This is a genomic window from Pseudomonas guangdongensis, from assembly GCF_900105885.1.
Classification (GTDB): domain Bacteria; phylum Pseudomonadota; class Gammaproteobacteria; order Pseudomonadales; family Pseudomonadaceae; genus Geopseudomonas; species Geopseudomonas guangdongensis.
In genome coordinates, this window is the sequence record NZ_LT629780.1 from 557,673 (window position 1) to 615,343 (window position 57,671).

Annotated in this window: 44 protein-coding genes (2 of these 44 cut by a window edge); 11 read left to right on the forward strand and 33 right to left on the reverse strand. The window is 70.8% G+C overall.

The features are described 5' to 3' along the window. On the forward strand, positions 1-465 hold the 3' portion of the coding sequence (locus tag BLU22_RS02740; RefSeq protein WP_090211942.1) for a YceH family protein. The gene continues 192 nt to the left of window position 1, outside the view; the window shows 465 of its 657 coding nt (coding positions 193-657); its start codon lies beyond the left edge, outside the window; the stop codon is at positions 463-465. 95 nt (positions 466-560) lie between these two features. Here the strand turns inward: BLU22_RS02740 and BLU22_RS02745 are convergent, their stop codons facing one another. From BLU22_RS02745 to hslO, 3 genes are all read right to left on the reverse strand, one after another. After that, a complete protein-coding gene (locus tag BLU22_RS02745; protein WP_090211943.1) occupies positions 561-1,163 on the reverse strand; it encodes a nitroreductase family protein in 603 nt (200 codons plus the stop codon). Positions 1,164-1,280: 117 nt separating this feature from the next. After that, positions 1,281-2,825, reverse strand: coding sequence for a phosphoenolpyruvate carboxykinase (locus tag BLU22_RS02750; RefSeq protein WP_090211945.1), 1,545 nt, complete (start codon positions 2,823-2,825; stop codon positions 1,281-1,283). Between the two features lie 120 nt (positions 2,826-2,945). Then, positions 2,946-3,833 carry an Hsp33 family molecular chaperone HslO gene (gene hslO / locus BLU22_RS02755; RefSeq protein ID WP_090211946.1) on the reverse strand — a complete coding sequence of 296 codons (888 nt, stop codon included), beginning with the start codon at positions 3,831-3,833 and terminating at the stop codon, positions 2,946-2,948. A 291-nt stretch (positions 3,834-4,124) separates the two neighbouring features. On the opposite strand from hslO, the gene BLU22_RS02760 reads away from it, so the two are divergent. Next, entirely contained in the window at positions 4,125-4,775 is a 651-nt protein-coding gene (locus tag BLU22_RS02760) for a c-type cytochrome (RefSeq protein WP_090211948.1), read from the forward strand. Continuing rightward, positions 4,772-5,692 carry a c-type cytochrome gene (locus BLU22_RS02765; protein ID WP_090211950.1) on the forward strand — a complete coding sequence of 307 codons (921 nt, stop codon included), beginning with the start codon at positions 4,772-4,774 and terminating at the stop codon, positions 5,690-5,692. Before BLU22_RS02760 ends, BLU22_RS02765 begins: the two co-directional genes overlap by 4 nt. Before the next feature lie 14 nt (positions 5,693-5,706). Here the strand turns inward: BLU22_RS02765 and BLU22_RS02770 are convergent, their stop codons facing one another. Next, positions 5,707-6,096 (reverse strand): RNA-binding S4 domain-containing protein, encoded by a 390-nt coding sequence (locus BLU22_RS02770; RefSeq protein ID WP_090211951.1) that lies wholly within the window; start codon positions 6,094-6,096, stop codon positions 5,707-5,709. Positions 6,097-6,241: 145 nt separating this feature from the next. Between BLU22_RS02770 and BLU22_RS02775 the strand changes: the two genes are divergently transcribed. The 3 genes from BLU22_RS02775 to rimK are packed head-to-tail and all read left to right on the forward strand — an operon-like array spanning position 6,242 to position 9,096. Continuing rightward, positions 6,242-7,657 (forward strand): diguanylate cyclase, encoded by a 1,416-nt coding sequence (locus BLU22_RS02775; protein WP_090211953.1) that lies wholly within the window; start codon positions 6,242-6,244, stop codon positions 7,655-7,657. 57 nt (positions 7,658-7,714) lie between these two features. Further along, positions 7,715-8,194: a retropepsin-like aspartic endopeptidase RimB gene (gene rimB / locus BLU22_RS02780; protein ID WP_090211954.1), complete on the forward strand. Its 480-nt coding sequence runs from the start codon at positions 7,715-7,717 to the stop codon at positions 8,192-8,194. Then, positions 8,191-9,096: a 30S ribosomal protein S6--L-glutamate ligase gene (gene rimK / locus BLU22_RS02785; protein WP_090211956.1), complete on the forward strand. Its 906-nt coding sequence runs from the start codon at positions 8,191-8,193 to the stop codon at positions 9,094-9,096. The genes rimB and rimK overlap by 4 nt, the downstream gene beginning before the upstream one ends. A 210-nt stretch (positions 9,097-9,306) precedes the next feature. Here rimK and BLU22_RS02790 read toward each other — a convergent pair whose 3' ends face one another. The 16 genes from BLU22_RS02790 to bcsE form a co-directional block, all read right to left on the reverse strand. Then, positions 9,307-10,620 (reverse strand): ATP-binding protein, encoded by a 1,314-nt coding sequence (locus BLU22_RS02790; protein WP_090211958.1) that lies wholly within the window; start codon positions 10,618-10,620, stop codon positions 9,307-9,309. Next, the gene (gene ompR / locus BLU22_RS02795; protein WP_090211959.1) at positions 10,617-11,360 is read right to left on the reverse strand and encodes an osmolarity response regulator transcription factor OmpR; all 744 of its coding nucleotides are present in this window, start codon (positions 11,358-11,360) and stop codon (positions 10,617-10,619) included. Before ompR ends, BLU22_RS02790 begins: the two co-directional genes overlap by 4 nt. A gap of 155 nt (positions 11,361-11,515) precedes the next feature. Then, complete coding sequence (bcsC, locus tag BLU22_RS02800) at positions 11,516-15,073, reverse strand: cellulose synthase complex outer membrane protein BcsC (protein WP_090211961.1); 3,558 nt, start codon at positions 15,071-15,073, stop codon at positions 11,516-11,518. 51 nt (positions 15,074-15,124) lie between these two features. Beyond that, positions 15,125-17,347 (reverse strand): cellulose biosynthesis cyclic di-GMP-binding regulatory protein BcsB, encoded by a 2,223-nt coding sequence (gene bcsB / locus BLU22_RS02805; protein ID WP_090211963.1) that lies wholly within the window; start codon positions 17,345-17,347, stop codon positions 15,125-15,127. Next, positions 17,344-19,953 (reverse strand): UDP-forming cellulose synthase catalytic subunit, encoded by a 2,610-nt coding sequence (bcsA, locus tag BLU22_RS02810; protein WP_090211965.1) that lies wholly within the window; start codon positions 19,951-19,953, stop codon positions 17,344-17,346. Before bcsA (BLU22_RS02810) ends, bcsB (BLU22_RS02805) begins: the two co-directional genes overlap by 4 nt. Continuing rightward, a complete protein-coding gene (gene bcsQ / locus BLU22_RS02815) occupies positions 19,950-20,723 on the reverse strand; it encodes a cellulose biosynthesis protein BcsQ (protein ID WP_090211966.1) in 774 nt (257 codons plus the stop codon). Before bcsQ (BLU22_RS02815) ends, bcsA (BLU22_RS02810) begins: the two co-directional genes overlap by 4 nt. Further along, entirely contained in the window at positions 20,720-20,908 is a 189-nt protein-coding gene (bcsR, locus tag BLU22_RS02820) for a cellulose biosynthesis protein BcsR (RefSeq protein WP_231975260.1), read from the reverse strand. The genes bcsQ (BLU22_RS02815) and bcsR overlap by 4 nt, the downstream gene beginning before the upstream one ends. Before the next feature lie 33 nt (positions 20,909-20,941). Then, positions 20,942-22,585, reverse strand: a complete 1,644-nt coding sequence (gene bcsG, locus BLU22_RS02825) for a cellulose biosynthesis protein BcsG (protein ID WP_090211969.1) — start codon at positions 22,583-22,585, stop codon at positions 20,942-20,944. Positions 22,586-22,869: 284 nt separating this feature from the next. Beyond that, entirely contained in the window at positions 22,870-26,361 is a 3,492-nt protein-coding gene (gene bcsC / locus BLU22_RS02830; protein ID WP_090211970.1) for a cellulose synthase complex outer membrane protein BcsC, read from the reverse strand. After that, entirely contained in the window at positions 26,349-27,458 is a 1,110-nt protein-coding gene (bcsZ, locus tag BLU22_RS02835) for a cellulose synthase complex periplasmic endoglucanase BcsZ (RefSeq protein ID WP_090211971.1), read from the reverse strand. The genes bcsC (BLU22_RS02830) and bcsZ overlap by 13 nt, the downstream gene beginning before the upstream one ends. Positions 27,459-27,461: 3 nt before the next feature. Further along, the gene (gene bcsB / locus BLU22_RS02840; protein WP_090211972.1) at positions 27,462-29,762 is read right to left on the reverse strand and encodes a cellulose biosynthesis cyclic di-GMP-binding regulatory protein BcsB; all 2,301 of its coding nucleotides are present in this window, start codon (positions 29,760-29,762) and stop codon (positions 27,462-27,464) included. Between the two features lie 7 nt (positions 29,763-29,769). Then, positions 29,770-32,325, reverse strand: coding sequence for a UDP-forming cellulose synthase catalytic subunit (gene bcsA, locus BLU22_RS02845; protein WP_394327544.1), 2,556 nt, complete (start codon positions 32,323-32,325; stop codon positions 29,770-29,772). A 26-nt stretch (positions 32,326-32,351) separates the two neighbouring features. Further along, complete coding sequence (gene bcsQ, locus BLU22_RS02850; protein WP_162274129.1) at positions 32,352-33,293, reverse strand: cellulose biosynthesis protein BcsQ; 942 nt, start codon at positions 33,291-33,293, stop codon at positions 32,352-32,354. Beyond that, positions 33,280-34,929 (reverse strand): cellulose biosynthesis protein BcsG, encoded by a 1,650-nt coding sequence (bcsG, locus tag BLU22_RS02855; RefSeq protein ID WP_090211975.1) that lies wholly within the window; start codon positions 34,927-34,929, stop codon positions 33,280-33,282. Before bcsG (BLU22_RS02855) ends, bcsQ (BLU22_RS02850) begins: the two co-directional genes overlap by 14 nt. Then, the gene (locus BLU22_RS02860; protein ID WP_090211977.1) at positions 34,926-35,111 is read right to left on the reverse strand and encodes a hypothetical protein; all 186 of its coding nucleotides are present in this window, start codon (positions 35,109-35,111) and stop codon (positions 34,926-34,928) included. The genes bcsG (BLU22_RS02855) and BLU22_RS02860 overlap by 4 nt, the downstream gene beginning before the upstream one ends. After that, positions 35,108-36,646 carry a cellulose biosynthesis protein BcsE gene (bcsE, locus tag BLU22_RS02865; protein ID WP_231975290.1) on the reverse strand — a complete coding sequence of 513 codons (1,539 nt, stop codon included), beginning with the start codon at positions 36,644-36,646 and terminating at the stop codon, positions 35,108-35,110. Before bcsE ends, BLU22_RS02860 begins: the two co-directional genes overlap by 4 nt. A 475-nt stretch (positions 36,647-37,121) precedes the next feature. Between bcsE and BLU22_RS02870 the strand changes: the two genes are divergently transcribed. The 3 genes from BLU22_RS02870 to gshA all read left to right on the forward strand — a co-directional run bounded on the left by BLU22_RS02870 (position 37,122) and on the right by gshA (position 41,574). Further along, positions 37,122-39,440 carry a Tex family protein gene (locus BLU22_RS02870; protein ID WP_090211980.1) on the forward strand — a complete coding sequence of 773 codons (2,319 nt, stop codon included), beginning with the start codon at positions 37,122-37,124 and terminating at the stop codon, positions 39,438-39,440. Between the two features lies 1 nt (position 39,441). After that, positions 39,442-39,825: a PaaI family thioesterase gene (locus tag BLU22_RS02875; RefSeq protein WP_090211982.1), complete on the forward strand. Its 384-nt coding sequence runs from the start codon at positions 39,442-39,444 to the stop codon at positions 39,823-39,825. 168 nt (positions 39,826-39,993) lie between these two features. Continuing rightward, entirely contained in the window at positions 39,994-41,574 is a 1,581-nt protein-coding gene (gene gshA, locus BLU22_RS02880) for a glutamate--cysteine ligase (protein WP_090211983.1), read from the forward strand. A gap of 150 nt (positions 41,575-41,724) precedes the next feature. On the opposite strand, the gene argA is transcribed toward gshA, so the two are convergent. The 4 genes from argA to BLU22_RS02900 form a co-directional block, all read right to left on the reverse strand. Continuing rightward, positions 41,725-43,023, reverse strand: a complete 1,299-nt coding sequence (argA, locus tag BLU22_RS02885; protein WP_090211985.1) for an amino-acid N-acetyltransferase — start codon at positions 43,021-43,023, stop codon at positions 41,725-41,727. A gap of 215 nt (positions 43,024-43,238) precedes the next feature. Beyond that, entirely contained in the window at positions 43,239-44,396 is a 1,158-nt protein-coding gene (gene argE, locus BLU22_RS02890) for an acetylornithine deacetylase (protein WP_090211987.1), read from the reverse strand. A 91-nt stretch (positions 44,397-44,487) separates the two neighbouring features. Beyond that, positions 44,488-45,753 (reverse strand): inorganic phosphate transporter, encoded by a 1,266-nt coding sequence (locus BLU22_RS02895; protein ID WP_090211988.1) that lies wholly within the window; start codon positions 45,751-45,753, stop codon positions 44,488-44,490. Between the two features lie 38 nt (positions 45,754-45,791). After that, positions 45,792-46,469: a TIGR00153 family protein gene (locus BLU22_RS02900; protein ID WP_090211990.1), complete on the reverse strand. Its 678-nt coding sequence runs from the start codon at positions 46,467-46,469 to the stop codon at positions 45,792-45,794. A gap of 114 nt (positions 46,470-46,583) precedes the next feature. Between BLU22_RS02900 and BLU22_RS02905 the strand changes: the two genes are divergently transcribed. Together BLU22_RS02905 and BLU22_RS02910 are read left to right on the forward strand one after the other, a co-directional pair. After that, a complete protein-coding gene (locus tag BLU22_RS02905; RefSeq protein ID WP_090211991.1) occupies positions 46,584-47,945 on the forward strand; it encodes a CYTH domain-containing protein in 1,362 nt (453 codons plus the stop codon). A gap of 163 nt (positions 47,946-48,108) precedes the next feature. Beyond that, positions 48,109-49,890: a GspE/PulE family protein gene (locus BLU22_RS02910; protein ID WP_090211993.1), complete on the forward strand. Its 1,782-nt coding sequence runs from the start codon at positions 48,109-48,111 to the stop codon at positions 49,888-49,890. A 69-nt stretch (positions 49,891-49,959) separates the two neighbouring features. On the opposite strand, the gene BLU22_RS02915 is transcribed toward BLU22_RS02910, so the two are convergent. The 9 genes from BLU22_RS02915 to BLU22_RS02955 all read right to left on the reverse strand — a co-directional run. Then, positions 49,960-50,391, reverse strand: a complete 432-nt coding sequence (locus BLU22_RS02915; protein ID WP_090211995.1) for a GlcG/HbpS family heme-binding protein — start codon at positions 50,389-50,391, stop codon at positions 49,960-49,962. 39 nt (positions 50,392-50,430) lie between these two features. Next, on the reverse strand, positions 50,431-50,886 hold the full coding sequence (gene hpaR / locus BLU22_RS02920; RefSeq protein WP_090211997.1) for a homoprotocatechuate degradation operon regulator HpaR: 456 nt from the start codon (positions 50,884-50,886) through the stop codon (positions 50,431-50,433). An 86-nt stretch (positions 50,887-50,972) separates the two neighbouring features. Continuing rightward, positions 50,973-52,427, reverse strand: coding sequence for an NADP-dependent succinate-semialdehyde dehydrogenase (gene gabD / locus BLU22_RS02925; RefSeq protein ID WP_090211999.1), 1,455 nt, complete (start codon positions 52,425-52,427; stop codon positions 50,973-50,975). Between the two features lie 22 nt (positions 52,428-52,449). Then, the gene (hpaI, locus tag BLU22_RS02930) at positions 52,450-53,253 is read right to left on the reverse strand and encodes a 4-hydroxy-2-oxoheptanedioate aldolase (RefSeq protein ID WP_090212000.1); all 804 of its coding nucleotides are present in this window, start codon (positions 53,251-53,253) and stop codon (positions 52,450-52,452) included. A 128-nt stretch (positions 53,254-53,381) separates the two neighbouring features. Continuing rightward, positions 53,382-54,185, reverse strand: coding sequence for a 2-oxo-hept-4-ene-1,7-dioate hydratase (gene hpaH / locus BLU22_RS02935; protein ID WP_090212002.1), 804 nt, complete (start codon positions 54,183-54,185; stop codon positions 53,382-53,384). Positions 54,186-54,192: 7 nt separating this feature from the next. Then, a complete protein-coding gene (locus BLU22_RS02940) occupies positions 54,193-54,603 on the reverse strand; it encodes a 5-carboxymethyl-2-hydroxymuconate Delta-isomerase (protein ID WP_090212004.1) in 411 nt (136 codons plus the stop codon). Between the two features lie 10 nt (positions 54,604-54,613). Further along, a complete protein-coding gene (gene hpaD / locus BLU22_RS02945) occupies positions 54,614-55,534 on the reverse strand; it encodes a 3,4-dihydroxyphenylacetate 2,3-dioxygenase (RefSeq protein WP_090212005.1) in 921 nt (306 codons plus the stop codon). 171 nt (positions 55,535-55,705) lie between these two features. Further along, positions 55,706-57,166 (reverse strand): 5-carboxymethyl-2-hydroxymuconate semialdehyde dehydrogenase, encoded by a 1,461-nt coding sequence (gene hpaE / locus BLU22_RS02950; RefSeq protein WP_090212007.1) that lies wholly within the window; start codon positions 57,164-57,166, stop codon positions 55,706-55,708. A gap of 10 nt (positions 57,167-57,176) precedes the next feature. Next, positions 57,177-57,671, reverse strand: partial view of a fumarylacetoacetate hydrolase family protein gene (locus BLU22_RS02955; RefSeq protein ID WP_090212009.1) — the 3' portion only. 285 nt of this gene lie beyond the right edge of the window; the window shows 495 of its 780 coding nt (coding positions 286-780); its start codon lies beyond the right edge, outside the window; its stop codon occupies positions 57,177-57,179.

Sequence of the window (57,671 nt, forward strand, 5' to 3'; positions counted from 1 at the left end):
GAGATCGGCCAGGCGCTGCGCAGCCTGGAGCAGCGCGGACTGGTCCGCCTGGTGATGGGCAGCCGCGCCGACCGCTGGGAGCAGCGCGCCGACAAGCAGCTGGAGCTGGTCCACCCGCAACTGATCCTGCTCGCCCTGCTGCTGCTGCGCGGACCGCAGACCCTCGGCGAACTGCTGGCGCGCAGCAACCGCCTGCACGCTTTCGACGACACCGAGGAAGTCCGCCACCACCTCGAACGCCTGGCGAACCGCGCCCTGGCCGGCGTGCTGCCGCGCCACGGCGGCCAGCGCGAGGAGCGTTATGTGCAGCGTCTGGGCGATCCGGCCGAGCAGGAAGCCCTGCTCGCCGCCCGCGCCATGGAGGCGCCGGCCGGCACTGCGCAGGAGGAGCGCCTCGCCGCCCTGGAAGCGCGGCTCGCCGAACTGGAGGCGCGCCTGGCCCGCCTGGAGCACGGCGCCGACTGAGCCCGCCCGCCACCGCGACGCGCCGCGAGCCGGCCAGCGTCGACGCTACCGGCGCGGCGCGCACGGGGCGCCGGCAGCGGCCCCGTACAGCGGACTCAGAAACGGTCGCGCAGCACCACCTCGTCGTAGCCGAGACGACCGATGCGCGGCGCTGCCGGCGCGACGCCGCGGCCGATGGCCAGCATCAGGCCGATGCAGTGGTCGGCCGGCAGGTTGATCAGCTGCGCCACGGCGGCGAAGTCGAAGCCGTCCATCGGGCAACTGTCGTAGCCCATGCCGCGCGCGGCGAGCATCAGGGTCTGCGCGGCGATGCCGCAGCTGCGCATCGCCTCGTCGCGCTGGTTCTGCGGCTGGTCGCGGAAGATCCCGTCGATGGCCGGCAGCAGGGCGTCCTGCACCGCCTGCGGCGCGTCCTGCCAGACCCGCGCGGCCTGCTTCTCCCAACTGGCCAGATCGGCACACAGCAGCACCAGCAGGCTGGCGTCGGTGACCTGCGCCTGGTCCCAGGCCACGGCGCGGATCTGCCGGCGCAGCTCGGCGTCTTCCACCACCACGAAGCGCCAGTGCTGCAGGTTGAAGGCGGTCGGCGAGAGCATGGCCAGCTCCAGCAGCTCGCGCTGCTCGGCGGCGCTCAGGCGGTGGGCGGGATCGTAGGCGCGCACGGCGCGGCGCGTGCGGATGGCTTCGAGGGTATCCATGTCTGACTCCTGATGGGCATGGGGGAGCAAAAACGCGGCCCGGGCAACGTTCCGGGCCAGGTGCCGCCCATGAAAAAACCGCCCGAAGGCGGTTTCTTCATGAAGGCTCGCGGCGGATTACAGCTGCGGGCCGGCGTTACGGATGGCGTCGGAGACGTCGAACTTCTTGAAGTTGTCGACGAACAGCGCGGCCAGGGCGCGGGCGGCCTGGTCGTACTCGCTCTTGTCGGCCCAGGTGTTGCGCGGGTTGAGCAGCTGGGTCTCGACGCCGGCGACGGCCTTGGGCACGTCCAGGTTGATGATCGGCAGGTGCTCGGTCTCGGCACCGACCAGCGCGCCGCTCTGGATCGCCGCGATCACCGCGCGGGTGGTCGGGATGTTGAAGCGCTTGCCGACACCGTAGCCGCCACCGGTCCAGCCGGTGTTGACCAGGTAGACCTTGGAACCGAACGCCTTGATGCGCTTGATCAGCAGCTCGGCGTACTCGCCGGCCGGACGCGGGAAGAACGGCGCGCCGAAGCAGGTGGAGAAGGTCGACTTGATGCCGCTGCCGCTGCCCATCTCGGTGGAACCGACCAGCGCGGTGTAGCCGGACAGGAAGTGGTAGGCGGCCTGCTCGTTGTTGAGGATCGACACCGGCGGCAGCACGCCGGTCAGGTCGCAGGTCAGGAAGATCACCGCGTTCGGCTCGCCGCCGAGGTTCTTCTCGGAACGCTTCTCGACGTGCTCCAGCGGGTAGGCGGCACGGCTGTTCTGGGTCAGGCTGCTGTCGGCGTAGTCCGGCTGGCGGCTACGCTCGTCGAGCACCACGTTCTCCAGCACGGCGCCGAACTGGATGGCCTTCCAGATCACCGGCTCGTTCTTCTCGGACAGGTCGATGCACTTGGCGTAGCAGCCGCCCTCGATGTTGAACACCACGCCCTCGCCCCAGCCGTGCTCGTCGTCGCCGATCAGGTAGCGGCTCGGGTCGGCGGACAGGGTGGTCTTGCCGGTGCCGGACAGACCGAAGAACAGGGTGACGTCGCCCTCTTCGCCGATGTTGGCGGCGCAGTGCATCGGCAGCACGTCGGCTTCCGGCAGCAGGAAGTTCTGCACCGAGAACATGGCCTTCTTCATCTCGCCGGCGTAGCGCATGCCGGCGATCAGCACCTTCTTCTGGGCGAAGTTGAGGATCACGCAACCGTCGGAGTTGGTGCCGTCGCGCTCCGGCTCGCAGACGAAGGACGGCACGTTGAGGATGCGCCACTCGCTCTTGCCGGCCGGGTTGAAGGTTTCCGGGTTGATGAACAGGCAGCGGCCGAACAGGTTGTGCCAGGCGGTCTCGGTGCTCATCTTCACCGGCAGGTAGTGCTCGATGGCGGAGCCGACATGCACGTGGGAGACGAAGTGGCTGCGCTCGGCCAGGTAGGCCTCGACGCGGTCCCACAGGGCGTCGAACTTGTCTTCCGGGAACGGACGGTTGATCTTGCCCCAAGCGATCTTCGCCTCGGTGCTCTGCTCCTGGACGATGAAGCGATCCATGGGCGAACGGCCGGTACGGTGACCTGTGCGCACGACCAGCGAACCATTGGCAGCGAGCGAGCCTTCGCCCCGCTGGATGGCCTGCTCGATCAGTTCGGCAACGCTGATATCGGTGTACACGGCAGTATTGGCTTGCGTCATGTGGTCCCCGTCGGCCCGCGGCCGAGTCCTCCAAACGTTGTGTAGTCTGTGCGGAAACAGGCTACAGCGAAAAATTGCGCGCGATTATGCCAGAAAATCCACGGCCCCGGTGCAGTGCACTCAGTGCCGGGTCGGCGACGGTTCGGCAGTGCCGCCGCCGGCGAACAACTGGATGACGTCCGCCGCATCGAATTGGTAACGCGCATTGCAGAACTGGCAGTCGATGGTCACCTCGCCGCCCTGTTCCTCCAGCAACGCGCGGGCGTCGACCTCGCCCAGGCTGACCAGCGCCCGGGCCGAGCGCTCGCGCGAGCAGCTGCAGGCGAATTGTAGCGGCTGGGCGTCGAACAGCCGGACTTCTTCCTGATGGTAGAGACGATGCAGGATGGTCTGGTTGTCCAGCCCCAGCAACTCCTCGTCGCTCAGGGTGTCGGCCAGGGTGACCACATGCTCCCAGCTGGCGGCGCGCGCCTCGGCATCGGGCAGGCGGTCGGCCGGCATCTGCTGCAGCAGCAGGCCGCGGGCGTGGCCAGCGTCGGCGCGCAGCCAGAAGCGGCTGGGCAGCTGCTGGGACAGCGCGAAGTAGCTGGACAGGCACGCGGACAGGCTGTCGCCGTCGAGGCTGACGATGCCCTGGTAGCGCTTGCCGACCTTCGGGTCGACGGTCAGGGTCAGCACGCCCTCGGGCATCAGCTCGCGCAGGCCGCCGGCGTCGGCGCCGATGTCGCTCTCGTAGCGGGCGATGCCGCGGATCTCGCGGTCGCTGGAGCATTCGACCATCAGCAGCGGCAGCGGGCCGCTGGAGCGTGCCTGCAGCACCAGCAGGCCGTCGAACTTGAGGGTGCTGCCGAGCAGCGCGGCGGCAGCGAGCAGCTCGCCGAGCAGCCGGGCGACCGGCTCGGGATAGTCATGCTTGGCAAGCACTTCGGCGTAGCTGCGGTCGAGTTCGACCATCTCGCCGCGGACGTCGTTGTCTTCGAACAGAAAGCGCTGGGTGAAATCGGACATGCCTACTCGCTCACAAGGCCACGGAGGACCACAAAGCTCGCGATTTTAGGCGCAAACCGCGGCGCGACCAAGCATCGCTCGTCTATCGGCCGGCAAGAGGCGCTCTATCGGTGGCGCGCGCGGCATGCGGCGAGAATTAATTCCATCAAGGAATAAGCATATTCCCAAAACATGGTTAAGCCCTCGCGCCTGTGCTACGGTCGCCGCGACCACCATATCCTGTCGCATCCCCCATGCCCCTGCGCGCGCCTTACGCCACGCCGGCGCATGGCATCGCAAGGAGGCTTCTCCATGAACCGCTCCCGCTTGCCCCTGGCAGGCCTGTGCGGCCTGCTGCTGGCGCTGCAGGCCCAAGCCGCCGACGGGCTGAAGATCCATACCCAGGGCGCCGCCAATCCGGCGGCGATGGCCTGCGCCAGCTGTCACGGCGCCGACGGCATGGGCATGGCCGCCGCCGGCTTCCCGCGTCTGGCCGGCCTGTCGGCCGAGTACCTGGCCAAGCAGCTCGCCGACTTCCGCAGCGGCAGCCGCGCCAACCCGATCATGCAGCCGATCGCCGCAGCGCTCAGCGCCGACGAGAGCGCCGCCGTCAGCCAGGCCCTCGCCGCCCTGCCGGCTCCCGAGTACCCGCGCATCCTGCGCTCGGCGCCGGCCGAGAGCCGTGGCGCGGAGCTGGCCCTGCGCGGCGCCTGGGAACGCAACGTGCCCGAATGCGTCTCCTGTCACGGCCCCGGCGGGGTCGGTGTCGGCGACGCCTTCCCGCCGCTGGCCGGGCAGTCCGCCCAGTACCTGGGCGCCCAGCTCAACGCCTGGCGCCAGGGCACCCGCAAGAACGATCCCAACGACCTGATGGGCCATGTCGCCCGCGCGCTCAGCGACGACGAGGTCAAGGCCGTGTCCGACTACTTCGCCGGCCTCGCGCCGCAGGGAGGTGCCCGATGAAACCGTTGCTGCCCGCCTTGCTCGCCCTCGCGGTGAGCACCCCCGTCCTGGCGGCGAAGATCGCCATGGAAGACCAGTCGCAGATTCCCCCGGCGCCGGCCAAGCCGGAGGGCCAGCAGTGGTTCCAGCCGCCGCACGAGCGCGACCTGCCCGACGACGCCTTCGGCCGTCTGGTCCAGCAGGGTCGGGCGATTTTCGTCGATACGCGGAATCAGGCCAGTGAATATGTCGGCAACGGCATGAACTGCACCAACTGCCACCTGGATCAGGGCCGCCAGGCCAACTCCGCGCCGCTGTGGGGCGCCTACACCATGTATCCGGCCTATCGGAAGAAGAACGACAAGGTCAACAGCTACGCCGAGCGCATCCAGGGCTGCTTCCAGTTCAGCATGAACGGCACCGCGCCGCCGGCCGACGGCGCGGTGATCAACGCGCTGACCGCCTACTCCTACTGGATGTCCACCGGCGCGCCGGTCAATCAGAGCCTGCCCGGACGCATGTACCCGGTGATCGCCGAGCCCCAGGGCGGCTACGACCTGGCGCGCGGCAAGCAGGTCTACGCCGAGCAATGCGCGATCTGCCACGGCGACAACGGCCAGGGCCAGAAGTCCGGCGACGACTTCGTGTTCCCGCCGCTGTGGGGCAAGGACTCCTACAACTGGGGTGCCGGCATGCACCGCATCAACACCGCCGCGGCCTTCATCAAGACCAGCATGCCGCTGGGCAAGGGCGGCAGTTTGAGCGACGCCGACGCCTGGCATGTGGCCGCCTACATGAACAGCCACGAGCGCCCGCAGGACCCGCGGCTGGTCGACGGCTCGGTGGAGAAGACCCGCGTCAGGTTCCACGCCAACGACGGCGTCAACCTCTACGGCCAGAAGGTCAACGGCGTGGTGCTCGGCCAGGGCACCCGCTGAATCCCGAACGGCGCTCAGGCGCCGTCGCGGAACTGGTGGATCTGCCGGCGCTGCTTCTTGCTCGGCCGGCCCTCGGTCTGCACGCCCAGCGCACCGGCCTGGCGCAGCGCCTGGGCCTGCTCGCGGCGGGCGAGGCTGTCGGCGGTTTCCTCGTAGAGCTGCTGGGCCTCGGGCGCGCCGCGACGCACCATCGACAGCGCACGGACGATCACCGTGCGCTCGTCGAAACCGCAGCGCACGGTGAGTTCGTCGCCGATCCTCGGCTCCTTCGACGGCTTGCAACGTTCGCCACGGCAATGCACCTTGCCGCCCTCGATGGCGGCCTTGGCCAACGCGCGGGTCTTGTAGAACCGCGCCGCCCACAGCCATTTGTCCAGTCGGACCTTGTCGTCGTTATCGCTCATCTCGCCTTCCTGTCGGTATGCCGCCGCCGTGCGCGGCGCCTTGCTGCAACGCAATAGCCGGCGCTGCGGCGCTTGCGCATAATGCCAGCTGCACGCCCGCGCCGGCACACCCGCAGCGCGGCCCCTGTCCCGAGGCAGCATCGTCATGCGCAAGCGCCACTGGCCGATCCTCATCTGCATCGCACTCTGCGCCGCCTCCGCCGCCCAGGCGGCGCCGCTCGTCGAGCTGAACGCCTCGCAGCGCGCCTACCTGCAGGCGCACCCGACGCTGCCGCTGTGCGTCGACCCGGACTGGTGGCCGTTCGAGATCATCGACAAGCACGGCCGCCATGCCGGCATCGCCGCCGAACTGATCGGGATCATCGCCGCACGCACCGGCCTGCAGATCGCCCTGCAGCACACCGACAGCTGGGAGGACAGCCTGCGCGCCTCGCAGGCCGGCCGGTGCCTGGCGCTGAGTTTTCTCAACAGCACGCCCGACCGCGAGCAATGGCTGATCTTCACCGCCCCGCTGCTCAGCGATCCCAACGTGATCATCACCCGCGAGGAGCACCCGTTCGTCTCCGACATCGCCAGCCTCAGGGGCAAGCGCATCGCCCTGCCGCGCGGCACCGCGATGGCCGAGCGCGTCGCCCGCGACTTTCCCAACCTGAGCATCGTATTCACCGACTCCGAGCGCGAGGCGCTGGCGCTGGTCGCCGAGCGCAAGGTCGACATGACCCTGCGCTCGCTGATCGTCGCCGCCCACACCATCAAGGCCGAGGGCTGGTTCAGCCTGAAGATCTCCGGGCAGATTCCCGGCTACGACAACCAGCTGCGCATGGGCGTGCTGAAGTCCGAGCAGACCCTGCGCGAGATCCTCGACCTGGGTATCGCCAGCCTCAGCGAGGCCGAGCACCGGCAGATCGTCGACCGCCATGTGCCGATCCAGATGGTCACCCGCGAGGTCACCGACTACACCGTGGTGGCCTGGCTGGGCCTGGTGCTGGCCGCGGTGCTGGCTACCAGCCTGCTGTGGATGAGCCGCCTGCGCAGCCTCAACCGCCAGCTCAGGAACCAGGCCGAGACCGACGCGCTGACCGGGCTGCCCAACCGCAATGCCCTCAACGCCTCCTTCGAGCTGGATGTGGCCCGCGCGCAGCGCTTTTGCCGCCCGCTGTCGGTGATCCTCCTCGATATCGACCACTTCAAGGCGGTCAACGACGACTTCGGCCATCTCACCGGCGACAAGGTGCTGGTCGAGTGCGGCCAGCTGATCAAGGCCCAGCTGCGCACCGTGGACAGCGTGTGCCGCTGGGGCGGCGAGGAATTCCTGGTGATCTGCCAGGAAACGACGCCCGAGCAGGCCTGGCAACTGGCCGAGCGCCTGCTGCTGCAGGTGCGCGGCCATACCTTCCCCTGTCCGCGCCAGCTGACCGCCAGCGCCGGGGTCGCCACGGTGCGCGCCGGCGACAGCGCCGCCGGCCTGGTGCAGCGCGCCGACGAGGCGCTGTATGCGGCCAAGCACGGCGGGCGCGACCAGGTCGGACTGATCGGCCACTGCGAATCCTATGTCAACTGAGCCCGGTCGCCGCAACGCGCCCGGCGCTCGCCCATCCCCCCACGGAGGCCGGCCTGCATGAAAACCTTCGACCACCTGGCCGTGATCGGCCTGCGCGAGTGGATCGCCCTGCCCGAGCTGGGCCTGGCGCGGCTGCGCGCCAAGATCGACACCGGCGCCGCCACCTCGACCCTGCACGCCAGCGACATCGAGCCGTTCGAGCGCGACGGCCAGCGCTGGGTGCGCTTCACCGCCCACCTCGGCAGCCGGGTGCAGCGTCAGCACCGCCAGCGCGAGGCGCTGCTGGTCGACCTGAAGACCATCCGCAGCTCCACCGGGCATACCCAGACCCGCTACGTGATTCGCACCGAGCTGGTGCTCGGCGACCGCCATTGGCCTGTAGAATTCACCCTGGCCTGCCGCCAGACCATGCGCTATCGCGTGCTGCTCGGCGCCAAGGCGCTGATCGCCGGCCAGCTGGTAGTCAACCCCGCTCTCGCCTACGTCCAGGGCAAGCCGCAACTGGCGGTGCCCGCAACCCTCTCAGGTGTCCGATGAAGATCGCCGTGCTGTCGCGCAACCCGCGCCTGTATTCCACCCGCCGCCTGGTCGAGGCCGGTCGCGCCCGCGGGCACGAGATGCAGGTCATCGACACCCTGCGCGCCTACATGAACATCGCCAGCCACAAGCCGCAGATCCACTACCGCGGCCAGGCGCTGGAGGGCTTCGATGCGGTGATCCCGCGGATCGGCGCCTCGGTGACCTTCTACGGCTGCGCGGTGCTGCGCCAGTTCGAGATGATGGGCGTGTTCCCGCTCAACGAGTCGGTGGCGATCAGCCGCTCGCGCGACAAGCTGCGCTCGCTGCAGCTGCTGTCGCGCAAGGGCATCGGCCTGCCGGTGACCGGCTTCGCCCACTCCCCCGACGACATCCCCGACCTGATCCAGATGGTCAACGGCGCGCCGCTGGTGATCAAGGTGCTGGAAGGCACCCAGGGCATCGGCGTGGTGCTGTGCGAGACGGAAAAGGCCGCCGAGTCGGTGATCGAGGCGTTCATGGGCCTCAAGCAGAACATCATGGTGCAGGAGTACATCAAGGAAGCCGGCGGCGCCGACATCCGCTGCTTCGTGGTCGGCAACAAGGTGATCGCGGCGATGAAGCGTCAAGCCAAGCCCGGCGAATTCCGCTCCAACCTGCACCGCGGCGGCACCGCCAGCCTGATCAAGATCACCCCCGAGGAGCGCATGACCGCGATCCGCGCGGCCAAGGCCATGGGCCTGGGCGTGGCCGGGGTCGACATCCTGCGCTCCAACCACGGCCCGCTGGTGATGGAGGTCAACTCCTCGCCGGGCCTGGAGGGCATCGAGACCACCACCGGCCAGGACGTGGCGGCGATGATCATCCAGCACATCGAGGAGCATGCCCGGCCCAACCAGACGCGGACCAAGGGCCGGGGCTGAGCCGGATCAGGCAACTCCCGACCGAGGATGGTCGGGCCGGGGGGCGCTCCCACGCGGCATCCCGCCAGAGACGCCATAACCGCTCCTCGCGGGGCGCCTGCTGGCGCCGCGCGCAAACTGTCGGCGGAAGACGCCGCAACACCATCCCCGGGGGCTTCACCGCGTCATCCATGACGCCGAGACTTCCGCGGCCACAGCGTTCGGGTCCGCCTACGCCGCATCGCGCGGCAGCAACAGCCCCAGCGGCAGGCGCACCCGCGCCTCCACCCCGCCGCCGGCGCGGTTGCGCAGCTCGACGCTGCCGCCGTGCTGGGCGGCGATGCGCTTGACGATGGCCAGCCCAAGGCCGGTGCCCTTGCCGCTGCGCGCGCGGTCGCCGCGGATGAAGGGGTTGAAGATGCTGTCCAGCTCGGCCGGATCGATGCCCGGACCGCGATCCAGCACGCTGAGCACCACATAGGGCGCGGCATGGCCGCCGGACAGGCTGGAGCACACCTCGACGCCGCTGCCGCCATGGCGCAGGGCGTTCTCCATCAGGTTGGCGAGCAGGCGCTTGATCGACACCCGGCGCAGCGGCATGGCCGGCAGCGCCTCCAGACACAGGCGCACGCGCTCCTCGCTCTGGTTGAGCGGCGCGGCCACCTCGCGCACCAGATCGTTGAGGTCGAGCTCCTCCAGCGGCTCGTCGCGGCCGTCGCGGATGAAGGCGAGGAACTGGTCGAGGATCGCATCCATGTCCTCGATGTCGCGGACCATGTCCTCGGTCAGCTCGTGGTCGCCGCGCAGCAGCTCCAGGGACAGGCGCAGGCGGGTCAGCGGGGTGCGCAGGTCGTGTGACACTCCGGCGAGCATCAGCTCGCGCTCGCGGGCGGCCTGCTCGACATCCTCGGCCATCTGGTTGAAGGCGCGGTACAGCTCGGTCATCTCGCTGGGCGTGTCGCTCACCGGCAGGCGCACGCTGCGCCCGCGGCCGATCTGCCGGGCGGCGAACACCAGGCGCTTGAGCGGCAGGCTGAGCAGGCGCACGAAGATCCACGCCGAGGCGGTGGACAGCAGGCCGATGGCCAGGAACCAGCCGAGCACGCTCCAGATCCGCTGCACCTTGAGCGGATAGGGATACAGCGGCACCTCCACCCAGTCCGGGCCGAGACTCGGCGCCAGCACCCAGAGGCGCGGCGTGCGGGCCGCGCGCATGCGCAACTGGGCGTCCGCGCCCAGCTCCTGGCGCATCTGCGCCTCGAACACCTCGGTGTAGGGCCAGTGGTATTCGCCGGCGGGCACCTCGTCGTGGCGCAGCTGGCGCAGGCCGGTGGCGGCGGCGATCACCGGCCGCGAATCCGGATCGGCCGCCCAGTAGGCGCGCAGGGTCAGCGCGGTGCCATGGCTGTACTGGCGGTCGACCAGCATGTCCTCGTTCATCAGCAGGTAGACCAGGGTCAGCGCCTTGGAGAACAGCACCACCAGCAGCACCAGCCAGAGCGTGCGGGCGAACACGCTCTGCGGAAACCAGACAGGGGTTCTCACTTGCGCGCGCTGCCGTCCGGCACGAACACGTAGCCGACACCCCAGACGGTCTGGATGTAGCGCGGCTTGGAGGGATCGGGCTCGATCAGCCGGCGCAGGCGGGAAATCTGCACGTCGATGGAGCGCTCCAGGGCATCCCACTCGCGGCCGCGCGCCAGGCTCATCAGCTTGTCGCGGGTCAGCGGCTCGCGGGCATGCTGGACCAGCGCCTTGAGCACGGCGAACTCGCCGGTGGTGAGCATGTGCACTTCGCCGCCGCGCTTGAGTTCGCGGGTGCCGAGGTTCAGCTCGTAGTCGCCGAAGCTGACGCTTTCCTCCTCGCTGCCCGGCGCGCCCGGCACCACCGGCGCCTGGCGGCGCAGCACGGCCTTGATCCGTGCCAGCAGCTCGCGCGGATTGAACGGCTTGGCCAGGTAGTCGTCGGCGCCCAGCTCCAGGCCCTGGATGCGGCTGGCCTCGTCGCCCTTGGCGGTGAGCATGATGATCGGCACCTGGTTGTTGCCCTCGCGCAGGCGCCGGCAGGCCGACAGGCCGTCCTCGCCGGGCATCATCAGGTCGAGCACCACCAGACTGAACAGCTCGCGGGCCAGCAGGCGATCCATCTGCTCGACGTTCTCCACGCTGCGCACGCGAAAGCCTTCCTCGTCGAGGAAGCGCTCCAACAGGCGACGCAGACGGGCGTCGTCGTCGACGATCAGGATCTTTTCGCCTTCCGGCGCGGTGCTGGCAGTGTGGCTCATCGAGAGTCCTCGCAAATGTCCGGGCGATTATGAACCAGCCGTCCGGGCCGGTCGGGTGGCCTTTGTTAGCAGATTTTACGCGAGGACGGGGCTGGCGCGCCGCGCCGGACGGCTCCGTGGGGGGAGCCGTCCGGCGCGGCGGAAATGGTGCGCGGCTACTTGAAGTCGGCGTAGGGGATCAGCGGTTCCGGCGCCATGCGCAGGTTGCCCTGCCAGGGCTCGAAGCTGTAGCGCAGGTAGAGCAGCGCATGGTTGGGCGCATAGTCCTCGCTGCGCTGCAGGGTCAGGCCGGCGCCGACGATCCAGTGGTCGCTGAGGCGCCGCTCGACCAGTGCGTTGACCCGGTAGCCGACCGCGCTGCTGCGATCGCCGGCGGTGGCGAAGTTGTCGAGCGGGAAGAGCGCCGGCGCCGACTGGCCATTCAGCTCGGCCAGCGGTCCGGCGATCAGGCTGTGCAGCGGATAGCGCTCGCTGGCGTCGCTGCGCGCCTGCGACCAGCTCAGCGAGCCTTCCAGCAGCACCGACCAGTCGGCGTTGCGCCAGGCGTAGCTGACCGGCACGCCCAGCGAGACGTAGCGCTGCGGGCTGTAGTAGCCGCCCTGGCCCAGGTAGTAGTCGCCCAGGTCCTTGTCGTAGCTCCAGTAGATGCCGGTCAGGCCGGTGCGCAGGCGCTGGTCGGCGCGGTCGATGAGCTTGTAGTAGTAGCCGGCCATCAGCGTGGTGCGCTGGTTGTCGGCGACGTTCTTGCCGCGCAGCCAGTGCTGGCCGACCTGCGCCCAGACGCCGTGCGCGCCGCCCTGGTCGTAGCTGAGGCCGAGGCTGGCGCCGTTGGCGGTGACCCCGCCCCAGCGGATGCCGGTACGCGGGTCGACCACGCCGGCGTAGGACAGCAGCGAGTTGCTCAGCGGCCGCCGCGACACGGTCAGCGACCAGCCAAGGCCGGCATAGTCCCAGTCGTAGCTCACCCCGCCCAGCCAGTTGCCCACCTCGAACCCCTGGGGCGAGCGGCCGAGATCGACGGCCAGGCGCTCGTTGCGCCAGCCCACGGCGAAGGCCGCGCCGCTGTCGCGCTGGCCGCCGCCGGCGCAGCCGGCCAGGGCCTGGAAGCTGCCGCTGCTGTCGCGGCCCTGGAAGTTGCAGGTGCCGAAGCCTTCGGTATGCAGGCCGGCGGCGTCGGTATCGAAGCGCCCGGCATCCATGTCCACCTGCTCGACCCGCGCGAAGGCCTGGCCGCCGGCCAGCGGCCAGTCGGCCTGGACGATGGTGGTCTGGGTGGTCAGGTCGGACAGCCCCGGCGTCACGTCGTCGCTGCGCCAGGCGTAGTCGTGCTGCACGCGCAGGGTCGGGTTCTCGCGTTGGTAGAGGCTGTCGACGTCGCTGCGCAGGCTGCGCCGCAGCCAGTCGTCCTCGTCGCGGGCGCGGCTGGCCATAGTCAGCGCGCGGTCGTCGCGCAGGCTGCTCGCCCCCGGCGCCAGCAGGCCGGCATCGCCCATCGCCCGGGCGTAGGAATCCAGCGCCCGCTGCGGCTGGATCGAGGCCAGCAGCCGCGCGTGGTCGCGGTGCAGCAGGGCGTCCGGCGCCCGCTGTTCGGTCGCCAGCTGCGCGAACTGCGCGCGGGCGCGCTGCGGCTCGCCGACCGCCGCCCAGGCGTTGGCCAGCCGCCGGCGGGCGTTGATCTGCTCCGCGGCGAACTGCGGCTCGCCCTGCTGCAGCGCCTGCCGGGCGCGCGCCGTCTCGCCGAGGGCCAGCCAGCTTTCGATCTGCCCGAGGCGCGCATCGGCCTGCGCCGGGTCGCGCTGCAGGGCCTGCGCGTAGAGGCGCAGCGCCTCGCGGTGGTCGTTGCGCTGCTGGGCCCAGTCGGCGATCAGCAGCAGGTCGTCCTGGGGCAGCGGCGCCGTACCGGCTTCGCGCTGCAGCAGGGCGATCGCCGCCGGCTCCTGGCCGGCGCTGCGCAGCGCCTCGGCGCGGGCGCGCAGGTAGCGGCGCTCCAGGCGTTCGGCGAGGGCGTGCATGTCCGCCGTCCACTGCCCGCGGGGAATCGCCTCCAGGCTGTTCAGCGCGCTGGCGTCGCGCCCGCTGGCGGCCAGATGCAGGCCGTGGGCGTAGCGCGCCGTCGGGTTGCCGCCCTGACGGGCGAGCAGGCGGGCGAAGGCGGCGTCGCTCTCGGCATGGCGCTGCTGCTCGCGCAGGCTGGCGGCCAGCTGGTAGGCCAGCCAGGGATCGTCCGGGTCCAGCGTCTGGGCCTGACCGAGCAGGCTGCTGGCCTGCGCCCAGTCGCGGGCGTTCTGCGCGGCCTCGCCGCGGCGCCTGAGGTCGTTCAGCTGCAGGGCGCGCCGCTGCGCGGCGAAGCGCTGCTGCTGCGCCGGCGGCAGGGCATCGAGCCAGGCGCGGGCCTTGTCCGGCGACTGCTGCTGGTACAGCACCAGCAGCTTGCGCAGCACCTCTTCGTTACCCGGCTCCAGAGTGCGGGCCTGCAGCAGCAGCCGCTCGGCCTCGGCGCCGGCGCCGCGCGCCTGGGCCACGTCGCTCAGCCCCAGCAGCGCATTCACTTCGCGCGGCTGCTGGCGCCGGGCCTGGCGGTACAGCGCATCGGCCTGATCGATGCGGCCGGCGGCCAGGGCCTCGCTGCCGCGCTGCAGGGTCATCCAGTAACGGTTGCTGGCCTGCAGGTCCTGCCACTTGTCGATGCGCCGGCTGTCCTGGTCCCAGCGCAGCGCGTTGCGCAGCGACCGTTCGGCGGCCTCGCGCTGGCCAAGGCGGATCTGCGCCAGCCCCAGCGCGCCGTGCCAGCCGCCATCCTGGGGAAAGGCGCGCAGGGCGGCCTGCAGCTGGGCCGCCGCCTCGGCGTTGCGTCCGGCTTCGAGCAGCGCTTCGCCGCGCTGGCCAGCCTGCCAGCCGGGATTGGCCAGCAGGGCGCGCTGGCGTTGCAGTTCGGCGCTCGCCTCGGCGCGCTGCGGCGCATCGGGGTAGTGTTCGAGGAACGACTGCCAGGCGGCCGCGCTGGCGCGGCTCGGCGCGCGCTCGCGCAACTGGTCGAACTCGCGCTGCATCGCCGCGGCGCGCGCCGCCGGGTCGCTGCCCATGCGCCGCAGCACCTGGATCGCCTCGTCGTCACGCGACTCGGCGAACAGCAGGCTGGCCAGCTGGCGGCGCAGCGCGGCGCTGCCCGGGTACTGGCGATCCAGCGCCTGCAGGTAGGTGATGGCCAGCGGGCGCTGGCCATCCACCGCGCCGCGCTGCTGCCAGTATTCGAGGGCCAGCTCCAGGCTCGGCGGGTGACCGGCGAACAGGGCGTCATAGGCGACCAGCGCCTCGTCGCGCCGGCCGGCGGCACCGAGCAGGCGCGCCTGCTGCAATTGCTGCTGGCCCTGCGGCTGGCTCAGGCGCAGCAGCGCTTCGCCCTGATGCAGCTGCGGCGAATTCGGCGCCGCCGCGCGCAGGCGTTGCAGCCACTGCTCGGCGCGCGCGCCGTCCTGTTCGCGCAGCGCCAGGCGCAGGGCGGCCAGTTGGCCTTCGGCGCTGTCCGGGGCCAGTTGCTGCAGGCGCGTCAGCGCGTCGCGAACCAGATCGTCGCGCTGGCGCGCCTCGCCGGTGCGTACCCGCTCCAGCAGCAGCTCGGCCTGGCGCTGACGCTCGTCCGGCTGGGCGGCCAGCAGGAAGGGCGCCGTGCCCAGCACCAGCAGCAGACAGCCCAGCTCCCTTTTCTTGTGCATCGCATTCTCCCCGGCCGGCCTGCGCCGGCCTCAGACATCCGGCGACAAGGCTCAGTGCGCGTTCAGGCGCCGACGACTGACCAGACGCAGCAGCAGCCAGCACACCCAGGCCAGCAGCAGCACGCTGAGCGCCGCCATGCTGGCCAGCAGCAGCGGGCGCTCGCTCATGTGGAACCACAGCCGCTGCCACCAGGGCAGGTGACCGACGTAGTAGGTCTCGCCGACCCGCTGGCTGGCGATGCCGCTGTCGCGGATCAGCGCCAGCGAGCCGTCGATGGCATCCAGCTTGCCGGGATCGCCCAGGGTCGTGCGCAGCAGGGCATGGTCGGCTTCGCTCGAAGCCAGCAGGGCCACCACGCTGCGCTGCGGATGGAAGGGCGACTGCAGGCCGACGATGGCCGCCAGCGGCGTGGCCGACATCTCGTCGGACGCAGCCTCGGCCTGCGGGGCGGCCGAGGTCAGCCAGCTGCGCGGCAACTGCTGCAGCGCGCTCAGGTCCTGGCCGCTGCGCTGCGCGGCCGGCAGCGGGCCGAGCAGCAGCAGGTCGGCATCGACGCCGGCGGCGCTGCGCCAGTCGTCGCTCAGGCGTACCCCCAGAGCCGGGTAGCCGACCTGGGCGGCGATGCCGGCCAGGGCGTCGAGCAGGGTGCCGACCTGGGTCGGGCTGGGCTGGCTGGGCACCAGCACCAGAGTCTGCGACAGGTCGGCCAGGCGGCTGAACGGGAAGCCGCTGCGGGCGAAGGCGCGCAGTTCGGGCAGGGCGATGTAGTGCTGGAAGCCCGACAGGTCGATGGTCGAGTCCTCGTCGATGGCCGCCTGCACGTTGACCGGCAGCACCGTCTGGCAGCGGTCGCGCTGCGAGCTGCCGAGCAGGCTGGCGAAGTCGAACTCGAAGCGCAGGCGGTTGTGTTCGCCGAGCTTGAGGGCAGGCACCAGCAGCTTGTCGCGCTCGCGGTCGCGGGTCCCCATCCACAGCGCCATGCTCAGTTCGCTCGGCCCCTGCCGGGCCGACTCGCCGGCCAGCGGCAGGCTGGCGATGAACTGCTCGTTGATGCTGACGTTCAACCGCGAGTCGTCCGCGCTGCCGGGAGCGGTGTAGCGGTAGCGGGTGGTCAGCGGTACGCCCTGGCTGCTCCAGGCGAACAGATCCGGCGGCAGGTTCAGGTCGAGGCTGATCGGCTTGGGTTTGAGGCCGCTGACCTGCAGCTGCTGGGCATAGTCGAGCAGCTCGGCGAAGCGCACCGGCCGGTCGGTCGGCACCCAGTTCGGCGCATCGTAGGGACGCCGCGGCTGCGGCTGCGGCGGCCGCTCGATGGCCACCCGCTGACCGTTGAACAGCTCGCCGCCCATGGCCAGGGCGGTGGCCGCGCTGACCAGATCGGCGTCGTCGCGGCCGAGGATCAGCAGCAGTTTGCCGTAGGGGTCGCTCGGGTGGTCGATCAACTGCACCACCGGCGACTCGACGCGCGGATAGCGCTGGTAGTCCTGCAGGAACGCCGGGCGGCGCTCGTTGCTGGCCAGCACCAGCAGCGGCTGGCCGGCGCGCACCGGCGGCAGCTGCTGGTAATGCACCGGGAAGCTGCTGCGGCGCCAGCCGGCCAGGCTGCCGAAGTAGGACGCGAGGATCGCCGCCGCGCGCTGCTCCTCCAGGGTCGGGGTGGCGGCGAACAGCACCGGCAGCTCCAGCCGCGCGTAGTCGCGCTCGTCGAAGAACGGCGCCGGGAAGTAGGCCAGGTCGTTGACCTGGGCCAGCGCCTGCTGGGTCAGCTCGATGCGGCTGTTGCGCGCCAGGTTCAGCCACAGCGCGCTGCTGGCCGGGTCCGGGCAGGCGTCGTCGTAGCGCCCGACGAACTCCAGGCGCAGGCGGTTGAAATCGCCGAGCAGCTGCGGGTCGAGGGGCAGGCTCTGGCGCATGCGCTGGCCGGGCTGGCCGGTCTGCGCCGGCAGCACGCCCATCAGCGCATCGTTGAGGTAGACGCGCACATGGGACTGGCCGGCCAGCAGCGACGGCGAGGGGGTGTATTCCAGGTGCAGTTGCGCGGCGGTGGCCAGACGGTCGCCGCGCAGGCGGAACTCCACCTGATCGCTGCTGCGGATGCCCAGCAGCAGGCTGTCGGTATTCCAGCCGAGCTGCTCGAAGCTGTGCCGGGTTTCCCAGCGCGGCGCCGGCGTGTTTTCGCTTGTGGCCGCCAGCAGCGCCGCCGGCAACGTCTGAGCCGCCAGCAGGGCCAGACCGGCCAACCAGCGATGCTTGATCGGGTAAGGACTCTTCATGGTCTCAACTCTCGCGAAGCCGGGATAACCACGGCGGATGGGGTACGCGGCACAAAACTGAACAGCCAGCCGACCAGCAGCCAGACCGGATGCAACACCCCGTGCAGCCACGCGGGGGCGTATTCGAGCAGGCGGCGGTAACCCAGGCCGCCCAGGCGCAGCACGTCGAAGAAACTGCGCAGGGGATACTCGTTGCCCAGCGCTGGCCGCCAGGTCAGCCAGGCATCGGCGCGGGCGAAGGTGCACTGCACGAAGGCGATCTGCTCGCGCAGGCTCAGCGGCGCCAGGCGGATCGCCAGGTGGCGACCGGCGCAGCGGCCGACCTCGCCGCGGAACAGCTGCTCGCGCGTGCCCTGATAGAGCACCACGCCGACCTCGCTGCCCTCCTCCAGGTGCAGCGCCTCGCCCAGGTCCAGGCCGACGCCGCCCATGGCGTAGTCGCTCAGCTGGCAGGGATAGAGGTGCCCGTCGGGCAGGCGCAGCGCCGCCGGCAACGCCACCTGGACCCGCTGGGTGCGGCGGATCTGCCGCGCCTCGGCGGCCACCGCCACGGCGGCGCCGATGATCAGCAGGTTGTAGAGCACCCACAGGGCGCTGACGATCACCGTGCCGACTTCCGTCGCCGGCCCGGCGTACAGGCGCCAGATGGCGAAGCCCAGGCCGAGGACGTTGAGCAGCGCCAGCAGCAGGTAGGGCCGCGCGGTGCGCCAGTCGAACTGGTCCTCCGCCATCAGGCCGCCCTTGGCGGTGACGTTGAAGGCGCCGTGGCGCGGGCTCAGCAGCGCCATGGTGGTCGGCCGGACGATGTACCAGGCCAGCACCGTCTCGTAGACCTCGCCCCAGAAGGTCTGCCGGAAGGCGCCCTGCATGCGCGAACTGGCCAGGCTGGCGTGGATCATGTGCGGCAGTACGTAGAGCACGATCATCAGCGCCGGGGCGTAGATGATGTAGGCGTGCAGCAGCAGGAAGGCCAGCGGTGCGATGAGGAACACCAGTCGCGGCAGGCCGGCGAGGAAGTGCAGCATCGCGTTGGCGTAGCAGATGCGCTGGAAGAAGCTCAGACCGCGCCCCAGCAGCGGGTTGTCGGTGCGGAAGATCTGCGCCATGCCGCGCGCCCAGCGGATGCGCTGGGCGATGTGCGCCGACAGGCTCTCGGTGGCCAGCCCGGCCGCCTGGGGAACGCGCAGGTAGGCCGAGTTCCAGCCCTTGCGGTGCATGCGCAGCGCGGTGTGGGCGTCCTCGGTGACGGTTTCCACCGCGAAGCCGCCGACCGACTCCAGCGCCGTGCGCCGCAGCAGCGCGCAGGAGCCGCAGAAGAACGCCGCGTTCCACAGGTCGTTGCCGTCCTGCACCAGGCCGTAGAACAGCTCGCCCTCGTTGGGCCGGCGGCGGAAGATGCCGAGGTTGCGCTCGAAGGGGTCGGGGGAGAAGAAGTGGTGAGGAGTCTGCACCAGCGCCAGCTTGGGATCGCGCAGGAACCAGCCGGCGGTGACCTGCAGGAAGGAGCGCACCGGCACGTGGTCGCAGTCGAAGATCGCCACCAGCTCGCCGTCGGTGTGCTGCAGGGCGTGGTTGAGGTTGCCGGCCTTGGCGTGCCTGTTGTCGGGGCGGACGATGTAGCCGATCCCGACCTCGGCGGCGAACTGGCGGAAGGACTCGCGGCGGCCGTCGTCGAGCAGGTGGATGCGCAGCTTGTCGGCCGGCCAGTCGATGCCCAGCGCGGCGTACACGGTGGGGCGCACCACGCTCAGGTCCTCGTTGTAGGTGGGGATCAGCAGGTCCACCGTCGGCCACAGCGAACTGTCGGCCGGCAGCGGCGCCGGCTGGCGCTGCAGCGGCCAGCTGGTCTGCAGGTAGCCGAGCATCAGCACCAGCCAGGCGTAGGTTTCCGCCGCCAGCAGGATCAGCCCGAAAGTCAGGTCCAGTGGGCTGTGCCAGTTGAGGGTCGCGGTGTAGCGCCACCACAGGTAGCGGCAGGACACCACCACCGAGATCAGCACGATCAGCAGGGTGACGAAGCGCCCCGGCCAGTGGCGCATGAACAGCGCCAGTCCCCAGAGCAGGCCGACGAACACCAGTTGCTCGCGCCAGTCGAACGGTTCGGTGATGCCCAGCAGCGCCAGGGGTATCGCCAGCAGCGCCAGGGGTATCGCCAGCAGCGCCAGGGCGCCGACCAGGCAGGCGCGCAGCGGCTGGCTCAGCCGTCCCAGCGCGTGTTCGCTGTCCGGCCCCTGCAGCGCAAAATGCGGCAGCAGGCGCTGATGCAGGACGTCATGCCAGGACTGGCGCCAGCGCGCCAGCAGACGCCGCAGCTGGCCGGGCGCCGCGGCCGGCTGCGGCCGGCGGATCATCAGCCAGAGGGTCTGCAGCAGGTAGCGCAGCGGGTCGGCGGGACGCGGCCGGCGCCCCGCCAGGTGCGGATACCAGTAATGCTGCCGGGCGCGCAGCGCCTGCCAGGCGGGAGACTCCAGGCGCAGCAGCAGCCAGGCCAGCGCCAGCCACAGGCGACTGTGCGGCAGCGCCGCGGACGGGGCGGCGGGCAGCACGCCGGGCTCGCGCCCGGCCGCCGGCGCCACGGCGGGAGTCGGCTGGGCGGTGGGCGTCATGACCGCCCGCCCTCGCCGCTTTCGGCGTCCAGCAGCGCGCCGACCACCGCCGGCAGCTGGCGGCGCTCCAGACACCAGCGCGCCAGGCCCAGCGCATCCTGCGCGGCCAGGCTGCCCGGCGCATGCGCACCGACCGGATGCTTGTTGGCCAGCGCCTCGCGCATGGCGGTATCGCGATGCACGCTCTGCACCAGCAGACGCTGGCCCAGCAGTTGCTGCCAGACCAGCAGCAGGTCGCGCTGCAGCTGGCAGCCGGGATCGTAACGGTTGACCAGCAGCCACTCCTGCGGGCGCAGCGGCGTCTGGCGCAGCAAGGCATGACAGGCCGGATCGGCCTCCAGCAGGCGGATGCTCAGGTCGCAGGCGCCGATCTGGGCATGTCCGACCAGGCGCTGCGGCAGGTCGAACAGCACCCAGTCGAAGCTCCGCGCCAGGCTGGCCTGCAGGCTGCGCCACAGCTGCGGCGTGCGCCGCAGGTGCAGTTCGAGGCGTCCCTGTTCGGCTTCGGAAAGCCGGCCGTAGGGCAGCACATGCAGGTTCGGCAGCACCGACCAGCCCCAGGCCTTCCAGCCTTCGCCGTCCAGCGTGGCGCGGGCCCAACCGCTGCCGTCGGCCACCGGCTGGTTGCAGTGCAGGCGCAGCAGATTCTCCGGGCACATGTCCACCAGCAGCACCCGTTCCCCCTGGCTCTGCAGGGCGTGACCGAGCGCGGCCACCACCGAACTGACCCCGACGCCGCCGCGCAGCCCCTGTATGGCAATGCTGATCATGGCTTCACCTCCGCGGACGTGGCGGCGCGGCGCCGGCGCTCGGCATCCCAGGTCTCCAGCTCGACCAGCAGCGGCCAGCGCTGCAGCGCGCGCAGCATGTCCTCCTGACGGGAGAAATCCACATAGGCCAGCTCGGGCAGGGCCAGGCGCGCCCGCAGGTTGGCGATATCGTCGTCACGCATCATGGGAACGGGCGTATCCATCGCGAGCACCTCCGTTCACGGCTTGTTCGGCGGATAGGGCAACCATTCGCTGCGCTCCTTGATGCGCACGTAGGTCGCCCCCTGGTAGTCGAGCACCACGGTGCCGGAGTTCTCCGACACCATCGGCGTCTGCGGCAAATCGGCGAGCAGCGCGCCCCAGTCGAAGCCCTGCTCGCCCTGCGCGGTGCCGGCATACAGCCGCGCCACCAGCTCGGAGAGCGCCAGGTAGCTGCTCGGCTCAGCGACGTGCAGCGGCTCGCTGCGCTCGATGCCGGGCATGTTGATCAGCTTGAGCGCCACCGGCACATGGGTGATCGCCGGGGTGGGGATCTCGCGCATGCCGGCGATCTGCATCCGGTCGCCATCGAGGGAGGCGCCGTGCTCGGGCACCAGCGCCAGCAGCACCGGCCGGCCGCTGGCCTGCAACTGCTCGACGAAGGCGTTCAGGTCGTCGAGCAGCACCTGTGCGCGGCTGTGGTAGTCGGCGCTGCGGGTGCGTCCGTCGGGCAGGCGCTGGCGGTTGCCGTCGTGCAGGGTGATGCTGTTGTAGAACAGCGCCACGCGCGCCTCGCCGCCGGCCTGGCGCTGCTGCCACCAGCGACCGAGCACCTCGCGGTCGCGCCAGATCGGCGAGCCGTCGAAACCGACCAGGTCGTGGCGCAGCTGGCCCAGCTCGACCAGCGGCGCCGGCAGGCGGCCTTCGTTGCGCACCTCCTGCAGGAAGCCGTCGAAACGGCCGTCGTGGTTGAGCAGCAGGCTGCCGGCAAAGCCCAGCCGCGCCAGGTTGTCGAACAGCAGGCACTGGTTGTCGGGCGTCTCGTACAGGCCGGCGTGGGCACTCTGCCCGCAACTGGCGCGCAGCAGGCGGATCGCCGCCGGGCCGCTGTAGGCGGTGGCCGAATTGAAGCGGTCGAACACCACATCCATGCGCCGCCACAGCGGGTGGTCGCGCAGGCTGGTGGCGTCCAGGTCGCTCCAGGCCAGCGAACAGATGTTCACCACCAGCAGGTCGAAGGCCGGCGCCGCGGCCGATGGCTCGGCGGGGAAGGCGGTGCGCCGGGCCTGTTCGTCGCGATAGAAGCGTTCCAGATAGGCGTTCAGCGCGGCGCTGCTGGCCGGGCCTTCGGGCTGGGCGACGGGCGCGGCGCCGGCGCTGCTCGCCTGTCCCTGCAGCGGCGCGGCGGGCGGCGCCAGCTCCGGCACGCCTTGCGCCACTGCCAGCCAGAGCAGGCCGGCCACGCTGAGGGTGGTCAGGCGCAGCCAGGGCGCCAGCAGGCGGTAGGCGACCAGCAGCACCAGGCAGGCGCCGAGCAGGTGCCAGTCGAGGGTGCGACCGGCCAGTTCCAGCAGGTAGTCGCCGGACAGCTGCAGCACCTCCGGGCGCTCCAGCAGGCGGCTGAACGGCGGCAGCCAGGTGTCCTGGTAAAGCAGCGCCACGGCCACCGGCAGGGCCAACAGGTTGCGCAGCCAGCACGCCCAGGCCGACTGCAGCGGCACCAGCAGCACCGCGGCGAACACCAGGTTGGGCAGCACCTGGAAATTGAGCAGCCCCTGCCAGAGCAGCAGGAACTTGAGCAGGAAATAGAAGTTCCACACCCCCAGCTCGGGCCAGCGGCTGGCCTCCTGGGCGGGCAGGACGAGGGGTTCGGCGCTGCTCATGGCCGCCCTCCTCGCCGGCAGCGCCGCCCGTATCCGGCGGACCGGACGGGCGGGCTGACAGGGCGGATCGCGGATCGTGCGGCAGAGCCTGTGGCATTCGCAGAAGGCGCAATGCACGGGCGCCAGACAGGTGCTGGATGACTCATAAGTCCCCCCTCGTACACGGTCCGGCGGGCGCGGCAACGGCCCGGGCCACCCGACAGCCGGCATTTTTTTCCGTTACTGTCAAGGTAGCCCATGGCCACAGTGTTGCAGGGGAGAAACAGGTTTTTTTCCGGCGGCCCTTACTTGAACTCGCTGTAGGGCGTCAGGCTGTCGCCGCCGAGGGGCAGCGCGCCCTGCCACGGCTCGAACAGGTAGCGCAGGTAGAGCTGGGCGTAGCTGGGCGCGTAGTCCTCGCTCTGCTGCCAGGTGAAGCCGCCGCCCAGGACCCAGTGATCGCTCAGGCGCCGCTCGGCCAGCGCGCTGAGCCGGTAGCCGACCGCGCCGCCGCTGGTCCCGGTGCGCTGGTTGAAGTCCGGGGCGAGGGCGCCGGCCTCGGCCAGCGGTCCGGCAATCAGCGCGTCGAGCGGATAGATCGCGCTGTCCTCGGTGGTCGCCCAGGACCAGCCCAGCGAGCCTTCCAGCAGCAGCGACCAGTCGGCGTTGCGCCAGGCGTAGCTGACCGGCACGCCCAGCGAACTGTAGCGCTGCGGGCTGTAGTAGCCGCCCTGGCCGAGGCTGTAGCCGCCCAGATCCTTGGCGTAGCGCCAGTGCATGACGGTCAGGCCGGTGCGCAGGCGCTGGTCGGCGCGCTCGATCAGCCGGTAGTAATAGCCGGCCATCAGCCGCGTGCGCTGGTTGTCGGCGACGTTCTCGCCGCGCAGCCAGTGCTGGCCGAGGTCGGCCCAGATCCCGTGGTCGCCGCCCTGGTCGTAGCTCAGGCCGAGGCTGGCGCCGTTGGCGGTGACCCCGCCCCAGCGGATGCCGGTGCGCGGGTCGACCGCGCCGGCGTAGGACAGCAGCGAGTTGGACAGCGCGCGACGCGAGGCGGTCAGCGTCCAGCCGAGGCCGGCGGCGTCCCAGGCGTAGCTGACCCCGCCCAGCCAGTTGCCGATCTCGAAGCCCTGCGGCGAGCGGCCTAGGTCGAAGCTCCAGGCGCCGCCTTGCCAGCCCAGCGCGAAGGCCGTGCCGCGCGCCTGCTGGGCGGTCGAGACGCAGCCGGCCAGCCCCGGGAAGGCGCAGCTGCCGAAGTCCTCGCGGTGCAGGCCGTCGGCGTCGGTGTCGAAGCGCCCGGCGTCCATGTTCACCTCGTCGAGGCGCAGCCAGCCGCGCCCGCCGGCCAGCGGCAGGTCGAGCTGGACCATGGTGGTGTCCTGCTTGACGTCGGACAGCCCGGGGGTGACGTCGTCGTTGCGCCAGGCGTGGTCGTGCTGCACGCGCACGGTGGGGTTCTCGCGCTGGTAGAGCGCCTCGGTCTCGGCGCGCAGGCTGCGGGCGAGCCAGTCGTCGTCGTCGCGCGGGCGGCTGGCGCGGGTCAGCGCGCGGTCGTCGCGCGGCGCGACGGCCTGCGGGGCCAGCTCGCCGGCATCGCGCAGGGCGCCGGCATAGAGGTCGAGCGCCTGCTGCGGCGCCGTGGCGCTGTGCAGGCGAGCGGCGTCGCGCAGCAGCAGCGGATCGCTGTCGCCGCCCTCGGCCAGCAGTTGCTCGATGCGCGTGCGTGCCTGGCCCAGATCGCCCAGCGCCATCCAGGCGCCGGCCACCCGGCGGCGCAGGTTGCGCTGCTCGGCGGGAAACTCCGCCAGCCCCTGCAGGGTGGCCCGCGCCGGCGCTGCACGGCCCAGCGCCAGCAGGCTCTCCACCTCGCCCAGACGGGCCTCGGCGGACTCGGCCTGGGCGGCGTCAATGCGCTGCAGATAGGCGAGCGCCTGTTCGTGAGCGCCGCGCGCCTGGGCCCAGCCGGCCAGACGCAGCAGGTCCTCGGCGGGCAGGCTCGGCTGGCCTTCGAGCAGGGCGATGGCCGCCGGCTCCTGGCCGGCCGCGCGCAGCGCCTCGGCGCGGTTCAGCAACTGGCGGCGCTGCAGACGCTCGGCCAGCGCACGGGTGTCGGCGTTCCATTCGGCGACCGGGATCGCCCGCAGGCTGTCCAGCGCCGGGGCGTCGCGCTCGGCGCCGGACAGATACAGGGCATGGGCGTAGCGCGCCGGCTGGCTGGCGCCCTGGCGGCCGAGCAGGTCGGCGAACAGCGCATCGCCCTCGGCGCGGCGGCCCAGCTCGGCCAGGCGCCCGGCCAGCCGGTAGGTCAGCCAGGGATCGTCGGGGGTCAGCTGGCGCGCCTGCTGCAACAGACGCGCTTCGCCGGGGCCGTCGCCGGCCTGCAGCGCGGCATCGGCCTGCTGCAGCAGCGCCGCCACCCGCAGGTCGCGCAACTGGGCGGCGAACAGCTGCCGGCTCGGCGGCGGCAGGCTTTCCAGGAAGGCGGTGGCGCGCTGGTTGGACTGCGCCTGATAGAGGCGCAGCAGACCGCGCAGCACCCGCTCGTCGGCCGGCGCCAGGCGGCGCGCCTGCAGCAGCAGGCGCTCGGCCTCGGCGCTGCGTCCGGCGCCGGCCTCCAGCGCCGCCAGGCCGACCCAGGCGGCCGGCTCGGCGGGCTGCTTCTGCCGGGCGCGGGCGTAGAGCTGGCGGGCCTTGTCGAGCTGGCCGGCCTGCTCGGCCTGTTCGGCCTGTTCCAGCCATACCCAGTAGCGCGAGGCTTCCTGCAGTTCGTACCACTTGCTGATCAGGTCGGTGTTCTGTTCCAGGCGCTGCGCCGCGGCAAACGCGTTCAGCGCCTCGGCATGGCGGCCCAGGCGCATCAGCGCCAGGCCCAGGGTGCCCTGTACGCCGGGCTCGTCGGGCAGGCGCCGCTTCGCGCGCTGCAGCTCGACCTCGGCGGCGGCGGTCTGGCCGCCGTCGAGCAGCGTCTGGCCACGCAGGAAGGCCTGCCAGGCCGGGTCGCGCAGGCGGCGGCGGTCGCGGTCGAGGTTGTCGCGGGCCTCGCCGATCAGCGTGGTGTGCGGGTAGCGCGCGACGAAAGCCTCCCAGGCCGTGGCGCTGCGCGGGTGCAGCGGCTGTTCGCTGAGGTACTGGAACTCGCGCTGCGCGGCGGCCTGGCCGGCCTGGGCGTCGCCGCCCAGCTCGTGGAGCAGGGCCAGCGCCGGCTGCGGGCGCTCCTCGGCGAACAGCATGTCGGCCAGCGCCAGACGCACCCCGGCGTGCCCCGGATAGCGCCGCGCCAGCTCCTCCAGATTGGCGATGGCGGTCGGCCGCTGGCCGTCCACCCGGCTGCGCAGGCGCCAGTATTCCAACGCCAGGTCGAGGCTCGGCAACTGGCCTTCGAGCACCTGCTCGTAGTCGCGCAGGGCGTCGGGAATCGACTGCTCGGCGCGCGCGCGCGCCTCCAGCAGGCGCTGGCGGCCGGCGGGCAACGCCACCTTGAGCAGCACGCGGGTCTGGCGCAGCAGCACCGAGTCCGGCGCGGCCCGCTGCAGGCGGTTGAGCAGTTGGCCGGCGCGGCGCAGCTCGTCGCGGCGGATCGCCAGCCGCGCCTCGGCGGCCAGCGCCTCGGGGCTTTCCGGGTCGAGCTGCTGCAGGCGGGCCAGCGCGCTGTCGACCAGATCGTCGCGGCCCAGCGCCTCGCCGAGCAGCAGCTGCTCGACCAGACGCTCGCGCTGCGGGTTGCCGAGCGGCGCCACCTGGGCGAGGGCCAGCCCCGGCAGCAGGCTGCAGAGCAGGAGGATGCCTTTCAGTTTTTGCATGGTGCGGTCTGCCAGGCCGGCAGCAGCCGGCCATCCTTGTCGAAACGGTAGAAGCCCTGGTCCCAGCCCTCGCCGTAGAGGGCCAGCACGCGGTTGTAGTAGGCGTCGTCGGCCAGCGGCTCGGCTTTGAGCCGCGCGCGCTGCGCGGCCAGCGCCGGCGGGTCGAGGGCGGCGAGCAGCGGCAGCAGCGCGGCGGAGAAGCCCGGCGGCCCGCCGCCTTCGGCGCTGCCGCGGGCCGCGTCGATGCGCTCGGGCGGCCGGCCGCGCTCGGCGGTGAGCCGCGCCATGGGCGCGAAGTGCTGCTGCAGGGCGGCGCGTTCGGCGGCGTCGGGCGCCAGCATGCCCAGCCACAGGTAGACGCGGATGGCGTCGTAGTCGCCCTCCTCGCCATGCTCGGGGTCGGCGGCGGGCTGGCCGTCGCGGCGCCACAGCAGCCAGTCAGGGGCCAGCCCGCGGGGCGCGCTCGCCAGCAGCAGGCGGCGGCTGGCGCTGGCCAGGTCGGCCCACACCGGCGCCTCCAGGGCGAAGCGGTCGAGCAGCTGCGGCGGCAGGTAGCTGGGGTTGAGCCGCCAGCCGGCTTCCGACTCGAAGCCGATGTCGCCCGGCAGCAGCATCAGGCCGAGCTGCGGCATCGGCCGCAGGGTCTGCGCGGCGCTGCGCCAGAGCAGCGCCAGGCCCTGCCGGCGGTACTCCGGCACCTGCCACAGGCGGCCGGCTTCGAGCAGGCTGTAGGCGATCCACAGGTCGGAGTCGCTGGCGTTGTTGGCATCCAGCACCGCCCAGCGGCCGTCGTCGTGGCGGCCCCACAGCCAGGCCGGCAGGCGGCGTTCGAGATCGCCGCCGGCGAGGTTGTCGACGGTCCAGCGCAGCAGCAGCGCGAAGCTCGCCCGGTCGTTGCCGACCAGGGCGAAGAACAGCCCGTAGGACTGGCCTTCGGAGGTGGTGATCAGGCGCGGCGAGGACGGGTCGATCACCCGTCCGTCGTCACTCACCAGGTGCTGGCGGAAGCTCTCCCAGGCCGGCCAGGCGCAGGTCGCCGCCCAGCCCGGCAGGGGCAGGCCGAGGCAGCACAGGCACAACAGCAAGGCTCGCCACATGATTCACTCCTCGCCCAGACGGCGGCGGCCGACGGCGCGCAGCAGGCGCCAGGCCAGGAAAGCGCCGAGCAGCACGCAGCCGGCGGACAGCGCGGCCAGCAGCAGCGGATAGGCGGACAGATGGAACCACAGCAGCAGCCACCAGGGCAGATGGCCTACGTAGTAGGGCTCGCCGACCACCTGACTGGTCACCCCGCTGCTGCGGATCAGCGCCAGCGAGCCGCGCAGCGCGGCGCGCTGTTCGGGGTCGGCGAGGGTGTCGCGCAGCAGCGCGTGGTCGGCGTCGCTGTGCGCCAGCAGGGCGACGATGCTGCGCTGCGGATGCAGCGGCGACTGCAGGCCGAGCACCGCGGCCAGCGGCGCGCTGGCGCCGATCTCCACCGCCGCGCCCGGCACCGTACCGGCGTTCGCGGGCTGGGCGCCGCGCAGCGCCGCCGGCGGCTGGCCGCTGAGCAGGCGGTCGAAGGGCGCGGCCAGGCGCAGGGCCAGGTCGCTGCGCTGCAGCAGCGCCTCGGGCAGACGGTCGAGGATCAGCAGGTCGGCATCGGCATCGCCGCCGGCCGGCCAGGCGTCCAGCAGGCGCACGCCGAAGGCCGGATAGCCGATCTGCGCGCCCAGGGCGCCGAACACTTCCAGCAGGGTCGCCAGCGACTGCGCGCCCTGCTCGGCCGGGACCAGCACGCGGGTCTCGGACAGGTCGGCCAGCCGGCTGAACGGGAAGCCGCTGCCGGCGAAGGCGGACAGGTCGGGCATCGCCAGATAGTGGTGGTTGCCGGACAGGTCGAGGGTCGAGTCCTCGTCGATGGCGCCGTACACGCTGACCGGCAGCACGGTCTGGCAGCGGTCGCGCTGGGCGCTGCCCAGGGTGCTGGCGAAGTTGAACTCGAAGCTCAGGCGGTTGTTGGCGCCGACCTTCAGCGCCGGGAGCAGCAGCTTGTCGCGCTGGCCGCCGCCCTCGCCGCCTTCCAGGCCCAGGCGCAGCTCCTCCAGGCCGCGGCTCTGCTCGCGCCCGCGCAGCGCCAGGCTGTCGATGAACTGCTCGTTGAGCAGGATGTTGAGCCGCGAGTCGTCCTCGTTGCCCGGCGCGCTGAAGCGGTAGTGGGTGCGCAGCGGGATGCCCTGGTTGCGCCAGACGAACAGGTCCGGCGGCAGGTTGATGTTCAGGGTCACCGGCGCCGGGCGCAGGCCGCTGACCTGCAGCTGCTGCGGGTAATCCATCAGCTCGGCGAAGCGCACCGGGCGGTCGGTGGGCGTCCAGTTCGGCGCGTCGTAGGGCTGGCGCAGGGCCAGCGCCGGCAGCTCGCCGATCTCCACCCGCGCGCCGCGCAGCAGCGGCGTGCCGAGGGCCAGGGCGGCGACCGCGCGCTGCAGATCGGCCTCGTCGCGGCCCTGGATCAGCAGCAGCTTGGCGTAGGGGCTGTCGGGGTGGTCGAGCAGCTCGACGCGCGGGCCGTTGACCGCCGGGAAGCGCTCGCGGTCGGCGAGGAACGCCGGGCGCCGCGCGTTGGTGGCGAACACCACGCTGGCCGGCGGCGGCCGGTCGTCGGCGACCGCCGGTAGGCGGTCGAACAGCACGGGGAACCGCGCGCCGCGCCAGGCGCCGAGGCTGCCGAAATAGGACGCCAGCACCGCCGCGGCCTGGCGCTCGCCGAGGGTCGGCGCGGCGGCGAACACCATCGACAGCTGCAGCGGCGCGGTGTCGCGCGGGTCGAAGAACGGCGCCGGGAAGTGCGCCAGGTCGTTGTGGCTGAGCAGCGCCTGCTCGCGCAGGCGGATCGTGCTGGACTGGCTGAGGCTCAGCCACAGCGAGCTGTGCGCCGGGTCCTCGCAGAGGTCGGTGTAGTGGCCGACGAACTCCAGGCGGATGCGGTTGAAGTCGCCGAACAGGCGCGCATCCAGCGGCAGCGACTGGCGCAGCGGCTGGCCGGCCTGCTCGGGCTGGGCCGGGGCGGCCGGCAGCACGCCCATCAGGCGGTCGTTGAGGTAGACGCGCAGGTGCGACAGGTGGGCCTGCAGCGCCGGCGAGGGCAGGTATTCGAGCTGCAGTTCGGCGGCGCTCACCAGACGGTCGCGGCGCAGCGGCAGCTCCAGCTGCTCGCTGTTGCGGATGCCGAGCAGCAGCACGTCGCTGTTGCGGCCCAGATCGCTCAGGCTGTAGCTGCGCGACCAGCTCGGCGCCAGCGGCGCCTCGGCGACGGCGGCCGGCGGCGCGGCGGGAGGAACGCCGGCCGGCGCGGTGGCAGCGGCCGGGGCGGCGGCGAACAGGGCCAGGGCAGCCATCCAGGGCTTGAACGATGGACTCATGGGGCAGTCAGGGCTCGCGAACGGGATTGAGGGGAAGCGCAGGGCCACGGGGCAGGAAGCTGCCCAGCCAACCGCAGGTGCGGCGCAGGGCGCGGGCGCCGGGCAGCAGGTGCGGCGGCACGTGCTCCAGCAGGCGCACGTAGCCCTGCCCGCCGAGGCGCAGCACATCGATGAAGTTGCGCAGCGGGCGCTCTTCGATGTAGCGGTTGTTCCAGCCCAGCCAGGCGTCGGCGCGGGCGAAGGTGCATTGCACCAGATCGATCTGCTGCTGCGGGGTCAGCGACTCGAAGCGCACCCCGACATGCCGGCCGGCGCAGCGGCTCAGGCGGCCCTGGAAGGCGAATTCGCGCTCGCCGCGACGCAGCAGCAGCCACACCGGGGTGTCCGACTGCAGGCCGAGGTCGACGGGCAGTTCGAGGCCGGCGCCGCCGCTGGAATAGTCGGTCAGCTCGCCGCTGTACAGACGCCCGCCCGGCAGGCGCAGGGACGCCGGCAGGCGCACCTCGACGCGGTGGTTCTGGCGCACCTGACGCACCTCGGCGGCCACCGCCACGGCACCGCCGATGATCAGCAGGTTGTAGAGCACCCACAGCACGCTGACCAGCACGGTGGCGATCTCCTCGCTCGGCCCCCAGCCCAGCCGCCACACGGCAAAGCCCAGGCCGAGCACGTTGAGGCCGGCCAGCACCAGGTAGGGGCGGGCGATCCGCCAGTCGAACTGGTTGTCCTCCATCAGCCCGCCCTTGGCGGTGACGTTGAACTTGCCCTTGCTGGGGTCGATCAGCGCCATGGTGGTCGGCCAGGCGATGTACCAGGCCAGCACCGTCTCGTAGACCTCGCCCCAGAAGCTGTGGCGGTAGGCGCCCTGCATCTGCGAGTTGGCCAGGCTGGCGTGGATCATGTGCGGCAGCACGTAGAGCATGATCATGCTCGCCGGCGCGTAGATGATATAGGCATGCAGCAGCAGGAAGGCCAGGGGCGCGGTGAGGAACACCAGCCGCGGCAGGCCGGCGAGGAAGTGCAGCATGGCGTTGGCATAGCAGATGCGCTGGAAGAAGTTCAGCCCGCGCCCCAGCAGCGGGTTGTCGGTACGGAAGATCTGCGCCATGCCGCGCGCCCAGCGGATGCGCTGGCCGATGTGCGCCGACAGGCTCTCGGTGGCCAGCCCGGCGGCCAGCGGGATGCGCAGATAGGCGGAGTTCCAGCCCTTGCGGTGCATGCGCAGCGCGGTGTGGGCGTCCTCGGTGACGGTTTCCACCGCGAAGCCGCCGATCGACTCGACGGCTGCGCGGCGCAGCACCGCGCAGGAGCCGCAGAAGAACGCAGCGTTCCACAGGTCGTTGCCCTCCTGCACCAGGCCGTAGAACAGCTCGCCCTCGTTGGGCCGGCGGCGGAAGGTACCGAGGTTGCGCTCGAAGGGATCGGGGGAGAAGAAGTGGTGCGGGGTCTGTACCAGCGCCAGCTTGGGATCCTTGAGGAACCAGCCGACGGTGAACTGCAGGAAGGAGCGCACCGGCACGTGGTCGCAGTCGAAGATCGCCACCAGTTCGCCGTCGATCTTCTTCAGCGCGTGGTTGAGGTTGCCGGCCTTGGCGTGCTTGTTGTCGGGGCGGACGATGTAGCCGACCCCGACCTCGGCGGCGAACTGGCGGAAGGTCTCGCGGCGGCCGTCGTCGAGGATGTAGATGCGCAGCTTGTCGGCCGGCCAGTCGATGCCCTGGGCGGCGTACACGGTGTTGCGTACCACCGCCAGATCCTCGTTGTAGGTGGGGATCAGCAGGTCGACCGTCGGCCAGCGCGACAGGTCCTCGGGCAGCGGCGCCGGCTTGCGGCTGAGCGGCCAGCTGGTCTGCAGGTAGCCGAGGATCAGCACCAGCCAGGAATAGGTTTCCGCCACCAGCAGGATCAGGCCGCAGGCCAGGTCGAGGCTGGCGTCCCAGTTGAGGGTCGCGGTGTAGCGCCACCACAGGTAGCGGCAGGAGACGATCACCGAGAGGAGGATCAGCAGCAGCGCCGGGAAGCGTCCCGGCAGGCGCCGCACCAGCATCGCCAGCGCCCACAGCAGCAGCACGAACACCGTCTGCGCCAGCATGCCGAACGGTTCGGTGATGCACAGCAGGGCCAGCAGGCCGGTACACAGGCCGAGCAGCCCGAGCAGGGCGCGGCGCAGGCCCCGCGGCAGGCGCTGCAGTGCCTGCTCGGCGCGCTGCCAGGGCGTCTCGCACGGCAGCGCGCGGGCCAGCCGCGCGCCCGGCAGGCCCAGGGCGGCGTGCCCGGCGCCCAGCAGGCGGCGGCCGCCGCGCAGCCAGCCGGGCGCGTCGGCGGGCGGGCGCCAGAGCAGCAGCCAGAGGCTCTGCAGCAGGTAGCGCAGCGGATCGCCGAAGCGCGGCGGGCGCCCGGCCAGGTGCGGATACAGCTCGCCGTGGCGCTGCAGCAGGCGCTGCCAGGCCGGCGACTCCAGGGGCAGCAGCGCCCAGGCCAGCCACCACAGCAGGCTGCACCAGATCGCGGTGCCGGCGCCGGCACCGCGCCGGCGCAGGTCGTCGTAGACCCAGGGCAGCACGCCGAACAGGCGTGACGAGCCCGCCGTCACCGCGCGGCCTCGACGGCTTCGGCCGGCGCCGCGCGGCGCTGGTTGCCGCGCGCCAGGCACCAGGTCGCCAGGCTCAGCACGTCCTCGGCCGCGGCGCTGTGCGGCGCATGCACGCCCAGCGGCAGCTGGTGGGCCAGCGCCTCGCGCACCGCCTCGTCGTCGTGGACGCACTGCGGCACCAGACGCGCGGCCAGAGTCTTCTGCCAGAGCAGCAGCAGGTCGCGCTGCAGGGCGCGGGTCGGGTCGTAGCGGTTGACCAGCAGCCAGCTGTCGGCGGGCAGCGCCTGGGGTTCCTGCAGGCGCAGGTGGCAGGCCGGATCGGCGTCCAGCAGGCACAGCTGCAGGGTGCAGCCTTCCAGGTGCGCGTGGCCGGGCAGGCGCTGCGGCAGGTCGAGGATCACCCAGTCGAACAGCCGCGCCAGGGCGCCCAGGCGTTGCGTCCAGAAGGCCGGCGTGCGCTGCAGGAACTGCTCCAGCTGCGCCTGCTCGGTCGCCGCCAGGCGGCCGTAGGGCAGCAGGTAGAGGGCCGGCAGCACCCGCCAGGCGCAGTCGGTCCAGGCGCTGCGGTCGAAGGCCGCGCGCGCCCAGCCGGTTTCGCTGGCGGCCGGCAGGTTGCAGTGGTGGCGCAGCTGGTTGTCGGGGTTCATGTCGATCATCAGCACCCGCTGGCCGAGGCGTTGCAGGGCGTGGCCGAGGGCCGCGGTCAGCGCCGTGGTCCCGCAGCCGCCGCGCAGCCCGCGCAGCGCCAGGCTGCGCGGCGCCTTGCCGGGGGCAGGTCGCGCCGACGCCTGATTACCAGCCGGCGGCAGGCGACCCTCGGCGAGAAACGGCCAGCGCGCGGTGATCTGCGCCAGGTCGCGCTGCACCGCCAGATCGACATAGCCCAGCTCGCCCAGCCCCAGGGCCGCCTGCACCGCCGCCAGATCATTGCCGTGCATGGGCCACCTCCGGTTGAGCGCGCTGCGGATAGGGCTGCCAGGGGCCGCCTTCGCGGGTGCGCAGGTAGTCGCGCCCGGCATATTCGACCACCACGCCGCCGGCACTCTCGGCCACCCAGTCGATCTGCGGCAGGTCGGCGAGCAGCGCCTCGCGGGTGAAGTGCGCCTGTCCGGCCGGCGGCCCGGCATGCAGCCGCGCGACCAGCTCCGACAGCGCCAGATAGCTGCTCGGCGCGCCGATGCGCTGCAGCGGGCCCTCGGCCAGCGGCAGGCCGATCAGCTTGACGCCGACCGGTACGTGGGTGATCGCCCGCGAGGGGTATTCGCGCATCCCGGAGATCTGCATGCGGTCGCCGTGCAGCGCCGCGCCGTGCTCCGGCACCAGCACCACCACCACCGGCCGGCCGCTGCGTTCGAGCTGGTCGAGGAAGGCGTCGAGGTCGTCGAGCAGGCGCTGGGCGCGCTCGCGGTAGCCGGCCGAGCGGGTGCGGCCGTTGGCCTCCACCACCCGGTTGCCGTCGTGCAGGGTGATGCTGTTGTAGAACAGCGCCAGGCGCTCGGCGGCGTTGCCCTGGCGCTGCTGCCACCAGCGGCCGAGCACCTCGCCGTCGGCGGCGATCGGCGAGCTGTCGAATGCCACCAGGGCGCGGCCGAAGCTGCTCGCGGCGAACAGCGGCTCGGGCAGGCCGCCCTGGCCGCGCACCTCGTCGAGGAAGCCGTCGAAGCGACCGTTGTGGTTGAACGCCAGCTGCTTGGCGAAGCCCAGCCGGCCGAGGTTGTCGAACAGCAGGCACTGCTCGCCGGCCGGCTGGTACAGCCCGGCGTGGGAGTTCTGCCCGCAGCTGGCGCGCAACAGGCGAATCGCCGCCGGGCCGCTGTAGGAGGTGGCCGAGTTGAAGTTGTCGAAGAGGATGTCCAGGCGGGCGAACAGCCGGTGGTCGCGCAGGCCGACCGCTTCCAGGTCGTCCCAGGACAGCGAGCAGACGTTGAGCACCAGCAGGTCGAACGGCGGCGCCGCGGCGTTCGACGCGAAGCTGACGCGCCGCTCCGCCTCGCGGCGGTGGAAGTCGCTCAGCCAGGCCTCCAGGGTCGCACTGTCCGGCTCGCCGGCCGGCGCGGCGGGCGTCGCCGCGCCCCCGCCCGCGACGGGAGCCGCCGTGGGCGCCGCGGCCTGCACCAGGCCGACCGGCAGCGGCACGGCCTGCAGGCTCAGCAGCAGCAGACCGCCCAGCGACAGGGTGGTCAGGCGCAGCCAGGGCGCCAGCAGCGCGTAGCCCAGCACCAGCAGCAGGCCGGCGCCCAGCCACTGCCAGTCGACGAAGCGCCCTGCCAGCTCCAGCAGGTATTCGGGGGAGAAATCCAGCACGCCCGGCTGCGCCAGCAGGCGGCTGAACGGCGGTAGCCAGCTGTCGTGGTAGAGCAGCGCGACGGCCGCGGGAATCGCCAGCAGGGTGCGCAGCCGGGCCGCCCAGCGCGGCAGCGGCAGCAGCAGCACGGCGGCCAGCAGCAGGTTGGGCAGCAGCTGGAAGTTCAGCGCGCCGACCCACAGCAGGGCGAACTTGCCGAGGAAATACAGGTTCCACAGGCCCAGGCCCGGCCAGGGGCGCGGCGCAGCGCAGGCGGCGCTGGCGTTCATCGCGTCTCCTCCCGGCGTGCGGCGCGGCGCAGGCGGCGCGGATGGCTGCGGAAATGCCGCGACGGCAGCAGCCGGCCGAGCAGGCGACCCAGCCCGCGCAGCAGCGCCGGCAGCCACAGCGCCGCCACGCCGCCGAGCAGCAGGCCGAAGAGCAGGAACTGCAGGTGCAGCGGCAGGTTCATGTGGCCCTCCCCACCCGGTTCTGCCCGGCACTCAGGCGCACCCGCACCGGAGTCAGGCGCACCGGGCCGCTGGCGGCGGGCGCCGGCGCCGGCTCGCCGCGCAGCGCCGGCAGCGGCGTGCTGGTCGCGCTGGCGCCGTCGAGGGGAATGCTCCGCGTATCGACGAGGATCTCGTGGGCAGCGAACAGCTCGCGCCAGGACAGCCGGAAGATGTTGCCCAGGGCGCTCTCCAGGGCATTGGCGCGGCAGGCGAAGAGGAACAGGTACAGCTCGCCGCCGGCCACGCAGGCCATGTCGCCGTAACGGCGCAGGCGGCACTGGCCGAGCACCTGGGGCAGCGCCAGGCCGTCCACCACCTTCAGGCGCAGCAGCAGGTGGCTGACCTCGCCCCCGCCGCCGGCGTCGAGAATCCCGCGCACCACCTCGACGAAGCGCGGCGCCGGCAGCAGGCCGCGCAACGGCGGCGGGCGCAGGCGCTTGAGGGTCTGCTCGAAGTCGTCCGGCAGGCTGCGGGTCCACAGCTGGCCCTGCAGGCTGTCGAGCAGGGTCAGGAAGCGCGACAGCGCGGTGCCGTAGGGCACGATCAGCGAAGCGCCGCAGACCAGCAGCAGCTGCTCGTCCAGGTAGCGCAGGCAGGCCGACAGCTCGCGCACCACCACCTTCAGCGCGCGCCCGCGCTGGCGGCGCAGTTCGTAGATCTGCCGGGCCAGCTCGCCGACCTGCTCGTTGCTGTCGATGCGCAGGATCACGCTGGCCGCCGTGGCGCGCATCGCCGCCGCCAGCAGCGCGGCCTCGGCGTCGAACAGCTGCCAGTGGGCCGACAGCGGCGGCGCCCCTTCGAGCACCGCGCGCGCCGCCAGGCACAGCTGCAGGTCGCTGGCCGCGGCGCCGGGACTGCCCTGCTCGGACTCCGGGCGGCAGACCAGCACGCCGTCTTCGCGGGCCATGTCGACCTCGCCGCCGGCGCGCACGCCCAGCGCGGTGCGCCAGAAATGCAGCAGGTAGCGCAAGCCGCCACGCCCGCTGTAGAGCTGCGCCAGGCCGGACAGTGCGTCGTTGCAGGCCAGCAGCCGCGCGGCGATGGCCTGCGGCTCGCCGTGGCTGTAGATCAGCAGGGTGCAGGACTGGCGCTGCAGCCAGTCGCTCAGCTCGCGACACCAGCGCGCCAGTTGCGCGTCGTCGAAGGCGCTCCACGCCGCGGCGGGGGCGCTGAGCAGCAGCAGGCGCTGGCGCGGCGCGAAACGCCGCTGCAGGTCGCGGGCCAGCGCGCGCAGGGCGGCGGGCGCCCCGGCGGCGGAAAATTCCAGGGGGATCAGTTCGCCGGGCCCCAGCTCGGCCGGCAGGCCTTGCAGAATGGCCTGCGGGCCGCGGCCGCAGGTCAGCAGCAGAGCGCGCTGGCTGGCCGTCATCCCGGCCAGCACCTGGCGGCACAGCGCATCGGCCTCGCCGGCGCGCTCGCAGACCTGCCAGTACAAACCGCCGGCACGCAGCTGCGCCCACTCGTCCCACAGACGGGGAATGGCCAGGGAAAACACGCTCAAACCATAGACTCCTTGTGACTCCAGGCGGTCCATGCCTCTATTCCCGCGCAATGCTCCCTGCCCTTCACCCTTGCGGTGAAGCGCCAAGCATACCCCTGCCGCGCCGGCAGATACCTGAGCAAACCTTGCCGCGGCCCGCCGCCAGACAGGGCAAGCAGTCGCAAAGCACCCACACTCGCAACCTGATCGCCATTTTATTGACGAAAAAAGCCATCCAATACCGCAAATTCTTGTTTATTAGACCATGCCGCTGTAACCACAGCAATCGATAGACGGGAAAATGACACCCCGCTTTGCAAGGTTTCTCCCGCAGCGCCGCCGAACGGTCGCCCCTCCTGCGCGCCACTGGCCGACCCGCCCAGAAGATGCTGTACACCGATACAGCCCTCATCCACCGCGCCACGGTTATAATCCCGCGCTTTGCGGCCACCCGCCGGCCGCCTTCCCCCGCAGTCGCAGGAAGAGTCATATGGACAGCATCAACGCCCGCATCGCCGAGGAACTCGGCGTCCGCCCGCAACAGGTCGCCGCCGCCGTGGCGCTGCTCGACGAGGGCTCGACCGTGCCCTTCATCGCCCGTTACCGCAAGGAAGTCACCGGCAGCCTCGACGACACCCAGCTGCGCACCCTGGAAGAACGCCTGCGCTACCTGCGCGAACTGGACGAGCGGCGCACGACGATCCTTGCCAGCATCGAGGAGCAGGGCAAGCTGACCGCCGAACTGGCCCGCGAGATCCAGCTGGCCGACACCAAGACCCGCCTGGAAGACCTCTACCTGCCCTACAAGCAGAAGCGCCGCACCAAGGGCCAGATCGCCCTGGAAGCCGGCCTCGGCGAGCTGGCCGATGCGCTATTCGGCCATCCGGAACTAAATCCCGAGGCGGAAGCCGCGCGCTTCGTCGACGAAAGCAAAGGCTTCGCCGACGTGAAAGCCGTGCTCGACGGCGCCAAGTACATCCTCATGGAGCGCTTCGCCGAGGACGCGACCCTGCTGGCCCGCCTGCGCGGCTTCCTCAAGGACAACGCCACCCTCAGCGCGCGCCTGGTGCCGGGCAAGGAGCAGGAAGGCGCCAAGTTCAGCGACTACTTCGCGCACGACGAACCACTCAAGAGCGTGCCGTCGCACCGCGCCCTGGCGATCTTCCGCGGCCGCAACGAGGGCGTACTGAGCGCCAGCCTCAAGGTCGGCGAGGAACTGCCGGGCACCCTGCACCCCTGCGAGGGAATGATCGCCGAACGCTTCGGCATCAGCAGCCAGGGCCGCGCCGCCGACAAGTGGCTGGCCGAGGTGGTGCGCTGGACCTGGAAGGTCAAGCTCTACACCCACCTGGAAACCGACCTGCTCGGCGAGCTGCGCGAGGCCGCCGAGAGCGAGGCGATCAACGTGTTCGCCCGCAACCTGCACGACCTGCTGCTGGCCGCCCCGGCCGGCCCGCGCAGCGTGCTGGCGCTCGACCCCGGCCTGCGCACCGGCTGCAAGGTGGCAGTGGTCGACGCCACCGGCAAGCTGCTCGACACCGCCACCGTCTACCCGCACGCGCCGCGCAACGACTGGGACGGCAGCCTGGCGATCCTCGGCAAGCTGTGCGCCAGGCACCGCGTCGAGCTGATCGCCATCGGCAACGGCACCGCCAGCCGCGAGAGCGACAAGTTGGCCGGCGAGCTGGTCAGGCTGCTGCCGGAGCTGCGCATGACCAAGATCATGGTCAGCGAGGCCGGCGCCTCGGTGTATTCGGCGTCCGAACTGGCCGCCCGCGAATTCCCCGATCTCGACGTGTCGCTGCGCGGTGCGGTATCCATCGCCCGCCGCCTGCAGGACCCGCTGGCCGAGCTGGTGAAGATCGAGCCCAAGGCCATCGGCGTCGGCCAGTACCAGCACGACGTCTCCCAGCTCAAGCTGGCCCGTTCGCTGGACGCAGTGGTCGAGGACTGCGTGAACGCCGTCGGCGTCGACGTCAACACCGCCTCCGCCGCCCTGCTGGCGCGCATCTCCGGCCTCAACGCGACCCTGGCCGGCAACATCGTGCAGTTCCGCGACGCCAACGGCGCGTTCAAGTCGCGCGCCGAGCTGAAGAAGGTGCCGCGCCTGGGCGACAAGACCTTCGAGCAGGCCGCCGGCTTCCTGCGGGTGATGAACGGCGACAACCCGCTGGACGCCTCGGCGGTGCACCCGGAGACTTACCCGCTGGTGCAGCGCATCGCCGCAGGCACCGGCCGCGACATCCGCTCGCTGATCGGCGACTCGGCGTTCCTCAAGCGCCTCGACCCGGCGCAGTTCACCGACGAGCGCTTCGGCCTGCCCACCGTCACCGACATCCTCAAGGAACTGGACAAGCCCGGCCGCGACCCGCGCCCGGAGTTCAAGACCGCCGCCTTCCAGGACGGCGTCGAGAGTCTCAAGGACCTGCTGCCGGGCATGGTGCTGGAAGGCGTGGTGACCAACGTCACCAACTTCGGCGCCTTCGTCGACATCGGCGTGCACCAGGACGGCCTGGTGCACATCAGCGCGCTGTCGGAGAAGTTCGTCAAGGACCCGTATGAAGTGGTCAAGGCCGGCGACATCGTCAAGGTCAAGGTCATGGAAGTGGACATCCCGCGCCAGCGCGTCGGCCTGTCCATGCGCATGTCCGACACCCCCGGCGAGAAGGTCGACGGCCCGCGTGGCGGCGGCAAGCCGCGCGGCAACGCGCCGCGCAGCGAGCGCCACTCCAGCCAGGACAAGCCGGCGCCGAGCAATCCCGGCATGGCCGCGCTGTTCGCCAACGCCAAGCAGATCAAGAAGCGCTGAAATGACCGACGTTAGCGAAGTGACCACCAGCGCCTTCAGCCACCTGCTCGGCTGCGAACCGCTGCGCATCGACGGCGGCGAGGCCGAGGTGCGCCTGGCGCTCACGCCCGAGCTGCGCAACCGCGCCGGCAAGCTACACGGCGGGGCGATCTTCAGCCTGGTCGACATCGCCATGGGCCTGGCCTGCTCCAGCGCCCACGGCTTCGACCGCGCCAGCGTCACCGTCGAGTGCAAGATCAACTACATGCGCGCCATCGACGCGGGCGACGTGCACTGCCTGGCCAGGGTGATCCACTTCGGCAGCCGCACCCTGGTAGCGGAGGCCGAGGTGCGCCAGGACGAGGCGCTGGTCGCCCGCGCCCAGGGCACCTTCATGCTGGTCTAGGCTGCCGGAAGAGCGCCGGCAGCCGCAGGCTCGCTGCGCAGGGTGGACAACTCGCGCCAGCGATTGTCCACCCTGCGACCACACCGGCAGCGCGACAGGCTCCCGCCCCTTGAGACTGCCGCCCGTCGCCCCCATAGTGCGCAAACTATGCGAACAGGAATCTGACTTTTGAGCGACCTACTTTCCCGCCGCCTGGCCCTGCTCGAGCGTGCCGACCAGCACGACCTGCTGCGCCACTGCCGGCATGGCCTGGAGAAGGAAAGCCTGCGTGTCGACCCCGTCGGCCACCTGGCGCAGACCCCGCATCCCCAGGCGCTGGGCTCGGCGCTGACCCACGCCCAGATCACCACCGACTACTCCGAGGCGCTGCTGGAGTTCATCACCCCCGCCCTGGAAGACCCGGCGCAGACCTTCGACGAGCTGGACCGCATCCACCGCTTCGCCTGCGCCCAGCTCGGCGAGGAGCGGCTGTGGACCCACTCGATGCCCTGCACGCTGCCGGGCGAGGCCGATATTCCCATCGCCGAGTACGGCACAAGCCATGTCGGGCGGATCAAGCACGTCTACCGCAAGGGCCTGGCGGTGCGCTACGGCAAGGCCATGCAGTGCATCGCCGGCATCCACTACAACTTCTCCCTGCCCGAGGCGCTGTGGCCGCTGCTGCAGCAGGCCGAGGCTGACAGCCGCCCGGCCCAGGCCTGGCAGTCGGCGCGCTACGTCGCGCTGATCCGCAACTTCCGCCGCTACAGCTGGCTGCTGATGTACCTGTTCGGCGCCTCGCCGGCGCTCAGCAGCAACTTCCTCGCCGGCCGCGCGCACGACCTGGAGGCGCTCGACGCCGATACCCTGTATCTGCCGTGGGCGACCAGCCTGCGGATGAGCGACCTGGGCTACCAGAATAACGCCCAGGCCAACCTCAAGCCCTGCTACAACGACCTGGGCAGCTACCTGTCCAGCCTGCGCCAGGCGGTGTCGACGCCCTACCCGCCCTACCAGGCCATCGGCCTGCGCGACGCCGACGGCGAGTGGCAGCAGCTCAACACCAACGTGCTGCAGATCGAAAACGAGTTCTACTCGAGCATCCGTCCCAAGCGGGTCGCCGAATCGGGCGAGCGGCCGATCCAGGCCCTCGGCGCGCGCGGCGTGCAGTACGTCGAGGTGCGCTGCCTGGACATCGATCCGTTCCTGCCGCTGGGCATCGACCTGGTCGCCGCGCGTTTCCTCGACGCCTTCCTGCTGTTCTGCGCGCTGGACGACAGCCCGAACATGGACAGCGGCGAGTGCCGCGAATGCACCGCCAACTTCGCCCTGACCGTCAAGGAAGGCCGCAAGCCCGGCCTGCAGCTGAGCCGCGCCGGCCAGTCGGTGGCGCTCAAGGACTGGGGACTGGAACTGCTGGCGCGCATCGAGGCCTGCGCCGAACGCTTCGACGCCGCTCACGGCGACGACCTGTACCGACAGGCCCTGGCCAGCCAGCGCGCCAAGCTCGAAGACGCCCGCCTGACGCCCTCGGCGCGGGTGCTGCAGAGCCTGCGCGAGGAGCAGCTGAGCTTCCACGCCTTCGCCCTGCGCCAGTCCGAGCGCCACGCCGAATGGTTCCGCAGCCGGCCGCTGGACAGCGCTGAACAGGCCGCCTTCGAGCAGGCGGCCCGCGACTCGCTCGCCGCCCAGGCCGAGCTGGAAGCCAGCCAGCAGGGCAGCTTCGAGGACTACGTCGAGCGCTACATGGCGGCCATCGAGCCGGCGTGAACCGCTAGGGCGGACCACTCGCGCCAGCGATTGTCCGCCGCCAATGGTGCGGGCAGTCGGTAGAAGATCGCTGCGCAAGTCTTCTCCCCCGCCCAGCGCCACAGACGACAAGGCCCATGCCAAGGCATGGGCCTTGTCGTATCCGCGCCCTTACAACGGCTTCTCGAACACCTTCGACTGGCGCTGGAAGTTGTACAGCGAGGCGCGTGCCGCCGGCAGGCGCTCGACGCTGCTGGCCTTGAAGCCGCGCTCCTGGAACCAGTGGGCGGTGCGCGTGGTAAGCACGAACAGGGTCTTCAGGCCCAGGGCGCGGGCGCGCTGTTCGATGCGTTCGAGCAGTTCGTCGCCGCGCCCGCCCTGGCGGTACTCCGGATGCACCGCCAGGCAGGCCAGTTCGCCCCAGTCCGAATCCGGCACCGGATACAGCGCGGCGCAGGCGATGATCAGGCCGTCGCGCTCGACGATGCTGAACTGGCCGATCTCGCGCTCCAGCACCTCGCGCGAGCGGCGCACCAGGATGCCCTGCTCCTCCAGCGGGCGGATCAGCTCCAGCAGGCCGCCGACGTCGTCGATGCCGGCCTCGCGCAACTGCTCGAACTGCTCCTGGGCCACCAGGGTGCCGGCGCCGTCGCGGGTGAACAGCTCGTTGAGCAGCGCGCCGTCCTCGACATAGCTGACGATGTGGCTGCGCCGCACGCCGCTGCGGCAGGCCTGCGCGGCGGCATCCAGCAGCTCGCCCTGGTAATCGCTGCCGAGGCGCGCCAGGTGCGCCGGCACCTGCGGCGGGCGCAGCTCGCGGACCAGCGCGCCGTGCTCGTCGAGCAGACCGCGCTCGGCGCCGAACAGGATCAGCTTTTCGGCATCCAGTTCGATGGCCGCGCGCATCGCCACGTCCTCGCAGGCCAGGTTGAAGATCTCGCCGGTCGGCGAGTAGCCCAGCGAGGACAGGAGGACGATGCGCCGCTCGTCGAGCAGGCGCTCGATGCCCTTGCGGTCGATGCGCCGCACCTCGCCGGTGTGCTGGTAGTCGACGCCGTCGACCACGCCGATCGGCCGCGCGGTGACCAGGTTGCCGCCGGCCACGCGCAGCCGCGCGCCCTGCATCGGCGAGGCGGCCATGTCCATCGACAGGCGAGCCTCGATGCCCAGGCGCAGGCCGCCGACCGCCTCGACCACGCATTCCAGGGTCGGCCCGTCGGTGACCCGTAGGCCGTGGTGGAAACGCGGCGCCAGGCCGCGGGCGGCCAGGCGCGCCTCGATCTGCGGGCGCGAGCCATGCACCAGCACCAGGCGCACGCCGAGGCTGTGCAGCAGCACCAGGTCGTGGACGATGTTGGCGAAGTTGGGGTGCGCGACGCCCTCGCCCGGCAGCATGACCACGAAGGTGCGGTCGCGGTGGGCATTGATGTAGGGCGAGGCGTGGCGCAGCCAGTTGACGTAGTCGTGCATGGGGGTGGCCTATGGGGTGTTCGTCTGAAGGTGCCGGTGCGCCGGCTGGCGATCCGTGCGCCGGCTGGCATCGTCAAGGTGCCGGGGTGGCGGGCAATCTGCGCCCAGGAGACGCCGTGAACCCGTCCATGGGGGCTTCACGGCGTCATCCATGACGCCGAGACTCCCGGGCGCAGACCGCCCCACCCTTCGAGTTCGTGGCATGGCGCCCGCCCCTACGCAGTCGTCTGGGCATCGAGGCAGTAGTGGCCGATCAGCTGGCGTAGCAGCTCGACGGTCGGCGCGATGCGCGCAAGGTCGAGGTACTCGTCCGGCTGGTGCGCGCAGGCGATGTCGCCGGGGCCGAGGACGATGGTCTCGCAGCCGAGCCGCTGCAGGTAGGGCGCCTCGGTGCCGAAAGCCACCGCCTCGGCCGCGCGCCCGGTGAGACGCTCGGCCAGGCGCACCAGCTCGCTGTCGGCGGCCTGTTCGAAGGGCGGCACGCCGGGGAAGATCGGTCCGTAGTCGATGCGCACGCCGCGCTGCTCGGCCAACGGCTGCAGTTTCGAACGGATCGCCGCGCGCAGCTGCTCGGGGTCCATGCCCGGCAGCGGGCGCAGGTCGAACTCCAGGGCGCACTGGCCGCAGATGCGGTTGGGGTTGTCGCCGCCGTGGATGCAGCCGAGGTTGAGGGTCGGCTGCGGCACGTTGAACAGCGGGTTGTTGAACTCCTGCTGCCACTGGCCGCGCAGGGCGAGCAGCTCGCCGATCGCCGCGTGCATGGCTTCCAGGGCGCTGCGCCCGAGCGTCGGATCGGAGGAGTGGCCGCTCTGCCCGAGGATATCGATGCGCTCCATCATCACCCCCTTGTGCAGGCGGATCGGCTTGAGGCCGGTCGGCTCGCCGATCACCGCGGCGCGGCCCAGCGGACGGCCGGCTTCGGCCAGCGCGCGGGCACCGCTCATCGAGCTTTCCTCGTCGCAGGTGGCGAGGATCAGCAGCGGCTGGCGGAACGGCCGGTCGAGCAGCGGCTGCACCGCCTCGATGATCAGCGGGAAGAACCCCTTCATGTCGCACACGCCCAGGCCGTACCAGCGGTCGTCGGCCTCGCGCAGGGCCAGTGGGTCGCTCTGCCACAGGGCGGGGTCGAAGGGCACGGTGTCGCTGTGCCCGGCCAGCACCAGACCGCCGGGGCCGGAGCCGTAGCTGGCCAGCAGGTTGGCCTTGCCGGGGGCGATGTCCTGGATCTCGCAGGCGAAGCCGAGGGTGTCGAGCCAGCTGGCCAGACGCTCGATCAGCGGACGGTTGGGCAGGTCCAGCGCCGGCTGGGTGCAGCTGACCGACGGCAGGGCGATCAGTTCGGCGAACTGCTGTTTGAGACTGGGGATGGGCATGACGGCACTCCGCAGGAAGTGCCGTGCATGATAGGCCGCGCGGGGCGAGGGGGAAACCGCCGCGCCTGCCGAAACAGGCGCGGCGGCCGGGTCAGACGAAGATCGCCTGGAGGATGGTGAAGAAGATGATCGCCAGGATCGCGCCGGCCGGCAGGGTGACCACCCAGGACATGAAGATCCGTCCGATCACGCCGAGGTTCAGCGCGCCGATGCCGCGCGCCAGGCCGATGCCCAGCACCGCGCCGACCAGGGTGTGGGTGGTGGACACCGGCAGGCCGATGGCCGAAGCGCCGACCACGGTGGAGGCGGTAGCCAGCTCGGCGGCGAAGCCGCGGCTGGGGGTCAGTTCGGTGATTTCCTTGCCGATGGTGGCGATCACCTTGTAGCCGTAGGTGGCCAGGCCGATGACGATGCCGATGGCGCCGAGCAGCAGCACCCAGCCCGGCACCGCCGACTTGGCGGCGATGTCCGCGGCGCCGCCGGATTCGATCACCCCGACGATGCCGGCCAGCGGGCCGACCGCGTTGGCCACGTCGTTGGCGCCGTGGGCGAAGGCCATCGAGCAGGCGGTGAACACCATCAGCACGGCGAACACCTTCTCCACGCTGGCGTAGTGGAAGGTCTTGTCCGCCTCGGTATCCACCTGGATGCGACTGAGGATGGCGATACCCAGCAGCATCACCAGCACGCCGATGCCGACCGCCAGGAGGATGCCCTGGCCGCTGGAGAGGTGCAGGCCGACGTGCTTGAGGCCCTTGGTCACGGTCATCAGCGCGACCATGAAGCCGGTGAGGAACATGTACAGCGGCACGAAGCGCTTGGCGTTGCGGAACGGCTCGTCGGTGTCGATGATCAGCTTCTGCACGCTCATGAACAGGCCGAAGGCGACCAGGCCGGAGAGGAACGGGGTGATCACCCAGCTGGCGACGATCGGGCCGATGGCGTCCCAGTGCACCGCATCCATGGATACGCCGACCGCGGCGAAGCCGATCACCGCACCGATGATCGAGTGGGTGGTGGATACCGGCCAGCCCTTGGCGGTGGCCACCATCAGCCAGGTGCCGGCCGCCAGCAGCGCCGACATCATGCCCAGCACCATCAGGTCGGGGGAGATGACCTCGGCGTCGACGATGCCGTTCTTGATGGTCTCGGTCACTTCGCCGCCGGCCAGGTAGGCGCCGCAGAACTCGAAGACCATGGCGATCAGGATCGCCTGCTTGATGGTCAGCGCGCGCGAGCCGACCGAGGTGCCCATGGCGTTGGCCACGTCGTTGGCGCCCACACCCCAGGCCATGAAGAAGCCGAACAGGCAGGCGAGTACGAGGAGTACGAGGCCGTAATCCGTAATAAGAGACATAGAAGGTTTCTCGTTGATCCCAGACGAAATGCCGGCACTCAGCGCGCCAGCAGTTGCTCCAGACGGTTGCCGACTCGTTCGGCACGATCCGCTACGTCACCGATCCACTCGATGATCTGGTAGAGGAACATCACGTCCACTGGCGGCAGATCCTTCTCCAGCTTGAACAGGGTACGACGTACCTCGACCTGGATGCGGTCGGTGTCGCGCTCGATGATTTCCAGCTCCTCGACCATGTTCTCCACCAGGGTGACCTCGCGGCCGCCGAAGCCGGTTTCGAGCAGTTCGTCGAGTTCGTTCATCGCCTTCAGCGCCTGGGCGCTGGCGTCCACGGTGCGCTGCACATAAGCCAGCATCAGCGGCTGCAGCGACGGCGGGATGCACATCTGGCGGCCCAGCATCAGGCCGGCGATGTCCTTGGCACGGTTGGCGACTTTGTCCTGTACACTCAGCAGCTCCAGCAGATCCGAGCGCGGCACCGGCAGGAACAGGCTTTTCGGCAGGTGAATGCGCACGCTCTTCTTGAGCTTGTCGGCTTCCTGCTCCAGTCGCGACATCTCCTGCTGAATCTGCTCCACCCGCTGCCAGTCCTCGGCGATGATGGCCTGGAAGAACGGCAGGAGATTCGCAGCACATTCGTGTGCCTTGGCAATGTGCTGCTGCATCGGCCCGATGGGCGAGCGCCCGAACAGGCTGACGAAGGGATTGATCGGCATGGGGTAAAACCCTGTTGAAAGGAGCACCGATTATAAATCTGCCCCCGCTGGACGCACCAGCACGCATTCATCTTCCCGTAATACTCGATTGACAAGGGTCAGGTCTCGCCAGTCATGGTCAAAGAAACCGAAATCAAGCTGCGCGCCAGCCGCGCCACCCTCGCCGCCCTGCGCGAGCACCCGCTGCTGAAGAAGCGCAACAAGAGCGGCTGGCAACACTGCGAGCTGCTCAACCAGTACTACGACACCGCCGAGCGCGACCTGGCCCGCGCCCGTGTCGCCCTGCGCCTGCGCCGCGACGGCGAGCAGTACATCCAGACCCTGAAGAGCCGCGGGCAGAGCGTCGCCGGGCTGTCCGAGCGCAACGAGTGGGACTGGTACCTGGACAAGGCCAAGCTGGACCTGAAAAAACTGACCGACGAATGCTGGCCGGCCGAACTGGCCGGGCTCGACAAGAAGACCCTCAAGCCGCTGTTCACCACCGACTTCGCCCGCGACAAGGCCGAGATCGCCTGGGGCCGCGGCAAGGCCAAGGTGGTGATCGAGGCAGCGCTGGACATGGGCAAGGTGATCGCCGGCCAGCAGGAGGAGGAAATCTGCGAGCTGGAGCTGGAGCTGCGCGAGGGCGAGCCCGCCGCGCTGCTGGAGCTGGCCATCGAGCTGGCCTCGACCCTGGCGCTGATGCCCTGCGACATCAGCAAGGCCGAACGCGGCTACCGCCTGTTCGACCCGAACAGCTACAGCGTCGGCCTGCCGGAGCCGGTGCTGAGCGCCGGCATGAGCCTGGACGACACCTTCGCCGCGCTGGCCTGGCAGCTGCTCGGCAACAGCCAGCGCCTGGCCGAGCAGTACCGCTTCAACGGCCACTGGAAGCTGCTCGAACAGTGGCTGCAACAGCTCATCGACCTGCGCGCCCTGCTCGGCAGCCTCGGTCAGGCCGCGCCGCGCGCCAGCTCGCGCGAGCTGCGCGAGGCCCTCGACGCCCTGCTCGGCGACTGGCGCCCGCGCCTGCTGGCCGGGCAGCACGACGACGCCGCGCGCCAGGCCGCGCCGGCGCAGTTCGCCGCCGAGCTGACGGATACCCGCTGGGGCCTGTTCTCCCTGCGCACCTCGCGCTGGCTGCTGACCCGCGGCTGGACCGAGCAGCGCAACAGCCGCGGCGAACGCGCCGGCGCCGCGGCCATCGAGCGCTGGCTGCCGCGCCTGCTCAACGAGGAGATCGCCGCCCTGCCGCTGGAGCGCTACCAGCGCCAGCCCTACGACCTGCCCGAGCAGTTGCCGCGCCTGGAGCGCATGCTGGTCTGGCTGCGCCTGGCCCGCGGCGTGCTGGAGATCCCCGAGGCCGACCGCCTGTACGGCGAGCTGAGCAAGCTGCTCGACCTGGCGCTGCAGAGCGCCGACGACAGCGTGCTGCAGGAGCGCGCCGAGCAGGTGCAGCGGGTGTGGATGCTCAAGGGCTGGAAGGCTCTGAAGTAAGCGCGCCACCGGCCTCACTGCGCCCCCACGCTCCGGCGTGGGGGCGCAGGCCCGGGCCCTCCGCATCCGACATGGGCGGCACGCCGAAACTTGATCCACCCCGCCGACAGACGGCGCGCTTCCCGGCATTCTGGCGCCCTGCTCCGCTCGCCGGGAACGCCCCATGACCGCCTTCACCCCGCCCCACCGCGACCGCCCGCTCGACCTGCGCGAACTGCTCCGTGCCCTGGTTGCCGAGGGCCGTCTGCACGACGCCGACGCCGAGCGCTGCCTGGCCCTGCGCCACAGCCGGGACGCCGCCCAGCACCCGCTGGAACTGATCGCCGCCCAGCAGCTCGACGACCGCGCCCGCCCCGGCCAGCCCCTCGACCTGGAGGCCCTCACCCAGTGGCTGGCGGCCTTCGCCGGGCAGCCCTACCTGCGCATCGACCCGTTGAAGATCGACGCCGCCGCGCTGACCCCGCTGATGTCCCACGCCTTCGCCCAGCGCCACGGCATCCTCGCCGTGGCGCTCGACGAGCAGGGCCTGACGGTGGCCAGCGCGCAGCCCTTCGTGCGCGGCTGGGAGGCCGACCTGGCCCAGGTGCTGCGCCGGCCGATCCGCCGCGTGGTGGCCAATCCCGCCGAGATCCGGCGCTTCATCGCCGAGTTCCACCGGCTGGCGCGCTCGGTCAGCGGCGCATCGGGCGGCGGGGCGAAGACGCCGGGCAGCGGCAACTTCGAGCAGCTGCTCGACCTCGGCGCCCAGGACGGCAGCGCCGATGCCAACGACGCCCATGTGGTCTCCATCGTCGACTGGCTGTTCCACTACGCCTTCCAGCAGCGCGCCAGCGACATCCACATCGAACCGCGCCGCGAGCAGGCCACGGTGCGCTTTCGCATCGACGGGGTGCTGCACAACGTCTACCAGTTTCCGCCGCCGGTCGGCATGGCGGTGATCAGCCGCCTCAAGTCCCTCGGCCGCATGAACGTGGCGGAAAAGCGCAAGCCGCAGGACGGCCGGGTCAAGACCCGCACCCCGGAGGGCAGCGAGATCGAGCTGCGTCTGTCGACCCTGCCCACTGCCTTCGGCGAGAAACTGGTGATGCGCATCTTCGACCCCGAGGTGCTGCTGCAGAGCTTCGAGCGGCTCGGCTTCGCCGCCGACGACCTGCGCCGCTGGCAGGCGATGACCGGCCAGCCCCACGGCATCGTGCTGGTCACCGGGCCCACCGGCTCGGGCAAGACCACCACCCTGTACACCACCCTCAAGCAGCTGGCCGGCGAGGCGGTCAACGTCTGCACCATCGAGGACCCGATCGAGATGATCGAGCCGGCGTTCAACCAGATGCAGGTGCAGCACCACATCGAGCTGACCTTCGCCGGCGGCCTGCGCGCGCTGATGCGCCAGGACCCGGACATCATCATGGTCGGCGAGATCCGCGACCTGGAGACCGCCGAGATGGCCATCCAGGCGGCGCTGACCGGCCACCTGGTGCTCTCCACCCTGCACACCAACGACGCCCCCGGCGCCATCGCCCGGCTGCTGGAGCTGGGCGTGCCCCACTACCTGCTCAAGGCCACCCTGCTCGGCGTGATGGCCCAGCGCCTGGTGCGTACCCTCTGCCCGCACTGCAAGGCGCCGGCCGCCCTGGATGCCGACACCTGGCAGGCGCTGACCCGGCCGTGGAGCGCGCCGCTACCGGAGCACGCAATGCACGCGGTCGGCTGCGACGAATGCCGCGGCACCGGCTATCGCGGCCGCGCCGGGGTCTACGAGGTGCTGCCGCTGAGCGAGTCGCTGAAAGCGCTGATCCAGGCCGACACCGACCTCGCCGCGCTGCGCCGCCAGGCGCTGCGCGAAGGCATGCGCAGCCTGCGCCTGTCGGGCGCGCAGAAGATCGCCGCCGGGCTGACCAGCGTGGAGGAAGTGCTGCGGGTGACCCCGCAGGGCGAGGCGCCCTAGCGGCAGGGCGGGAAGCTCGCGCCGCGATCCGCCAGCGGACAGCGGCAGCGCCGGCGGATCGACGCGGAATTATGGCCGCAGCGCGGCGAGGATCGCCGCCACCCCGGCGCGCGCGCACTGCTCGTCCTGGGCCGCCGAGGCGCCGGAAACGCCGATCGCGCCGACCGTGGCGCCATCCACCTGCACCGGCTCGCCGCCGCCGAACAGCACCATGCGCGGACGCAGGGCCAGGCCCTCGCGCACACTGGCCGGGGCCTGGGCCAGACGGGCTTCCCACTGGCCGGTGGACAGGCCGAAGCTGGCCGCGGTGTAGGCCTTGTCGAGGGCGATGTCGCGGCTCAGCGCCGGCGCGCCGTCCATGTGCGCCAGGTGCAGCAGCTGGCCGGCGGCGTCGACCATCGACACGCTGACCCGCACGCCCAGCGCGCGGGCCTCGGCCAGCACCGCCGGCATCGCCAGCAGGGCCAGATCCAGGGACAGGGACGGCTGGTTGCGCAGCATCGGATACCTCGCGAAGGGTTGTCTGTCGGTGATCGCGGCTCAGGCGCTCTTGCGCCCGGACGGCGCGCCGGGTTCGACCTTGGCCAGTTCGAGCAGCAGGCGCATCAGGGTCTGGAAGTTGTCCGGGCCGAACTGGCGCTGGATTTCCTTGTACTGGCGGGCCATCTCGTCGCTCATTTCCTCGAACAGCTCGGCGCCCTTGCGGGTCAGGCTGACGCACAGGCGGCGCTGGTCGCTGGCCGGCTTCCAGCGGCGCACCAGACCGTCGCGCTCCAGACGCATCAGCACGCCGGTCATGCTCGGGCGCAGGATGCAGGCCATTTCCGCCAGCTGGTGGCTCTCCAGCTCGTCGTTGGGGTGCTGGCTGAGGATGCGGATGACCCGCCACTGCTGCTCGGTCAGCTCGTACTGGTTGAGCAGCGGGCGGAAGAAGCTCATCGCCGCTTCGCGGGCCTGCAGCAGGGCCAGGGTCAGGGAGGGTTCGGGCTTGTGCATGGATTGGGCTTTCATCTCTACGAAAACGCACGACGCCACCCCGGTCGGGGTGGCGTCATGTTTTAACACAGCCGGGGAAGCGGCATTCAGCTGCCGATGCCCAGACACATGTACTTCAGTTCCAGGTAGTCGTCGATGCCGTACTTCGAACCTTCGCGGCCGGTACCGGACTCCTTGATGCCGCCGAACGGGGCGATCTCGGTGGAGATGATACCCTCGTTGACCCCCACCATGCCGTATTCCAGCGCCTCGCTGACGCGCCAGGCGCGGCCCAGGTCGCGGGTGTACAGGTAGGAGGCCAGACCGAACTCGGTGTCGTTGGCCATGGCGATGGCTTCGGCCTCGGTCTTGAAGCGGAAGATCGGCGCCAGCGGGCCGAAGGTCTCGTCGCGCGCCACCAGCATCGCCGGAGTCACCTCGCCGAGCACGGTCGGCTCGAAGAAGCTGCCGCCCAGGGCGTGGGGCTTGCCGCCGGCCAGCACCTTGGCGCCCTTGGCCACCGCGTCGTCGATGTGCTCCTGGATCTTCAGCACCGCCTTGGCGTTGATCAGCGGGCCCTGCTCGGCGCCGGCTTCATGGGCCGGGGCGACCTTGAGGGCGTTGACCGCGGCCACCAGACGCTTGGCGAACTCGTCGTAGACGCCGTCCTGGACCAGGATGCGGTTGGTGCAGACGCAGGTCTGGCCGCTGTTGCGGTACTTGGAGGCCATGGCGCCGGCCACTGCGGCGTCCAGATCGGCGTCGTCGAAGACGATGAACGGCGCGTTGCCGCCCAGCTCCATGCTGACCTTTTTCATGGTGTCGGCGCACTGCGCCATCAGCAGCTTGCCGATGCCGGTGGAGCCGGTGAAGGACAGCTTGCGCACCACCGGGTTGCGGGTCAGCTCGCCGCCGATGGCGCGGGCGTCGCCGGTGACCACGTTGACCACGCCGGCCGGGATGCCGGCGCGGCTGGCCAGTTCGGCCAGGGCCAGCGCCGACAGCGGGGTTTCCGAGGCCGGCTTGATGACGATGGTGCAGCCGGCGGCCAGCGCCGGGCCGGCCTTGCGGGTGATCATCGCATTGGGGAAGTTCCACGGGGTGATCGCGGCGACCACGCCGATCGGCTGCTTGATCACCACCAGGCGGCGGCCCTGCTTGTCGTGGGGGATCACGTCGCCGTAGACGCGCTTGGCTTCCTCGGCGAACCACTCGATGAAGCTGGCGCCGTAGGCGATCTCGCCGCGGCTCTCGGCCAGCGGCTTGCCCTGTTCCCAGCTGAGCAGGCGGGCCAGGTCTTCCTGGTTGGCCATCATCAGCTCGAACCACTTGCGCAGCAGCGCCGAGCGCTCCTTGGCGGTCTTGGCGCGCCAGGCCGGCAGGGCGGCCTCGGCGGCGGCCACGGCGCGGGCGGTTTCGGCGGTGCCGAGGGCGGCGACGGAGCAGATCGGCGACAGGTCGGCCGGGTTGGTCACCGCGAAGGTGGCGCCGTTGTCGGCGTCGACCCACTGGCCGTCGATGAAGGCCTGGGTGCGCAGCAGGGTGCTATCGGTCAGTTGCATGGCGAACTCTCTCGAAAGGAAATCAGTAGACGCTGCTGCCGGGAGCGGCCGGCGCCGGAGCCGCACCCTTGAAGGTGGCGGCGAGGGTCTTCAGCGAACGCATCAGCAGGCTGGTGTCGACGCCCACGGCGACGAAGGCGCAGCCCAGTTCCAGGTAGCGGCGGGCCAGCTTCTCGTCGGCCGACAGGATGCCGGCGGCCTTGCCGGCGGCGCGGATGCGCGCGATGGCGTCCTCGATGGCCGCCTGGACTTCCGGGTGGCCGGGATTGCCGCGATGGCCCATGGCCGCCGACAGGTCGGCCGGACCGATGAACACGCCGTCGACGCCCTCGACCGCGGCGATGGCGTCGAGGTTCTCCAGGCCCTTGAGGCTTTCCACCTGGACCAGCAGGCACATCTGCTCGTCGGCCTCGGCCAGGTAGGTGGCGATGTTGTTCCAGCGCGAGGCGCGCGCCAGGGCGGCGCCGACGCCGCGGATGCCCTTGGGCGGGTAGTGCATGGCGCGCACCAGCTCGGCGGCCTGCTCGGCCGACTCGACCATCGGCACCAGCAGGGTCTGCGCGCCGATGTCGAGCAGCTGCTTGATCAGCACCGCATCGCCGATCGGCGGACGCACGATGGGATGGCCGGGATAGGCCGCCACCGCCTGCAGCTGGCCGAGCAGCGCGCGCAGGTCGTTGGGCGCGTGTTCGGCGTCCAGCAGCAGCCAGTCGAAGCCGGCGTTGGCGGCCAGTTCGGCGCAGTACGGGTCGGCCAGGCCGACCCACAGGCCGATCTGCTGCTCGGCTTTCAGGCGCTGCTTGAAGGTGTTGATCGGTAACTGCATGTAGGACTCCCGGTATGGAGGAAAACCGGCGCGGCGGCCTGGGTCACCGGCCGGGCAGGCTGCCGGCCGGCGGCGGGCAGGGCCTGCGGCCGTCTGCCCAAGGTACAGCATAGGTCTGGCCCGCGGGCTCAGACGAAGCGGCAGGAGATCGAGCCGAGCATGTCGTAGTCGACATGGAAGGTGTCGCCGGCCTTGGCCGCCACCGGGCGGGTGAAGGAACCGCCGAGGATGATCTGCCCCGGCTCCAGGCTCACGCCGTAGGGCGCCAGCTTGTTGGCCAGCCAGGCCACCCCCTTGGCCGGGTGGTTGAGCACCGCGGCGGACACGCCCGATTCCTCGATCACGCCGTTGCGGTAGAGGATCGCCGGCACGCGGCGCAGGTCGACGTCGTGCGGGCGGATGGCGCGGCCACCGAGCACGATGCCGGCGTTGGCGGCGTTGTCGGAGATGGTGTCGAACACCTTGCGGGTGATGCCGGTTTCCGGGTCGACGTTGTGGATGCGCGCGTCGATGATCTCCAGCGCCGGGATCACGTACTCGGTGGCGTCCAGCACGTCGAAGATGGTGCAGTTCGGGCCCTTCAGCGGCTTGCCGAGGATGAACGCCAGTTCGACTTCCACGCGCGGCACGATGAAGCGACTCATCGGGATATCCGAGCCTTCCTCGAACTGCATGTCGTCGAGCAGCACGCCGTGGTCCGGCTCGGTGATGTTGGAGGACACCTGCATGGCGCGCGAGGTCAGGCCGATCTTGTGGCCGATCATCTTGCGCCCGCCGGCGATCTTCTTCTCGACCCAGGCGCGCTGGATGGCGTAGGCGTCGGCGATGGTCATGTCCGGGTTCTCCAGGGAGAACTGGCGGATCTGCTCGCCGGTGCGCTCGGCGACGTCGAGGCGCTCGGCGGCTTGCTGGATCAGTTGGGCGTCAAACATGGAAACCTCAGGAATTCTTGGTGAACAGGGGGTGCAGGCTGCTGTGCTTGGCGTCGAAGACCTGGTTGCGGCTTTCGTCGATCTGCAGGGTCACGCCGACCGGGCGCTGGGCCAGCAGGCCGTCGAGGCGTGCGCGCAGCACCGCCAGCAGGCTGTCGCCGACCTGCTGGTGCACCGCCGCGCTGCGCCCGTTGCCCATGCGCAGGTTGGCGTAGAAGAAGCCGTAGTCGCCCTTGCCGTCGGCGATCGCCGCATGCGCGGCCGGGTAGGCCAGCACGCGGGTGCCGCCGGTGGGGAACACCGCACGGCCCTGCTCGTCGCGCTGTTCGAGCATGCAGTCGGCCAGTTCGCGGCACAGGCCGGCGACGTCGACGTCGCGCTCGATGTCGGGGCTGTAGTAGAGAACCAGATGGGGCATGGTGCGTTCCTTACAGGCGGCTGGCGGCGATGAAGTCCGGGTTGGAGGCCTGCGCCGCCGGAATGGTCGAGCCGTCCTGCGGGGTGACCGGGAAGATGGCGTTGATCTGGCCGGTGCCGGAGGAGCCGAAGTACGGGGTGACCACTTCGGCCTTGCCGTCGTACTTGGACCAGCCGAGGGCGCCGAGCAGCATCGCGGTGTCGTGCATGAAGCCTTCGCCGTGACCCTTGACCGCGTACTCCGGCAGCATGGCGCAGAAGGTTTCCCACTCGCCCTGCTCCCACATCTGCACCACACGGTGGTCGAGGTCCTCGAGGAACGGGCTCCACACCTTGGTGGCGAAGTCCGGCGCGGTGCCGTTCTGGGCGAAGCGGTGCGACAGCGAGCCGCTGGCGAGGAAGGCCACGGTGCCGTCGTAGTGCTCTTCCACGGCCTTGCGCATGGCCCAGCCCAGGCGCGCGCTGTCGGCCAGGTAGTGGGAGGTGCACAGCGCCGACACCGAGATCACCTTGAAGCGCTGGTCGGTGTTCATGTAGCGCATCGGCACCAGGGTGCCGTACTCCGGGCCGAGGGTGGTGGCGTCGTGGGCCATGGTCTCCACGCCCAGACGGTTGGCTTCCTCGGCCAGCAGGCGACCCAGCTCCGGGTTGCCCGGGAACTCGTACTCCATGTTGCTGATGAAGTGCGGCAGCTCGTTGCTGGTGTACACGCCCTTGAAGTGCGGCGCGCAGTTGATGTGGTAGTTGGCGTTGACCAGCCAGTGGGTATCGAACACCACGATGGTGTCCACGTTCAGCTCGCGGCAGCGGCGGGCGATTTCCAGGTGACCGTCGATGGCCGCCTGGCGGAAGCCATGGCGCGGGCCGGGCAGCTCGGACAGGTACATGGAGGGAACGTGGGTGATCTTGGCGGCCAGAGCGAGTTTGCCCATGACGATTCTCCAGTTGGCCGGCACGCGCGGCGCACGCGGCGAAGATACGGATAGGGCGCGGCTGGCGCTGCGCCCGGACCCCCTCTCCCGGGGGAAAGGGTCGGGGAGGCGCAGGCCGCAGGCCCACGCCTCCCCCAGGGCTCTCCCGCGTCCGGGAGAGGGGCACCGGCCTTACACGCCCCAGCGCGGGATGTGGTGGCTGCCCATGGAGATGCACACGTTCTTGATCTCGGCGAAGACCTCGAAGCTGTACTCGCCGCCTTCGCGACCGGTACCCGAGCCCTTCACGCCGCCGAACGGCTGACGCAGGTCGCGCACGTTCTGGCTGTTGATGAACACCATGCCGGCCTCGATGCCACGGGCCAGGCGGTGGGCCTTGCCGATGTCCTGGGTCCAGATGTAGGAGGCCAGGCCGTACTCGGTGTCGTTGGCCAGACGCAGCGCTTCGGCCTCGTCCTTGAACTTCATCAGGCACACCACCGGGCCGAAGATCTCTTCCTGGGCGATGCGCATGCGGTTGTCGACGTCGGCGAACACGGTCGGCTGGATGAACTGACCCTTGGCCAGGTGCGCCGGCAGGTTGGCCGGACGCTCGAGGCCACCGGCGAGCAGGGTGGCGCCCTCTTCCATGCCGATCTTGATGTAGCCGGTCACCTTGTCGTAGTGCGCCTGGGTGATCATCGAGCCGACCTGGGTCTTCGGATCCTGCGGATCGCCGACGATCAGACGCTTGGCGCGGGCGGCGAACTCGGCGACGAACTTGTCGTAGACGGTTTCCTGGATGAAGATCCGCGAGCCTGCGGTGCAACGCTCGCCGTTCAGCGAGAAGATGGTGAACAGCGCGGCGTCGAGGGCGCGATCCAGATCGGCGTCGTCGAAGATCAGCACCGGCGACTTGCCGCCCAGTTCCATCGAGTACTTCTTCAGGCCGGCGGTTTCCATGATCTTCTTGCCGGTGGCGGTGCCGCCGGTGAAGGAGATGGCACGCACGTCCGGGTGACGAACAAGGGCGTCGCCGGCGGTGGCGCCGTAGCCCTGCACCACGTTGAGCACGCCAGCCGGGATGCCGGCTTCCAGGGCCAGGCGGCCCAGCTCGTTGGCGGTCAGCGGCGACAGCTCGGACATTTTCAGCACCGCGGTGTTGCCCAGCGCCAGGCACGGCGCGGTCTTCCAGGTGGCGGTCATGAACGGCACGTTCCACGGCGACACCAGGCCGCAGACACCCACCGGCTGGTACAGGGTGTAGTTGAGCATCTGGTCGTCCACCGGGTAGGTGTGACCGTTCATGTTGGTGCAGACTTCGGCGAAGAACTCGAAGTTGTGCGAGGCACGCGGGATCAGCACGTTCTTGGTCTGGTGGATCGGCAGGCCGGTGTCCAGGGTTTCCAGCTCGGCCAGCTTGGGCACGTTCTGGTCGATCAGCTCACCCAGCTTGCGCATCAGGCGGGCGCGTTCCTTGGCCGGGGTGTTGGCCCACTTCGGGAAGGCTTCCTTGGCCGCGGCCACGGCCTGGGCGATTTCCTCGGCGCCGCCGCTGGCCACTTCGCAGATCACTTCGCCGGTAGCCGGGTTCAGGTTCTCGAAGACTTGTTTGCTCTCGACCTCGCGGCCGTTGATCCAATGCTTGATCATTGCTTAACCCTCACTTGGCTACTGCGGCATTCTTGGCAGCGAAGAAATCGGCTTCGCTGACGATGGTGTTGACCAGGCGACCGACGCCCTCCACTTCGACGACCACTTCGTCGCCCGGAACCACGTCGGCCAGGCCTTCCGGGGTGCCGGTGGCAATCATGTCGCCCGGCTGCAGGGTCATGAAGGCGGACAGGTATTCGATCAGGAACGGGATGTCGAAGATCATGTCCGCAGTGGTGCCTTCCTGGCGCAGCTCGCCGTTGATCCAGGTGCGCAGCTTGAGGTTCTGCGGATCGGCGATCTGGCTGCGGTCGATGATGTACGGGCCGACCGGAGTGGTGCAGTCGCGGTTCTTCACCCGCAGGTTCGGCCGGTAGTAGTTCTCCAGGTAGTCGCGGATGGCGTAGTCGTTGCAAACGGTGTAGCCGGCGACGTAGTCCAGGGCGTCCTCGCGCTTGACGTTGCGCGCGGTCTTGCCGATCACCGCCACCAGCTCGCACTCGTA

Coding starts and splice junctions, on each gene's coding strand:
- BLU22_RS02745 (WP_090211943.1), bottom strand. CDS start 1,163: ATGGATACCCTCGAAGCCATCCGCACGCGCCGCGCCGTGCGCGCCTAC.
- BLU22_RS02750 (WP_090211945.1), bottom strand. CDS start 2,825: ATGACGCAAGCCAATACTGCCGTGTACACCGATATCAGCGTTGCCGAA.
- hslO (WP_090211946.1), bottom strand. CDS start 3,833: ATGTCCGATTTCACCCAGCGCTTTCTGTTCGAAGACAACGACGTCCGC.
- BLU22_RS02760 (WP_090211948.1), top strand. CDS start 4,125: ATGAACCGCTCCCGCTTGCCCCTGGCAGGCCTGTGCGGCCTGCTGCTG.
- BLU22_RS02765 (WP_090211950.1), top strand. CDS start 4,772: ATGAAACCGTTGCTGCCCGCCTTGCTCGCCCTCGCGGTGAGCACCCCC.
- BLU22_RS02770 (WP_090211951.1), bottom strand. CDS start 6,096: ATGAGCGATAACGACGACAAGGTCCGACTGGACAAATGGCTGTGGGCG.
- BLU22_RS02775 (WP_090211953.1), top strand. CDS start 6,242: ATGCGCAAGCGCCACTGGCCGATCCTCATCTGCATCGCACTCTGCGCC.
- rimB (WP_090211954.1), top strand. CDS start 7,715: ATGAAAACCTTCGACCACCTGGCCGTGATCGGCCTGCGCGAGTGGATC.
- rimK (WP_090211956.1), top strand. CDS start 8,191: ATGAAGATCGCCGTGCTGTCGCGCAACCCGCGCCTGTATTCCACCCGC.
- ompR (WP_090211959.1), bottom strand. CDS start 11,360: ATGAGCCACACTGCCAGCACCGCGCCGGAAGGCGAAAAGATCCTGATC.
- bcsC (WP_090211961.1), bottom strand. CDS start 15,073: ATGCACAAGAAAAGGGAGCTGGGCTGTCTGCTGCTGGTGCTGGGCACG.
- bcsB (WP_090211963.1), bottom strand. CDS start 17,347: ATGAAGAGTCCTTACCCGATCAAGCATCGCTGGTTGGCCGGTCTGGCC.
- bcsA (WP_090211965.1), bottom strand. CDS start 19,953: ATGACGCCCACCGCCCAGCCGACTCCCGCCGTGGCGCCGGCGGCCGGG.
- bcsQ (WP_090211966.1), bottom strand. CDS start 20,723: ATGATCAGCATTGCCATACAGGGGCTGCGCGGCGGCGTCGGGGTCAGT.
- bcsR (WP_231975260.1), bottom strand. CDS start 20,908: ATGATGCGTGACGACGATATCGCCAACCTGCGGGCGCGCCTGGCCCTG.
- bcsG (WP_090211969.1), bottom strand. CDS start 22,585: ATGAGCAGCGCCGAACCCCTCGTCCTGCCCGCCCAGGAGGCCAGCCGC.
- bcsC (WP_090211970.1), bottom strand. CDS start 26,361: ATGCAAAAACTGAAAGGCATCCTCCTGCTCTGCAGCCTGCTGCCGGGG.
- bcsZ (WP_090211971.1), bottom strand. CDS start 27,458: ATGTGGCGAGCCTTGCTGTTGTGCCTGTGCTGCCTCGGCCTGCCCCTG.
- bcsB (WP_090211972.1), bottom strand. CDS start 29,762: ATGAGTCCATCGTTCAAGCCCTGGATGGCTGCCCTGGCCCTGTTCGCC.
- bcsQ (WP_162274129.1), bottom strand. CDS start 33,293: ATGCACGGCAATGATCTGGCGGCGGTGCAGGCGGCCCTGGGGCTGGGC.
- bcsG (WP_090211975.1), bottom strand. CDS start 34,929: ATGAACGCCAGCGCCGCCTGCGCTGCGCCGCGCCCCTGGCCGGGCCTG.
- BLU22_RS02860 (WP_090211977.1), bottom strand. CDS start 35,111: ATGAACCTGCCGCTGCACCTGCAGTTCCTGCTCTTCGGCCTGCTGCTC.
- BLU22_RS02870 (WP_090211980.1), top strand. CDS start 37,122: ATGGACAGCATCAACGCCCGCATCGCCGAGGAACTCGGCGTCCGCCCG.
- BLU22_RS02875 (WP_090211982.1), top strand. CDS start 39,442: ATGACCGACGTTAGCGAAGTGACCACCAGCGCCTTCAGCCACCTGCTC.
- argA (WP_090211985.1), bottom strand. CDS start 43,023: ATGCACGACTACGTCAACTGGCTGCGCCACGCCTCGCCCTACATCAAT.
- argE (WP_090211987.1), bottom strand. CDS start 44,396: ATGCCCATCCCCAGTCTCAAACAGCAGTTCGCCGAACTGATCGCCCTG.
- BLU22_RS02895 (WP_090211988.1), bottom strand. CDS start 45,753: ATGTCTCTTATTACGGATTACGGCCTCGTACTCCTCGTACTCGCCTGC.
- BLU22_RS02900 (WP_090211990.1), bottom strand. CDS start 46,469: ATGCCGATCAATCCCTTCGTCAGCCTGTTCGGGCGCTCGCCCATCGGG.
- BLU22_RS02905 (WP_090211991.1), top strand. CDS start 46,584: ATGGTCAAAGAAACCGAAATCAAGCTGCGCGCCAGCCGCGCCACCCTC.
- BLU22_RS02910 (WP_090211993.1), top strand. CDS start 48,109: ATGACCGCCTTCACCCCGCCCCACCGCGACCGCCCGCTCGACCTGCGC.
- BLU22_RS02915 (WP_090211995.1), bottom strand. CDS start 50,391: ATGCTGCGCAACCAGCCGTCCCTGTCCCTGGATCTGGCCCTGCTGGCG.
- hpaR (WP_090211997.1), bottom strand. CDS start 50,886: ATGCACAAGCCCGAACCCTCCCTGACCCTGGCCCTGCTGCAGGCCCGC.
- gabD (WP_090211999.1), bottom strand. CDS start 52,427: ATGCAACTGACCGATAGCACCCTGCTGCGCACCCAGGCCTTCATCGAC.
- hpaI (WP_090212000.1), bottom strand. CDS start 53,253: ATGCAGTTACCGATCAACACCTTCAAGCAGCGCCTGAAAGCCGAGCAG.
- hpaH (WP_090212002.1), bottom strand. CDS start 54,185: ATGTTTGACGCCCAACTGATCCAGCAAGCCGCCGAGCGCCTCGACGTC.
- BLU22_RS02940 (WP_090212004.1), bottom strand. CDS start 54,603: ATGCCCCATCTGGTTCTCTACTACAGCCCCGACATCGAGCGCGACGTC.
- hpaD (WP_090212005.1), bottom strand. CDS start 55,534: ATGGGCAAACTCGCTCTGGCCGCCAAGATCACCCACGTTCCCTCCATG.
- hpaE (WP_090212007.1), bottom strand. CDS start 57,166: ATGATCAAGCATTGGATCAACGGCCGCGAGGTCGAGAGCAAACAAGTC.